Raw genomic sequence first — 52,181 nt, forward strand, 5'->3', positions numbered from 1 at the left:
CGCGTCATCCGATGCTGGCCTCCACTCCAGCCAGCATCTTGAATCACAAAACCGACTGATCCGGAATCCCCTTCGATTCCGTCAAATCAGGAACCGCTCTAGGGTGTTGTTCCGCGCGAAAATTATCCCACCCACGGCCCCGAATAGTCGGCATAGAGCTTTGCCGGATCGGGCCGCGGTCGTTCCGGCGCTCGCCCCTGGTAGGAGCCGATATGGACGAAGCCGACGACCCGCTCATGCGGCGCCAGGCCGAGAATCGCCCTGCCCTCGGGCACGTCGGAATACCAGTTGCTGATCATGTTGGTGCCGTAGCCCAGCGCATTGGCGGCAAGCATCAGGTTCATCGCCGCCATGCCACCGGACAGGAACATCTCCCATTGCGGGATCTTTGGATTTTCCCTGGGGATAGAAATCACGCCGATGACCAGCGGCGCCCGCGAAAAGCGCGCCAATTCCTGGTTGCGCCGGCCTTCCGGCAGCGGCCCTTCGCGCTGTTCGGCAAGTTCTGCCAGCTTCTTGCCGATCTCGATGCGGGCCTCGCCGCGATAAAGGATGAAACGCCAAGGCTCCAGCCGGCCATGGTCCGGCACCCGCGAGGCGGCGGCGATCATCGTCGCGATCTCCGCATCGCCCGGTGCCGGTTCTTTCAAATCCGGGATCGGCGCGGAATTTCGGGTCAGCAGAAGATCGATGATCGGCGACGCCATGGGCGCAAGTCTCCTGGAATTTGAGCTGAAGCGCACCATCGGGACATCGGGCGGCTTGGGCATTGGCGCGGCGCGCCGGACAAAGAGCCCTGTAGCAGAAGCCGACCGGACTCTTAAGCCTTGAAATTGCCACCGCCTTGGGCTTCAACGCAAGGCATGTTTGAGGGGACATTGCGTCTTTTCCTGATATGGCTCGCTGCCGCACTGTTGATGGTGCCGGTTTCGCTTGCCGTCGCCCAGGATGTGGACGGCCTCGGCGAGCTGAAGCTTCCCGGAATTTCGGGCTATGCGCCTCCGAAAAGCGAGACATCGCTGGCATTGGGCAGCAGCGGGGCGATCACGCTGTCGGCGCAATTGACCGACAAGGGCGCCGACATCACGCGCGGCATAGTCTGGCGCGTCTTCAAACCCGAATCGGCCAGCGACGGCAAGCTGACGATGATCGCCTCCTCTCATGGCGGCACCGCCATATTCCAGCTCGAGCCGGGTTCGTATCTGGTCCACGCCTCCTACGGGCGGGCCGGCGCCACCAAGCGCATCACCGTCGGCAAGGAAGCCAAGCGCGAGAGCCTCGTGCTCGATGCCGGTGGCCTCAAGCTCGATGCAGTGCTGTCCGGCGGGGTGCGCATACCGCCGAAGAAGCTGCGCTTCTCGATCTATGAGAGCCACGCCGCGGCCGATGGCGATCGCGCCCTGATCATACCCGATGTCGAGCCGAACAGCGTCGTGCGGCTCAATGCCGGCACCTACCACGTCGTGTCGACCTATGGCGCGGTGAACGCGGTCATCCGCTCCGACATCCGCGTCGAGGCCGGCAAGCTGACCGAAGCGACCGTCGAGCACCGTGCCGCCGAGATGACCATGAAGCTGGTGCGCGAACCAGGCGGCGAGGCGATCGCCGACACCTCCTGGTCCCTGCTCAACGAATCCGGCGATCCGATCAAGGAAACCGTCGGCGCCTTTGCCTCGATGGTGCTGGCCGAGGGCGACTACACCATCATCGCCAAGAACCGCGACCGCATCTACCAGAAGGATTTTACGGTGGTGGCCGGGCACAACCAGGACATCGAGGTTCTGGCCACCGAGGCTTCGGCCATCGATTCCGAGGAGGGCGCCGACTGAGGCGCGCCCCTCTAAGCTGCCTTGCGCATGGGTCGCGCCAGTGCGTCGCCGACGCGCACGTCGATCGATTTGCCAGATAGGCGCGCGGCGTGACAGGCATATAAAATATAAAAAATGGCGGTGGATCGCTCCACCGCCATTCGTTGCTGGTCGACTGGTTCAGGCCGCGCGGCGCTTGCGGTCGGGTGTCACCGCCTCGTCGGCAAGCAGCCTCACGGCGGCTGCGAGGCCAAGTGATTCCTGGTCACGCGACCCGAGACGACGGATATTGACCGTTTCTTCCTCGGCCTCGCGCTTGCCGCAGACGAGGATGACCGGCACCTTGGCCAGCGAATGCTCGCGGACCTTGTAGTTGATCTTCTCGTTGCGCAGATCGGCTTCGGCGATCAGCCCCGCCGCCTTCAGCTGCGCAACAACCTTCTGGGCGTAATCGTCGGCATCGGAAGTGATCGTCGCCACCACCACCTGCAGCGGCGCGAACCAGAGCGGGAAATGGCCGGAATAATTCTCGATCAGGATGCCGAGAAAACGCTCCATCGAGCCGCAGATGGCGCGATGGACCATCACCGGCTGCTTCTTTTCCGAATCCGAGCCGATGTAGAAGGCGCCGAACCGTTCCGGCAGGTTGAAATCAACCTGCGTGGTGCCGCATTGCCAGTCGCGGCCGATGGCGTCCTTCAGCACATATTCGAACTTCGGCCCGTAGAACGTGCCCTCGCCCGGATTGACGCCCGTCTTGATCCGGTTGCCCGACCGCGCCGCGATCTTGTCGAGCACGTCCTGCAGCACGCCCTCGGCATGATCCCACATCGCGTCGGTGCCGACCCGTTTTTCGGGGCGGGTCGCCAGCTTGACGGTAATTTCGTCGAAGCCGAAATCGGCATAGGTCGACAGGATCAGGTCGTTGATCTTGATGCACTCGTCGGCGAGCTGTTCCTCGGTGCAGAAGATGTGCGCATCGTCCTGGGTAAAACCGCGCACGCGCATCAGCCCGTGCAGCGCGCCGGACGGCTCATAGCGATGCACATTGCCGAATTCCGCAAGTTTTACCGGCAGATCGCGGTAGGATTTCAGCCCGTGCTTGAAGATTTGGACGTGACCGGGGCAGTTCATCGGCTTCAGCGCAAACACCCGGTCGTCGTCGGTGTCGTCGCCAGCAACGGTCACCTTGAACATGTTGTCCCGGTACCAGCCCCAGTGGCCTGACGTCTCCCACAGGCTCTTGTCGAGCACCTGCGGCGCGTTGACTTCCTGATAGCCCTGCTCGTCGAGGCGGCGACGCATGTAATTGACCAGGTTCTGGAACATCCTCCAGCCCTTGGCGTGCCAGAAGACGACCCCGGGGCCCTCCTCCTGGAAGTGGAACAGGTCCATCTCACGGCCGAGCTTCCTGTGGTCGCGCTTCTCGGCCTCCTCCAGCATCGTCTGATAGGCTTCGAGCTGCGCCTGATCGGCCCAGGCCGTGCCGTAGATGCGGGTCAGCATCGGATTGTTGCTGTCGCCGCGCCAATAGGCGCCGGCGACCTTCATCAGCTTGAAGGCGCTGCCGATCTGGCCGGTCGCGGCCATATGCGGGCCGCGGCAGAGGTCGAACCAGTCGCCCTGTGCATAGATCTTGAGATCCTGGTCCTCGGCGATGGCGTCGATCAACTCGAGCTTGTAGCGCTCGCCCTTGTCGGCAAAGATCCTTTTCGCCTTTTCGCGCGACCAGACCTCCTTGGTGAACGGCTTGTTGCGTGCAATGATCTCGCGCATCTTCTTCTCGATCACCGGGAAATCGTCGGGCGTGAACGGCTCGTTGCGGGCAAAATCGTAGTAGAACCCGTTTTCGATCACCGGCCCGATGGTCACCTGCGTTCCCGGCCAAAGTTCCTGCACGGCTTCGGCCAGCACATGGGCTGCATCGTGGCGGATGAGCTCCAGCGCACGCGGGTCCTCGCGGGTGATGATCTCGACTTTGCCCGATCTGCCGATCGGGTCGGAAAGATCGCGCAGCGTGCCGTCGATCGAATAGGCAACGGCCTTCTTGGCCAGCGACTTCGAGATCGATTCCGCCAGGCCGGCGCCGGTCATCGCCGCGTCGTAATCGCGAACGGAACCATCGGGAAATGTCAGGGAAACGGAATTCAGCATAAGATTCTCCTATCCAGTCCCGCAAACGAGCGCGGGTGGTAAAATGCATGTCGCCCAAGACTGCTTAGCGGTTTTGGCGCTACGACATGCATCAGTAAGAGCCGGATGCGTCCGGCGGCGAGCGGTCTTTTATGGGCAGTTTTCGGCGCCGTAAAGCCGGATGTAGGTCACCTGAGGAGATTCGGCAGATCTTTCAGGAACATCGCCCGCGTCTTGAGTCCCTTTGGCGTGTCGGAACGTTTCGTATCGACTACCAGGCGGGCAAAGACGATCTTGCGAGCATCGGTCTGCGCCCAGCCGACAAACCAGCCAAGCGAGCGCTTGTCGGCGCTGTCGCCGAGCCTGGTCGTTCCGGTCTTGCCCTGCACCGTCCAGCCGCCTGCCCGGAAGGTCGGGACAATCGCGCTGGTCATCGCATGGGCCTTGTCCGAAACCGGCAGTTTTCGCGCCAGCAGCTTGCGCAGGAAATCGACCTGCTCGACCGGCGATATCTTGAGCGAAGAATTCACCCAGGAATGGGTGAGGCCGTCATTCTTGCCGGCAGTGCCGGAGACTTCGGTGTTGCCATAGTCCAATCTGCACACATAGCCGGCAAACTGTTTGCTGCCGAGCCGGCGCGTAATCTCGCGTGAGAACCAAAGGACCGAATCCCTTTCCCAGATCGTCGGGTCGACGGTCTTGCGGTCCCGTTTCGGGGCATTGAACTCTGCCTTGTACTCCCAGCTTGGCGTATGCTCGTCGCTCAGGATTCCAGCATCATAGCCGATCAGCGCCAGCGGAACCTTGAATGTCGAGGCGGGGCTGAAGCGCTGATCACAGGTCCCTTGGCGATACAGCGTCTCGCCGCTTGCGGCGTCGACGATCAGCGTGCATTCGACGTCCCCGAGCGGCGCCGATTGCGCACGGATCGGAAAACCCATCAGCCACGCCAGGACGTAGAGAACCACGGCGAAAATGAAGGGACGACGATCTATCCGGCGCATTTGGTAATCTCTCCTGAAGGGTGTCAGGAGCGGCTTAGCGAGGTGTCTTGTCTCGATTTTGTCTCAAATGCGCTATGTCAGCGCAAGCTGCGGTTAACCCTACCAGATCGTAAAAAGCGACCCCTCTGTGCACCGCACAGTTGCGGTCAACTGTCCAGGTCGCCACGTTTTTTCCCGATCCGCCAGTACCGCCATGGCGTGAACCAGAGGTAGCGATCAGCCAGTGCCTCAGGCACCCGGTCGATGCCGTGCGTGCCGAACGGTCCGCAGCGCAGCACCCGGAAAAACCCCATCCAGCCGCCGGCCCACAGCCCGTGGCGGGCGATCGCTTCGTACGCGTATTCGGAACAGGTCGGCAGATGCCGGCAGGAATTGCCGACGAAGCCGGACAGCGTCAGCTGGTAAAGTCGGACAAGCGACGTGCCGAAGACGCGGCCCGGCGTCTTGCGCCACGGGCCGGACCAGTTGCGTCCTTGTCGAATCGGCCTGGCGCCGTGCGCATGCCGATGTTGGCCGACCACCGCAGTCTCCACATCGCGTTTCCCTACGCGATAGATGTGCGCATCGGGCCAGGAACGCAATGCCGTTCCGGCAATCCCGTCATGGCCTGGTAGGGCGAACCGGATAGCGGTCGGGCGTCGGCCTTCGGCATACGGCGACGCTGGTCGGCGGCCTCTCCTCGCACCAATCCCTATGCGGTTTCTCGTCGTACCATTGAAACGTCGCGATCCGCATCACATCGCCCAGAATGTTGAGAAACTGGATCATGGCGGCACTCCTTGAGCACCGATTAGAGCGCCGCTGGCCTTGCTCTTCAAACGAGTATAACGTCCACGTCAGATAACTCTGAGTTATGCGAATGAAGCGCGGACACCTCCCCCTGACGGCTCTGAGAAGCTTCGAAGCAGCCGGTCGTCACCTGAGCTTCAGCCGTGCGGCCGAGGAGCTTTATGTTTCGCAGGCGGCGATCAGCCGACAGATCCGCGAGCTCGAAACCTTCCTGCGCCAACCTTTGTTCTTCCGCCATCATCGCCGCGTCGAGTTGACCGACACCGGCCAGCGGCTGCTCGACCAGTTGGTCAGAAGTTTCGAGGGCATCGACAGGCTGCTTTCGGAATTGACGGCGGCCCCGACGCAGTCCGTGGTGCGTGTCAGCGTCGAGCCATCGCTTGCATCCGTATGGCTGGTGCCGCGGCTCAACCGCTTTCGCGAGTTGCGACCCGACATCGACGTTTCCCTTGAGGTCGACCCGAGATTGATAGAGTTTCGCAGCGATCAGCCCGAACTTGCCCTGCGTTTCAGTGCGCACGCCACCTCATGGCCACGCAGCGAAGCCGAACAGCTTGCCGCGGTCGTCGATTCCCCAGTTCTGTCGCCGGCACTTCTTGCATCCGGCCCAGCTCTGGAAAAGCCGATCGACCTTGGTCGCTATACGTTGCTGCACGAAGAAAACCGTCAGGCTTGAGCACGCTGGTTCGAAGCGGCGGGCGTGACGGCTGATGCCGTGCCTGCGCGCGGTCCGATGCTGGCCGATGCTTCGCTTTCGAAGCAGGCAGCCTTGCTTGGACATGGTGTCGCGTTGGGCGATCTTTTGCAGATCGGCGAAGAACTTGCGTCCGGCGCGCTTATCAAGCCTTTCGACATCGACGTCGCGTCGGGCGCCTATTGGCTAGTAGCCAGAAGGCTGAATGACCTTTCCGAACCAGCCAGGGCTTTTGCCGACTGGGTCCGGGCGGAATTCGCCGAAAGCCGGCGTTTTCTCGCCAAGGTTTAAGCCGCCTCTTCCGCCCGCTTCTTCTCGATCTGGCCGATGGCGTCGACCACTGCGTCGAAGGTCAGCATGGTCGAGGCGTGGCGCGCCTTGTAGTCGCGCACCGGTTCCAGGTATTTCAGGTCGGCGAAGCGGCCTTCGGGCGGCGGGCCGTTTTCCTTCAGCATCTTCAGCATCGTCTCGCGCACGCTGCGCAATTCTTCGGCGCTGGCGCCGACGACATGCTGCGCCATGATCGACGACGACGCCTGGCCAAGCGCACAGGCCTTCACGTCATGCGCGAAATCGCTGACGACGCCATCATCCATCTTCAGATCGACGGTCACCGTCGATCCGCACAGCTTGGAATGTGCTCGTGCGGTTGCGTCGGGCCGGTCGAGCCGGCCGATCCGTGCGATGTTTCCGGCAAAACCCAGAATTTTCGCATTGTAGACATCGTCGATCATATTTTTCCAATCCGTCGCCGCCCAGCGAACAGTCATTGCCGCTCTGGCGTCTTCCTTTCGCTCGGCACGAACATATATAATGGCGGTAGTCGGGTATCGACAAGGCGACCACAAACCTCGTCATACCCAATTCTGTTCACGCCACTTACGGGCTGGAAACCGGGCGAGTTTCTGACACCCGAAAGGTCGTGGTCCGTTCAACTCGTTCCTCCTGAGAGAGGAACTACGGGAGACGCCTTTATGGACGCCGTTATCAAGAAACTCATGCCGCGGTCTGCCTATATGGAAAAGCCGGTCACCGACCGGCCGAGCGAGGCCGAAGTCGAAGCCGCTGTGCGCACCTTGTTGCGCTGGACCGGCGACAACCCTGACCGCGAGGGCCTGATCGACACGCCGAAGCGCGTCACCAAGGCGTTCAGCGAAATGTTCAACGGTTATGATATGTGCCCAGCCGAGGAACTTGGCCGCACCTTTGAGGAAGTTGCCGGCTATGACGACCTCGTTCTCGTCAAGGACATATCCTTCCACTCGCATTGCGAGCATCACATGGTGCCGATCATCGGCAAGGCGCATGTCGGCTATCTGCCTGACGGCAAGGTTGTCGGCCTGTCCAAGATAGCCCGTGTCGTCGACATCTTCGCCCATCGCTTGCAGACCCAGGAAGCGATGACCGCGCAGATTGCCGGCGTCATCCAGGACGTGCTCAATCCGCGCGGTGTGGCCGTTATGCTTGAGGCCGAGCATATGTGCATGGCCATGCGCGGCATCCGCAAGCAGGGCTCCACCACGCTGACCTCAACCTTCACCGGCGTCTTCAAGGACACACCCGAAGAGCAGGTCCGCTTCGTCACCATGGTGCGCGGCGGCAGGATCTGATCGGCCTGCCGGCTTCGCTAGATAAGGACCGGCGAATGTCGGCATTGGAATTCCCGAAAGCTCCAACAGACAAGAAGGCACTCGAGGAAGGCGCGGTCCTTTCACCGCGCTTCGATGCTGCCGGCCTCGTCACTGTCGTGGTCACCGATGCCGAAGACGGCGTGCTGCTGATGGTCGCGCATATGAATGCCGAGGCGCTGGCGCTGACGCTCGAGACCGGCATCGCGCACTACTGGTCGCGTTCGCGCAACGCGCTGTGGAAGAAGGGCGAAACCTCGGGCAATGTCCAGCAGGTCGTCGAGATGCTCACGGATTGTGACCAGGACGCGATATGGTTGCGCGTCAAAATGCTGGGTCACCAAGCAACTTGTCACACCGGCCGACGTTCATGCTTTTATCGGACGGTGGGGCTGAGCGATGGCAAAGGGACGCTTGCCAGCGACGGCAGCAACCCGCTGTTCGATGCGGAAAAAACCTATCGAAAGCCCAATACACCATCAATATGAACCATTCGCAGCACTTCAGCCACGTATATTCATGATTTCGATACGGCCCGCCTATAGGATGACCGTGGGACAAGGGAGATTGTGATGCTCGACTGGGCGTCATTGCGCAACAGACCTGACGTTCGGGAGGCCAATGGCCTCTCCTCGGCCGCGGGCGCATCCGAAACCAAATCTCCGGGCAAAACTGGGATTTCGCTGGCATTGGGTGGCGGCTGTGCGCGCGGCTGGGCGCATATCGGCGTGCTGCGCGCGCTTGATGAAGCCGGCATCGAAGTGTCGATGATCGCCGGCACCTCGATCGGCGCGCTGGTCGGCGGCTGCTATGTTGCCGGCAAGCTCGACGAGTTGGAAGAATTCGCGCGCAGCCTGACCAGGCGGCGCATTTTTGGCCTTCTCGACCTCAATCTACGCGGCAGCGGCCTGTTCGGTGGCATGAAGCTCGATGCGCGGCTGCGCGAGCACATAGCCGGCATCCGCTTCGAGGACCTGCCAAAACCATTCGTCTGCGTCGCTTCGGAAATCCGCACCGGTCATGAGATCTGGCTGTCGAGCGGCTCGTTGAGCACCGCAATGCGCGCCTCCTACGCGCTGCCCGGCGTGTTCGAGCCGGTCGCCTGCAATGGGCGTGTGCTGGTTGACGGCGCACTGGTCAATCCGGTGCCGGTCTCGGTCTGCCGTGCCTACGAGCAGCCGCTCGTAGTTGCGGTGAACCTTCACTACGATCTGTTCGGCCGCGCCGCGGTGATCAAGCACAATGCCGGCGAGCTGGTCATCGAGAAAGACGCGCCGAGGGCCGGCCACGCCGATCCCGAACGCCAGTCGCGCGAGACGCGGCTCGGCATTACCGGCGTCATGGTCGAGGCCTTTAACATCATCCAGGACCGCATTTCGCGCGCCAGGCTGGCCGGCGACCCGCCGGACATATCGCTGCAGCCGAAGCTCAGCCATATCGGCCTGACCGAATTCCACCGCGCCGACGAAGCGATCCGTATCGGCTACCAGGCAACGATGGCGCAGATCGGCGACCTGACCCGGCTGCAGACCGTCCTCGCTTAGGCAGGGCGGCAGCGAGCTCTCAGGCAAGCGCCGCGTCGACGATGCGGAACTGCACCGTGCGGTTGCCGTTCCAGTGGTTGCCCGACAGCGAGCCGGCGACATGCACCGGCTTACCCCTGTTCTTGAACAGGAATTCGCCAAGAGCCGTGTCGACCGCGCGAAAGGCGATCGCCTGGATGCGGCCGCCGCTTTCCGACTGCAGGTCGGCGCGGATGTGGTTGCTGCCGACCGCCCGCGCATCGACAAGCCGGTGGCGCGGAAGCGCGAACACCGGCGCAACATGCCCGGCGCCGAACGGCCCTGCCCTCTCAAGCGTATCGAGCAGCGCAAGCGTCGCGCCCTCGGCGGCAAGTGCGCCGTCGATCGCCAGGCTCTCCTCGCCTTGCAGGCGGAACACATCCACCGCCGCGCGCTCTTCGAAGAAAGCCCTGAGTTCGCCGAGCTTCGCCCGCTCGACAGTGATGCCGGCCGCCATTCCGTGGCCGCCGCCCTTGACGATAAGCCCGGCATCGGCAGCCTCGCGCACCAGCCGGCCGAGGTCGAAGCCCGACACCGAACGGCCTGACCCCGTACCGACACCATTGGCGTTGAAGGCGATGGCAAAGGCCGGCCGTCTTGCATGGTCCTTGAGCCGCGAGGCAAGCAGGCCGACAATGCCAGGATGCCAGTTGCTGCTGGCTGTCACCACGATGGCCGGACCATTGCCGCCGGCAAGCTCGGCATCGGCCTCTGAGCGCGCGGCGGCCAGCATCTCCTGCTCCATCGACTGCCGTTCCTGGTTGAGCCGATCCAGCGTCTCGGCGATGGTGCGGGCCTCGACGGGGTCGTCGGTTGCAAGCAGGCGGCTGCCAAGTGCTGCGTCGCCGATGCGCCCGCCGGCGTTGATGCGCGGACCGATCAGAAAGGCCAGATGGAACGTGCTGATCGGCTCGCCTATACGCGAGACCCGCGCCAACGCCGCCAGCCCTTCGTTTCTCTGCTGCCGCGCCACCTGCAGCCCCTTGACCACGAAGGCGCGGTTGACGCCGGTGAGCGGCACCACGTCGCAGACTGTGCCCAGCGCCACCAGGTCGAGCAGGCCAAGCAGGTCCGGCGGTGCGGCATCCGGCAAGCGGCCGCGCAGGATCTTCGCGGTCTGCACCAGGCAAAGGAAGACGACGCCGGCGGCACAAAGATGACCTTGGCCGGAAAGGTCGTCCTCGCGATTTGGGTTGACGACCGCAGCCGCCGCCGGCAGCGGCCCGCCGACCTGATGGTGATCGAGCACCACGACGTCGGCGCCGGCGGCCTTTGCGGCGTCGATGGAAGCAGCACTGTTGGTGCCGCAATCGACGGTGACGATCAGCGTCGCGCCGCGCGAGACGAGTTCGCGCATCGCTTCCGGATTGGGGCCGTAACCCTCGAAGATGCGGTCCGGTATGTAGATCTCCGACGCCACCGAGAAATATGCGAGAAAGCGCTTGAGCAGCGCCGACGAGGCGGCGCCGTCGACATCGTAGTCGCCAAAGATCGCCACTTTTTCCCTGGCCATCACCGCCTGGGCGATGCGAGCGGCGGCCCTGTCCATGTCGGTCAGCGATGCCGGGTCGGGCAGCAGATTGCGGATGGTCGGATCCAGAAACCGCTCGGTCTGCTCGGCGGTGACACCACGCCCGGCCAGCACACGTGCCACGATGTCAGGCACGCCATACCCTTGCGCGATGGCGAGCGCGGCCATGTCCTGACGCTCGGTCAGCCGGTGTTCCCAGGAAACGCCGGTGGCCGACTGCCTGACATCGAGGAAAAAGCGTCTTTCCCCCGTCACGTGACGCGCCGTCTGCAATTTGTCATTGCGCACAATATGCAACGGCTAACTGAGTCGAAATCAAAACTTTTCCAGATCCTGATGCCTGGCTTTGATTTCGCGCACGGTCCGCGATGACGAGCGCAGCACGATCGTGTGCGTGGTGATGAAATTGCGGCCGAACTTGACGCCGGCCAGCATATTGCCGTCGGTGACGCCGGTCGCGGCAAACAGCACGTCGCCGCGTGCCATGTCTTGCGTGTGGTAGATCCGTTTTGGGTCGGAGATCCCCATCTTCGCGGCGCGCGCCAGCTTTTCCGGCGTATCGAAGATCAACCTGCCCTGCATCTGGCCACCGGTGCAGCGCAAGGCGGCAGCTGCGAGCACGCCTTCGGGCGCGCCTCCGGTGCCGAGATAGATGTCGATGCCGGTCTCGTCCGGGTCGGTGGTATGGATGACCCCGGCGACATCACCGTCGCCGATCAGACGGATCGCGGCTCCGGTCGCCCGCACGGCTTCGATCAACGCGCCATGGCGTGGCCGGTCGAGAATACAGGCGGTGATCTCCGCCACCGGCACGCCCTTGGCCCTGGCGAGGCTGGCGATGTTTTCGGCCGGCGAGGCATCGATGTCGATGATGCCGTCGGCATAACCCGGACCGATCGCGATCTTGTCCATATAGACGTCCGGCGCGAACAAAAGGCTGCCTTTTTCGGCAATGGCGATAACGGCCAGTGCGTTGGGCAGGTTCTTGGCGCAGATTGTCGTGCCTTCGAGCGGATCAAGCGCGATGTCGACAGCCGGGCCTTGGCCGGTACCGACCTCCTCGCCGATATAGAGCATCGGCGCCTCGTCGCGCTCGCCCTCGCCGATCACCACCGTGCCGTTGATGGCAAGACGGTTGAGCTCCTGCCGCATGGCATCGACCGCGACCTGGTCGGCGGCTTTCTCGTCGCCGCGTCCGCGCAATCTGGCGGCCGCGACCGCGGCGCGTTCGGTGACGCGCACCAATTCCATGGTCAGTATCCGGTTGAGGCCGGCGACAATGTTCTGGGCCACATTCATCGATGGACAATCCTCGTTGGCACTTTGTTTTTATTATGCATGTCGTTGTCCCAAAACCGCTGCACACTTTTGGGCGACATGCATTAGCCTCCCGCCAGAGACGCGCTTCTTGTGTCAAAGCCCCGTGACAACAGCAAGACCTGCGCTGGACCTTTTTGAAAGCGCAGCAATATCAATCGATTGAAGGTAAAATGTGAGACTGCTATCCGGCCCGCTCGATGCGGATGACTTGCGGCTTGTCGGTCAGAAGGCTGTCCCTGGTGATGCCGTCGACGGCCTTGCGCACCGCCGCCTCGGTCGTCTCGTGGGTCACTAGGATAACCGTCTTCTGTGCCTCGGTTTCCGGCCCGGCGGCATGCTGGACGATCGATTCCAGAGAAATGTCGTTGTCGGCCATGCGCTTGGCTATTGCCGCGAAAACGCCGAGGCGGTCGTGCACGGTCAGCCGGATGAAATAACCGCCGGCATGGCTGCGCATCTGCGCCTTCTTGTAAGGCTTCAATTCCTTCACCGGCCGGCCGAAGACCGGACCATGCTGGAAGCCAGGCCGGCTCTTGGCGATATCGGCAATGTCGCCGATCACCGCCGACGCGGTGGCGTTGCCGCCGGCGCCAGGGCCGGAAAGCAGCAATTCGCCGAGGATGTCGGTTTCTATCGCTACCGCATTGGTGACGCCGTGCACCTGCGCGATGACCGAGGCCGTCGGCACCATGGTCGGGTGCACGCGCTGCTCGATGCCGCTTTCGGTGCGTTGGGCGACGCCAAGCAGCTTGATCCGGTAGCCGAGATCGCCGGCCGCGCGGATGTCGGCCTGGCTGATGTTGGAGATGCCTTCCATGTAGATATCGTTGGCGGCGATCCTCGTGCCAAAGGCAAGGCTGGTCAGGATCGACAGCTTGTGCGCGGTGTCGTGACCCTCGATGTCGAAGGTCGGGTCGGCTTCGGCATAGCCCAGCCGTTGCGCATCCTTCAGGCAGGCATCGAAAGACAGGCCCTCGGCTTCCATGCGCGTCAGAATGTAGTTGCAGGTACCGTTGAGGATGCCGAAAACGCGGGTCACCGAATTGCCGGCCATCGCCTCGCGCATTGTCTTGATAACCGGAATGCCGCCGGCCACCGCCGCCTCGTAATTGAGCAGCACGCCTTTCCTCTCGGCGATCTCGGCCAGCGCCACGCCGTGCTTGGCAAGCAGCGCCTTGTTGGCGGTGACGACATGGCGGCCGCCTTCAAGTGCCGCTTTTACGGACGAGCGCGCCGCCCCGTCGTCGCCGCCGATCAGCTCGACGAACACGTCGATCTCGCCGGTCTGCGCCATCTTGATGGCGTCGTCGAACCACTGTGCTGCGCCAAGATCGACGCCACGGTCGCGCTTTGGGTCTCGGGCCGAAACGGCTGTGACGACGATGTCGCGTCCGCACTGCCGCGTCAGTTCCGCCGCCTTGTCGCGCAGCACGCGCGCCACCGACGCGCCGACGGTGCCGAGACCGGCAATTCCAACACGCAATGCTTCAGCCATGTCCGGCGGCGCCCCTCAACAACTCGGTCGATTTGATATGCAGAAACTCAGCGATGTGCGGCGAGCGGTACGACGTTATTCGGCTGCTTGGCGCTGGATGCGAGGAAGCGCTTGATGTTGCGCGCCGCTTGCCGGATCCGATGCTCGTTTTCGACCAGCGCGATGCGCACGTGATCGTCGCCATGCTCGCCGAAGCCGACGCCCGGCGCCACCGCGACGTCGGCGTGCTCGATCAGGAGCTTGGAGAATTCAAGCGAGCCCAGGTGCTTGAACGGCTCCGGGATCGGCGCCCAGGCGAACATCGATGCCGCCGGTGCGGGAATGGTCCAGCCGGCGCGGCTGAAAGCGTCGACCATGACATCGCGGCGTTTGCGGTAGACGTCGCGCACTTCCGCGATGTCGGCGCCATCGCCGTTGAGTGCATGCGCCGCCGCCACCTGGATCGGCGTGAAGGCGCCGTAGTCGAGATAGGATTTCACTCGCGTCAGCGCCGAGATCAGCCGTTCATTGCCGACCGCAAAACCCATGCGCCAACCCGGCATCGAAAAGGTCTTCGACATCGAGGTGAACTCGACGGCGACGTCTATGGCGCCCGGCACCTGCAGCACCGAAGGCGGCGGATTGCCGTCGAAATAGATCTCCGAATAGGCAAGATCCGACAGGATGATGATGTCGTTCTTCCTCGCGAAGGCCACCACCTCCTTGTAGAAATCGAGCGAAGCGACCAGTGCCGTCGGATTGGACGGATAATTGAGGATCAGTGCCAGCGGCTTCGGGATCGAATGGCGGATGCCGCGCTCCAGGGCCGGGATGAAGCCGTCGTCCGGCTCGACCTGCAGCGAGCGGATGACGCCGCCCGACATGATGAAGCCGAACGCATGGATCGGATAGGTCGGATTAGGGCAAAGGATCACGTCGCCGGGGGCGGTGATCGCCTGCGCCATATTGGCGAAGCCCTCCTTCGAGCCGAGCGTCGCCACCACCTGGCTGTCCGGGTCGAGCTTCACACCGAAGCGGCGGGCATAGTAGTTGGCCTGGGCACGACGCAGGCCCGGAATGCCGCGCGACGACGAATAGCGGTGCGTGCGCGGATCGCGTACCACCTCGCAGAGTTTGTCGACGATGGCCTTGGGCGTCGGCAGGTCCGGATTGCCCATGCCAAGGTCGATGATGTCGGCGCCGCGCGAACGGGCGCTGGCCTTCAGCCGGTTGACCTGTTCGAAGACATAGGGCGGAAGCCGGCGGACCTTGTGAAATTCTTCCATGGCAGTTCCAGACAGTGAGGTTGCGGTCGCGCGTATAAGCTTATTTGCAACTAGGGTCGAGAGCGGGGTCGCATTTGCCTTCGATCTGCTTCAGCGCCTCGGCGCCGTGTTTTTTTGCCAGCTGGTCCAGCGCTGCCTGGTCCGCAACCTTGACGCCCCCGCCCTTGGCGGCCTGGCTCTGTTCCTCGGCCTTCAGTTGGGCGAGCTTGGCGTTCTTTTCCTCGTCGGTGAATTGTTCGGCCGCCACCTGCGGCCGGATGTTCAGGTTCGGATAGGAACCGGTGTCCTTCGCGCCGACAAGGCCGGTGGCGGGCGCCGCACCTTCCATGTTGCTGCTCGTGCAACCGGCCATCGCCAACAGGACGAGCGCCATGCGGCAAAAACGACCAGTGCCGGAAAAAACGTTCTTGCCAATATTAATCGTCATATTGTTTTCCTGGCGGCCGGGTTAGAGCACATTGGACCCTGTTCGATATCCCATGGTAATATGTCAACAAAACGCTTCGGGAGGAACCCCGCGAACCATGGCCAAAACACCCGATTCGGGCAAAGCGGAAGATGACCAACCTTCGACCGTCGAGCAATATCTGGTGAAGGACCCGGAACGCTTCGCGCTGAACATGGCTCGCATGATCGAGCAGGCCGGCAAGGCCGCCTCGGCATGGGCCGAGCCGCGGGAAAAAGGCGAGGTGCGCGATCATGTCGCTGAGCCGGTCGTCGACATGGTGAAGACGTTCTCCAAGCTCACCGAGTACTGGCTCTCCGACCCGCAGCGCGCGCTGGAGGCGCAAACGCGGCTGTTTTCCGGCTACATGACCGTCTGGGCCAACGCCGTCCAGCGCATCGGCGCCGGCGCCGAGGACGCCGAGGACGCGGTCAAGCCCGAGCGCGGTGACAAGCGTTTCCAGGACCCGGAATGGGGCCGCAACGCCTTCTTCGATTTCCTCAAACAGGCGTATCTGGTCACCTCGCGCTGGGCGGCCGAACTGGTCGAGCACGCCGATGGCCTGGACGAGCACACCCGCCACAAGGCCGGCTTTTATGTCAAGCAGGTGTCCAATGCCATCTCGCCGTCGAATTTCATCCTGACCAATCCGGAATTGTTTCGCGAGACTGTCGCCTCCAACGGCGAAAACCTGGTGCGCGGCATGAAGATGCTTGCCGAGGACATCGCCGCGGGCAAGGGTGACCTGAAGCTGCGGCAGGCAGATTATTCGCCCTTCGAGATCGGCAAGAATCTCGCCGCCACCCCGGGTAAGGTGGTCGGCCGCAGCGACGTCGCCGAAATCCTGCAATACGAACCGACTACCGACACCGTGCTCAAGCGGCCGCTGCTGATCTGCCCGCCATGGATCAACAAATACTACATCCTCGACCTCAACCCGCAAAAATCCTTCATTCGCTGGGCAGTCGAGCAAGGCCACACCGTCTTCATCATCTCCTGGATCAACCCGGACGAGCGGCACGGCGCCAAGAGCTGGGAGGCCTATATCAGGGAGGGCCTGCAATACGGCCTCGACACGATCGAGAAGGCCACCGGCGAAAGGCAAGTCAACGCCATCGGCTATTGCGTCGGCGGCACGCTGTTGGCGGCAGCGCTGGCCTTGATGGCGCAGGAAGGCGACCACCGCATCAAATCGGCGACCTTCTTCACCACCCAGGTCGATTTCACCTATGCCGGCGATCTAAAAGTGTTCGTCGACGAGGAGCAGGTCGCGGCCGTCGAAAAGGCGATGAACGAGAAAGGCTATCTCGACGGCACCAAGATGGCGACCGCCTTCAACATGCTGCGCTCGGGCGACCTGATCTGGCCCTATGTCGTCAACAACTACATGCGCGGCAAGGATCCCCTGCCCTTCGACCTGCTCTACTGGAATGCCGATTCGACCCGCATGGGCGCTGCCAACCATTCTTTCTATTTGCGCAATTGCTATCTCGAGAACAGGCTTTCGCAAGGCATGATGGAACTGGCGGGCCGCACGGTTTCGCTGAAGGACGTTACCATGCCGGTCTACAACCTCGCCTCTAAGGAGGACCATATCGCGCCGGCGCTGTCGGTATTCCTCGGCTCGAAATATTTCGGCGGCGAGGTCGATTACGTCATGGCCGGCTCCGGCCACATCGCCGGGGTCGTCAATCCGCCGGCGGCGCAGAAATATCACTACTGGACCGGCGGCAAGCCGGCCGGCGACTTCGACCAGTGGCTCGCCGGGGCCACCGACCATCCCGGTTCCTGGTGGCCGCACTGGCAACGCTGGATCGAAGCCAAGGACAATACCCGCGTACCGGCCCGCAAACCGGGCGAGCATATGCAAGTTCTAGGCGAAGCCCCCGGCACCTATGTCAAGGTGCGCGTGTAACCATCTGTAATGTGTGGTGAGTTGACGCGCCGCCAAAAGCGGGCGAAATGGTGCCGTCAACCCTGAGCAGCCTTGATTCATCCTCTAGCCGCCAAATTACTTTGAGGCTTGCAGATTTGACACAGGTCTCGTTTCCGGTTCGGGGAACAAGGGTCATTTCGACGAGACGTTTCGACGCCGCGCCAATGACGAACCGGTCGGATATCGAGGGGGAATTTTGTTTTGAGATCAGCAGGATCGCGCCTCGCGAAGGGAGAAAGCCGCGCCATTGTGGCGGCGCTTTTCTCGGTGCTCCTGGCGTCCTGCACCTCGGCCGGCGACCCGACCATGTCGGTCGGCATGCCAGGCTATAATACCTCGGCTACCGAAATCAGCACGGCCGCCGGTGCGCCCCAGGCCAGCACGGCTGCATCATCGTCGCAGATGATAACCGCACAAATGACGATGAATGCCGACGGTGACGCCAACCTTCCCGAGCAGGTCGCCTATGTGCCAGTGGCCAAGCCAGGGGCCAAGCCCGATGCCGGCTTCCCGATCGCCGTTCCCACGGCAGCCGAGACGATCGCGGCACACACGACGCAGCCGCTGCAACCAAACGCCCAGACGGCTGAACAGGCCGAGGCACAGAACAGTGCTGATGCATCGAAGCCCGACGCCAAGGCCGCCGCGCCGGCGATGAACAACCCGGTTTATGTGACCGCCGGCGAGATGCCGCAGCCACAGGCCTACGCACCGAAGAAAAATTTCCTGGCCTCGCTGTTCAGCGCCACGCCTGCTTCGGCGGCACCTTCTTCGCCGGCCAACAGCAGATCGGGCGGGCAGCCAACGGTCATGCAGGCCAAGGCGACGCCTGCGGCAAAACCCACCGTCACCCTGGCTTCGGCCGATCCGGCTGAAAAGCCGGTGCAGCTGGTGTCGACGGGCGATACCAGCCACTTCACGGCCGATGCCCTGCCCGGCGTGCGCCAGACGGCGCTGTTCGAGATCAAGCGCAAATCCGGCCTCGACGATGAGAGTGACGTCGATCTCAACGAAGACGAAGGTTCGGGTGGCGCCTACCAGGTCGCCTCCGCCGCCGGCCTCGCCCGGCTGGCGCCCAACGGCCTCCTGAAACAGAACGAAAGCGTCGATGTCGCCTGCTTGAAGCCGTCGCTGGTTCGCGTGCTGAAGACGATCGAAGGCCACTACGGCCGCAAGATGACGGTCACCTCCGGCTATCGCGATCCGGCCCGCAACCGCCGCGCCAACGGCGCCAAGAATTCGCTGCACATGTACTGCGCGGCCGCCGACATCCAGGTCCCCGGCGTCTCGAAGTGGGAACTGGCGAGCTACATCCGCACCATGCCGGGCCGCGGCGGCGTCGGCACCTACTGCCACACCGAATCCGTTCACGTCGATGTCGGACCGGAGCGCGACTGGAACTGGCGCTGCCGCAGGCGCGGCTAGGGCGAGGATCTTCCGTCACCGCGAAGGCCCTTCGGCGGCGTTGCATCATGCCGCAAAAACCAGCTTGGCTGTCGGAAAGACGCGGTTTGGAGCCAAAGGAAAAAAGTTGTCGCAGCCGGCGGCAGACGGGTTGCCGGTTTGTCGCGACGCAACTATAAGCGCTCACATCTGAGCGCGCCCATCGTCTAGCGGTCAGGACACCGCCCTTTCACGGCGGTAACAGGGGTTCGATTCCCCTTGGGCGTACCAGCATTTCAACTTGGCATATGTCTATCGCCAGCGTGATGCTGCGCCAGCTCTGCTGGACCCGCCACTCTGATAGGGGTGTCGGCAAGAAGAGGCGAAGACGACTGAGGACTTCGTCGAAGGCTGTCTAAGCCCGCAGTCCCCTCGCCTCGCCGCCGCGCTTGCGCGGAACCATCATGTCCCTGGCAAGCAGGCCGCTCACCCGGCAAAAGGCCATGAAGGCCCGCCATGCGTCTTCGGTCTCGACGATGTCCACCGTGGCGCCAAAACAGGCATTGAACGCGGCCTGGTAGGTTGGTCCCTTCCGGCGAACCGGCCATGTTTGCAGGAAATCGAGCGCCTGCTCGACACTGTAGATTTCCTCGACCGGCTGGCCGGGCACAGGCGCGATCCGCACCGGCACCTCGAATTGCAGTCTGTCCATTCGATCTCTCCCGAACTGACACCCCCGCAGCAACGCCGTTCGTCGCAAAAAATTGCCGTGGCGGCTTAATGCTTGGGCCGCTTCTCGCCTAGAAATGTGTCGTCACTACGGTGGTCAATGAACCCAGCGAAGTATGGGCCGCTAGAGGCAAGGAGAATGCCCCCAGGCGTGAATATCGCCGGTCTTCGGCCCGTCGCCGGCAGTTCGTCCTTGAACCTTGCGCTTTCCAGTGCCAAATCTGGGAAGGTTTCTCTCGCCGAGGCTCATCCAGCCCCGCATCCCTGCAAGACGGATAAAATGGTCACCTATCTCGACGCCGCCACGGCACCGCTCAGAAACACCGGCCAGATCCGTCTTTACGACGAGGAAGGTTTTGTCGGCATGCGCAAGGCTTGCGATCTCACCGCGCGCTGCCTCGACGAACTGGTACCGATTGTGGCGCCCGGCGTCACCACCGAAGCGATTGATCGCTTCGTCTTCGAGTTCGGGATGGACCATGGCGCGCTTCCGGCGACGCTCAACTACCGTGGCTATACGAAATCATCCTGCACCTCGATCAACCACGTCGTCTGTCACGGCATACCCGACAACAAGCCGTTGAAGGATGGCGACATCGTCAATATCGACGTCACCTATATCCTCGACGGCTGGCATGGCGACTCCTCGCGCATGTATCCGGTGGGCACGATCAAGCGTGCCGCGGAGCGGCTGCTCGAAGTCACGTATGAGTGCCTGATGCGCGGCATCGCGGCAATCAAGCCGGGCGCCCGAACCGGCGCCATCGGCGCCGCCATCCAGACCTATGCCGAAGCCGAGCGTTGCTCGGTGGTGCGCGATTTCTGCGGCCACGGGGTTGGCCGGCTGTTTCATGACGCGCCGAATATCCTGCATTACGGCAGCGCCAGCGAAGGCGTCGAGATGCGGCCGGGCATGATCTTCACCGTCGAGCCGATGATCAATCTCGGCCGGCCGCATGTGAAAGTGCTGTCGGACGGCTGGACCGCGGTGACGCGCGACCGTTCGCTGTCGGCGCAGTACGAGCACACGATCGGCGTCACCGAGACCGGCTGCGAGATCTTCACGCTGTCGCCAAAAAACCTCGACCGCCCCGGCCTGCGGGCCTAGTGTCTGGCAGATCGGGCGTTACCTTGCCCGGCAAATGCTGGGTGGGGCAGCCATGAACGGTGACAACGACGAGCGGGCCTTCTTTCCCGAAAGGCCAGTGCGATCGCCCGCGAAGGCGGTGGCCGCCGACAAGCCGCATTATCTCGGCCATCGCGACCGCCTGCGCGAGCGCTTCGCCGCCGGTGCCAACACCCTCCCCGACTACGAGCTGCTCGAGCTTTTATTGTTTCGGCTGATCCCGCGCGCCGACACCAAGCCGGTCGCCAAGGCATTGCTGGCACGCTTCGGAACATTGGCCGAGGTCCTCGGTGCGCCCGTCGAGCGCCTGCAGGAGGTGAAGGGCATCGGCCCGGCGGTTGCGCTCGACCTCAAGGTGGTTGCGGCAACGGCGCAGCGCATGGCGCGCGGCGAGATCGCCGGCCGCGAGCTGTTGTCGACCTGGACGCAGGTTCTCGAATACTGCCGGTCGGTGATGGCCTTCGAGGAGCGCGAGCAGTTCCGCATCCTGTTCCTCGACAAGAAAAACGCGCTGATCGCCGACGAAGTCCAGCAGGTCGGCACCGTCGACCACACACCGGTCTATCCGCGCGAGGTGGTCAGGCGCGCCTTGGAGCTCTCCGCCACGGCGATCATTCTGGCGCATAACCATCCGTCGGGAGACCCGACGCCGTCGCGCGCCGACATCGAGATGACCAAGCTGATCATCGAGACGGCCAAACCGCTTGGTATTGCCGTTCACGACCACATCATCATCGGCAGGAAAGGCCACTCCAGCATGAAGGGCCTGCTGCTGATCTGAGGTTTGGCGTTGTCTTCAGCTTTGTCCGCTGTGCGCCTATGTACCGCAACGTGAAGGCGGTCGGCTCGATAAATTCTGGCGCCGAGGCTCAGCTGGCCGTGCGCAGGCGTCGCGATCGGACAAAGGTCTTAAGTCCCTCGGAATCGAACGCGTGGCCGAAGGCATAACCCTGCAATATGTCGCAGCCCAGGCCCTTGAGTAGCCGCGCATGCTGCATCGTCTCGACGCCTTCCGCCACGACCTCGATACCCAGCGACTTGCCGATTTCAATGATCGACGAGACAACCTGCCTTCTCTGCGGCGATTTGACGATTGGGGTGACCAGCTGCCGATCTATCTTCAGCCGGCGCGGCTGCAACTTCAGCAAACTGACCATCGAAGCGTAACCGGTACCAAAATCGTCTATTTCGATGTCAATCCCCAGTTCTTTTATCTGCTCGATGTTCCACGTGACAAGGTCGTCGTTCTCGTCCAGGAAAATCGACTCGACAAGCTCAAACGAAACTGTTCCCTTCTTGATATTTTGTTCTCGCAGGCTCTTGATGAGCTCCTCATCCTGAAGGCGCCTGGCCGAGACATTGACCGACACCCGCGGAATGTGAAGTTTTGCAGCGGACCACGCTTCGAAATCCGAAAGCGATTGCTTCAATATGGCTTGGTCGATGATCGAGACAACGTTCAGTTCTTCTGCAATTCTCAGGAAGACGTCGGGCGCCAAAATACCCTTTATTGGATGTTTCCACCTCGCCAGCGCCTCAACCCCAACGATTTCGAGCGTCTTTGCGTCAAATTGGGGCTGGTAGAACGGGATGAACTCGTTGCGCTCGAGGCCGCCGAGAATTTCGTCGGCAATCCGCTTGGTATCGACGATTTCGCTTTGCATCGCGTCGGTGAAGAATTCGTATCGATTGCGCCCCCGCCCCTTTGCTCGGTAAAGCGCGATATCGGCGTTCACCAGCAGGTGTTTGGCTTCGACATCTTTTCCGTTGTCGACAGCGATTCCCACGCTGACACCAAAACGGCATCGATGACCCTGATAGTAGACCGGTTCGCGCATCTGGCTGATGACGCGGTCGGCGAGCAGCGCCAGCTGCTTGGTATCGTCGCGCACCACGCACAGAACGATGAATTCGTCTCCCCCGATACGGGCGACGAATCCCTCGTCGCCGACCTTCGACCTGAGCACGGTTGACGCGTGAACCAACATCGCGTCACCGGCGGCGTGGCCCAGCGTATCGTTGATGTGCTTGAACCGATCCAGATCTATGTGAAGCAGTGCCGCGTGCCCGCCTGAGCGCCTGGCGTTTGCCGCGTAATGTTCCAGTACCTGGTCGAGGTAACGCCGGTTGGGCAAGCCGGTCAGCGAATCATGAAGCGCGATGTGCTCTATGCGCGCTTTGGCTGACTCGAGTTCTGCATTTTTCGACTCGGACAGCTGTTTTGCACGAACCAGATCCTTGTTCAGCAGGACGTCGGAAGTCACGTCCCATTCCGCGCCGATCATTTTTGGGGTGTCGTTTGCGACCCGGTAAACGATCGCCTTGGACCGGACATGACGGATCTCGCCATCCTGACGCACAATCCGGTACTCCGACAAATATGGTCGTCCGCTGGCCACCGCCCTGTCGAAGTCCGCGTTGGCGCCAGCCAAATCATCTGGGTGGATTGCTCCCGCCCAGTCTGGATAGCCCCGGTGCTCGCCGGTTGGTTTGCCATATATTTCGTTGACGCGATCATCCCACGTAAGCTCGTTGGTCGCGAGATCGTGTTCCCAAACCCCAATAGCCGAAGCTTCCAGGGCGAGTTCCAAGCGTCGTGACAATCGACGCAATTCCGCATAATTGCGCTGTCTTTCGCCAATCAGGCGGCCTGTGACCAGGAAAGGGAACACAACCAAGGCTCCGGCCGTCGCCATGATAGCGCGCAACAACCATGCGTTGCTTGGCGTCGAAGGCCAGCCATTTTTGGGAATGGCCGCGATTTGCCACGAACCGGACGGGAGCACAACGTCGGCTGTCACCGGATCGCTTTTGCTGATCCGCTCACTACCGTAGAATTGGTCTCCATTTTGGCCGAGAGCGTCCCTGCCGATCAGCGCTATGTCAATCCCGAGATCGTCGTCAAGCAGCCCGCTCGCCCGATAAAGACGCTGCACGTCGACAACGGCGGAAATGATGCCCCAGAACCTTTCCGTATTGCCCGCGCTCCGCACGAAAACCGGAAAGCGGCCGATGAAGCCTTGTCCTCCCTGCTTCAGCTCGACGGGGCCAGCAAGCACCAGCTTGCGTTCGTCTCGCGCCCTTAGCGCAGCCGCACGCTGTCGTTCGTTCTTGCGGTAGTCCAGGCCCATCGCCTGCTCGTTACCCTCCATCGGGTACATCAGGGAAACGACCAGATCGGGCGCGCCGGCAATATTGTTCAATTGCGAGTCGGCGCCAAACAGATTGCTCGCGAGTGAGGCGAAGCGTTGCTGTCCCATATAGGGCTCGGTCACGACCGCGGAGACCAATCCACGCACGAGTTGAAGGTTTCCGTTGATATTGCCTTCGAGCTTGGCGCGGATGAGGTTGACCTTGGTCAGCACGTCCGAACGGACGGCCTGGTCCGAGACGACTTTGTTCTGGTGCTCCGCGAACGCAGCGCTGATAAGTATGACGACAAGCGCGATCGCCGCCGGAATATTTGCCGACGAAAAGACGACCTCCTTGATGCCGCCGAACCTAGCGCGGAAAAAAGCCAATAGGCGATTCCTCAAGTGCCATTTCAGGTTTTCGGGTCGACCCGATGAGGAACATTAGCTTTCAATGTTTAATTTGACCTTCACGCTCCTTAGAGCTTTTGCACTTCCGACCGTTGCTGATGTTGCAGGCCCGAGCGGTTGGAGCCAGCTGCCGACTTCCACTGCCATGGTCCCACTGATTGAGATGCGCTGGCGCCGGCGATCCAGCGTCTGTCGACCATTCGCGAGGAGATCTGCTCATCTCAAGGCGCTCGTCTGTGGAAGCGGACCGAGAGAGAGGCCGGCTAGACCTGGCTTGCTCGGAAGATCGAGGAGCGCGAGCGCGATTGCACAAGTCGACGCTCCGACCCGGGTACTCTGGAGCGTTGACCTGGACTAGTGCCCCTCAATCGCCTTGGGAGACACAAGGTATGGTATCTTGCCGACGCTGCGCTTCGTCGCGCCAATGGAATAAGCCATCGGTATCTTGGGAGAGTTCTCCGGCAAGCCGTACATATCCTTGCCGGCCCGCACGGCAAATGAAAAGTGCTGCCACGAAACCGTGTCATGCTCATTGAGAAAATCGAGCGTCAGACCAGCTGAAATCAGCGCATTCACCACGTCACTGATCGGGTGGATCCATTCATAATAGCGAGGATGCTTCAAGATGCGATCATCGCCGGTGTAGGTCAGTTCCTCGTTCCAGGCGAGCGGCCGAGCTATCGGCGTTCGCCAGTCGTGCTTCAATTCCAGGGCCGCGGCCTTTCGATCGCACTGAAACAGCAATGGATGGCCCTCGGCCATGTAGAGGCGGCCGCCGGGTCGCAGAAGATCGGCAACCACCCGCGCCCAACGGAACACGTCGTCCAGCCAGTTTACCGAACCCCAGGTAACGTAAGCGATATCAAAGGTCCGGCCGAGCGCTTCCACCGCCTCGAACAGTGGCGCTTCCACGAAGCGCACGTCGGTGCCTGCCTTCGCAGCAAAATCCCGCGCCGCCACGATCGCCGTCGGTGAAAAGTCGAGCCCGGTCACGCTGCCTGCGCCGAGATTCTTCAAGCTGATCGTGTCAAGACCGATGTGACACTGCAGGTGGACGATATCCTTGCCGGCGATATCGCCGAGCTCGCGCGTTTCCAGCTCATAGAGATTGGATCCGCCGGCCAGCACATTCTCGATGTGGTAGCTGCCCGTTGTGTCGGTCGAGTGCAGTTCGGCCCGATCATCCCAATTAAGGCGGTTCGCGCCCAGAAACCGTTCCAAATTCCCCCACCCCTGACCGACGCATGGTAAACAAGTCGTTAAAGCACCTTTGCAGCGAAAGTAGCGCGCGTCAATCCGGACCGGGCGGCAGTACGACGCCGCTCGCGAAAGCATTAGTCCCGGGAAGGCTTGCTGCTGATCAAAGGCTTCTGGCGCGATCGCCGCGCCCGGCGACAAGACCCCGCAGGCGCTCCCGGACTCCGCCGTCGTGGTCTGTATGTGGATCAGTCGGTTCCTCAGCCCGGCACAGCCACCATCGCGATATTTCTGGAGAGCTCGTTTGTGGGGGCAACTGCGTCTGCCGTGCCGCTCGTGAGTGCTCGGTAGAGTGCCAGATAATCGCTGCACATGCGCTCGACCGTGAACCGCTTCTCGAACGTCTGCCGCACTCGTGCGCGATCGAGGCTGTCTATGCGCCGGAGCGCGCCCACGGCTTCCTCCACCGTATCCACGATCCATCCGGACACACCGTCATCGATGATCTCCGGGACGGCGCCACGCCGGAACGCAACCACCGGCGTACCGCAGGCCATTGCTTCGATCGTTACGAGACCGAAGGGTTCCGGCCAGTCGATCGGAAACAAAAGCGCTTTCGCATTGCCCAGAAAATCCGCCTTTTGCCGCTCATCGATCTCGCCAATGAACTCCACGTTCGAATGCCGCAGCACTTGCGGCTCGACCCTTTCCTTCCAGAACGACTGGTCCACCTTGTCGATTTTGGCGGCGATCTTCAGGGGAAACCCGGCCCGCGCCGCTATTTGTATGGCCGCTTCCGGCCCCTTTTCCGGCGAGATGCGACCGAGAAACGCAAGATAGCCGGAGGTGTTCGGGTGGAACGGCAGAAGATCGCGGGGTAGGCCATGATGCACGGTTCCAACCCAATTGACGGGCGGCATGGGCCGGCGCTGGTCGAAGGAAATCGAGACCAGGGGAACGTCGTCAAACATCGCATAAAGCTGCGCCAGATCGGGCAGGTCGAGCCTGCCGTGAAGCGTGGTAACCGTTCGTCTGGCAAAATCCCGAATTATGGGGAAGTGCAGAACATCGACGTGGAAATGCAAAACGTCGAATTCACCGGCTCGCCGGCGCACCCGTTCAAGCATCATAACATGGTGCGGACCACCGTCCTGGACCCTGGGGTTCAGGCGCAGCGCGACGTCGCAACACGGCACCAGCTCGGCTGAGGTACGAGAATCGGCGCTGGCGAACAGCGTCACCTCGTGGCCCTGTCGGGCAAGTTCTTCGGTCAGATACGAAACAATTCGCTCGGTTCCACCGTAGGTTCGGGGCGGCACGGATTCGGTTAGCGGTGCGATCTGGGCTATTTTCATTTAGAAAATCTTTTCGGCGGCGATCGCCGTCTTTCAAACAAGCTTCGGCGGCAACCAAGACAAGCGAGAGCTTCCCGTTGCGAAGTATTCTATGCAGAGCGTATTTATAGTTGTGCCGTCCGTGCTCCTCCCGTGCAATCAGGTTTCCCTTATTCAACTCCTCTGCATCCAAGAACTGCGATCCATGAGAAATGTTTCACCGGCTCGATAAAAAGACAGAATGAGCTACGCGCCGCCGCCCCGCCGCCCCCTGACAGGCAGCTTTGGATCGCTCGATCACCACCAAGTGATCCAGGCGTGCCGGTGCCGAATGGAACATAAAGCCCGGAATTCAGTTAGATAGCCGGATTTGGCTGGAGTACCGCCAGATGCGGAATTCCAGCCGGGCAGGGCACTACCGTGACACGGAGTGAGCGGCTTCGGGCGCATCTCGCCGAACTCAGGCACCACCTTGCCGAACTCGGGAGCCATAAACGCTCCCTATGGAGGATGCCATGAACCAGTGGACAAACGCCAGGCTCTGTGACGTAGCCAACCTGATCCTTGGGGCAATTCTGTTCTTCTCCCCCTGGATCTTCACCTTTGCGGCAGGCCCGCAGACGCAGAACGCCCTCGGCAGCGGAATCTTGATTGTCGTGCTTTCGGTTGCCGCCCTCGCAGCATTTGCCGTGTGGGAAGAGTGGGTGAACCTGGTCGTCGGACTGTGGGTTCTCGCATCGCCCTGGGTGCTTGGATTCCAGGCGACCACGGCGATGACCGTGCATGTCGTGATCGGCATTCTGGTCGCCGTGCTGGCGGCGATCGAGCTCTGGATGATGTATCAGAACCCGCCGACCCAGTCCGCCGCCTAACAGGCGCAGCCAGCCAGCGCCCTTTTTTGGGCCTGACGGATCTATCGGTCGTCTGCCGGTCTCTCGGCAACAGCCGCCGGAGGCCGGGTAGGCGGCGTTTGTTTGGACGAGAATAGGAAGGATGGCGCATTATGGTCGGTGACAATCCGCGTTCGACGGCCAGGATTGCGGGACATCCTATTCATCCGATGCTCGTGCCATTTCCGATCGCCTGCTTCGTCGGCACCCTGCTGACGGATCTAGCCTATTGGCGAACAGCGGAGATGATGTGGGCTGACTTCTCCGCTTGGCTGGTTACCGTCGGCGTGATCATGGGCTGCCTAGCAGCGATCGCGGGGCTGATCGATTTCCTGGCCAATCCGCTGATAAGGGCACAGCCCCCCGCCTGGCCGCACGTGCTCGGCAATCTTCTGGCGCTGGCGTTATCCATCATCAACATGCTCGTGCACACCCGCGATGCATGGACCTCCATCGTTCCTACAGGCTTGATCCTCTCGGCGGTTGTCGTGCTCGTCCTCATCTTCACTGGTTGGCTGGGCTGGTCCATGGTGTACCGGCATCACGTCGGAGTGGCGGATTGATGCGCATAGCAAGCTCCATCGGTCAGACCAGGCGCATCGCGGTGTCCGTCCTCGTTTGCACTGCGGCGATCACTCTTGCAGCGTGCAGCGGCAACGACCCGGACCCCAGCAGTCAGATAGGGCCGAATCCAAAACTGCCGGACCCGATCCAATATTTCTTCCCGCCCATGCATCTCGCTTCCGTGGTCGGATGGAATAGCGACGAGAAGCCGACAGTCGCGCAGGGGCTGCAGATCCAGGCTTTTGCCCACGGCTTGCAGCATCCGCGGTCGCTTTATGTGCTGCCCAATGGCGACGTGCTGGTGGTCGAGTCCAAGGCGCCGGGTGGCGAACCGATCAAACGGCCCAAGGATTTGGTGATGGGCTGGATCGAATCCTGGGTCACCTCGGGCGGCGACAGCGGCCCAAGCAACCGCATTACGCTGCTGCGCGACGCCGATGGCGATGGCAAGCCGGAGCTGACCAGCGTATTCCTCGACCACCTGAACTCCCCCTTTGGCGTGGCGCTGGTGGGAAGCGATCTCTACGTCGCCAATACCGACTCCATCGTCCGCTATCCCTACAACACCGGTGACACAAAGATCACCGCGCCCGGGACGCCGCTAACCGCCCTGCCCGGCGGCCCGATCGACCACCATTGGACGAAGAGCCTGGTGGCAAGCCCCGACGGCTCGCTGCTCTATGTCGGCATCGGCTCGAACAGCAACGTCGCCGAAAACGGCATCGAGGCGGAGAAGAACCGCGCCGCCATCTGGCAGGTAGACAGGGCCACCGGCCGGTCGCGCATTTTCGCCAGCGGTTTGCGCAATCCAAACGGCCTGAGCTGGGAGCCGCAGACCGGGGCGCTCTGGGCAGTGATCAATGAACGCGACGAGCTCGGCCCCAATCTCGTGCCGGATTATCTGACCTCGGTAAAGGATGGCGGCTTCTACGGATGGCCATACAGCTATTACGGCCAGCATCTCGATCCCCGCGTCATGCCCCAACGTCCGGACCTGGTCGCAAAAGCGATCGTTCCGGATTATGCACTGAGTTCCCACGTCGCCCCTCTGGGGCTGGCCTTCTATGCGGCAACCAGCCTTCCCGAGGCATATCGCGGCGGCGCCTTCGTTGGCGAGCATGGCAGCTGGAACCGCACGCGCTTCAATGGCTACAAGGTAGTTTTCGTACCATTCAGCGGCGGCCGTCCGAGCGGCGTCGCTACCGACGTGGTGACTGACTTCCTGGACAAGGACAACAAGGCGCGCGGCCGGCCTGTCGGCCTGGCTGTCGACAAAACCGGGGCCCTGCTCATCGCCGACGACGTCGGCAACACAGTTTGGCGGGTGACATCTGCCGGCCAATAAAGTGGCTCCACTCCCTTCCTCGAGCTGTCGGTCGAGCAGGTGGAGGGATCCCCGACGATCGCCGTTCCGGTGGTTCTGCTAGGCGCATTCGGCGTGCCCGCCATTGCCGGCTACTCCACGCTGACGATGTTTGCCGCGTGGCCGCATCGGGCGGGTGAGCTGGAAATAGATGAGGGCCTGCCGCTGATCACCGCCGAACCGAAGGACCGCCAGCGCCGCGAAATGGTATTTTTGCCCTTCCCACAGCCGGCTCTAGAATTTTCATCGCAAATCAAGTTATGATGCACTTGGTATTTCCCGGGACGGCTTGCGCCGCTTGGAATACCGGGAGGAACCGGGACATGGCCGTTGCGCTTGTACTCGTTCTGATAGTCGTGGGCTCGGTGTTGTTCCACTTCCTGAGCCCATGGTGGTGGACGCCGATTGCCTCGAACTGGGACTATATCGACAACACCATCATCATAACTTTCTGGATCACCGGTGTCGTCTTCGCCGCCGTGGTTCTTTTCATGGCCTATTGCGTCTTCCGCTTCCGTCATCGGGAAGGCAATCAGGCGGCATACGAACCTGAGAACAGGCGGCTCGAATCCTGGCTGACGGTCGTCACCGCGGTTGGTGTCACCGCTTTGCTCGTTCCAGGCCTGTTCGTCTGGAGCCGGTTCGTTACCGTTCCAAGCGACGCAACCGAGGTCGAAGTCGTCGGCCAGCAGTGGCAATGGAGTTTCCGCCTCCCCGGCAAGGACGGCAAGCTCGGCACATCCGACACTCGCGACGTCAACGCTGAAAATCCACTCGGCGTCATCGCCACCGATGCCAACGGTCAGGACGATGTCGTAGTGGAAGCGGCCGACCTGCACCTCCCGGTAGGCAAACCGGTCAAGATGCTGCTCCGCTCGATCGATGTGCTGCACGATTTCTACGTGCCGGAATTCCGCGCCAAGATGGACATGATCCCGGGCTCGGTCACCTATTTCTGGTTCACTCCGACCAAGACCGGAACCTTCCAGGTCCTGTGTGCCGAACTCTGCGGCCAGGGACATCCGATGATGCATGGCGTGGTCATGGTCGATACTCAGGAAGACTATCTGGCGTGGCTTGGCCAGCAGCAGACTTTTGCGCAGCTGTCCGCGCCCCAGCAGATGGGCTCGGCAGAGTAGGAAACCGGAACGACGGCGCGCCGTCGGGATTGAAGTTAATGCGGCAAGTCCGAACTGTCGGGCTGGCCGAGAAGGGCACGGAGGTGTTCCTATGGTCGATATCACACCTGCAGATGCGGTACCGCCGGCCGAAGTCGCGGAAATGGAACTCTACCATCCGCACAGCTGGTGGACGAAATACGTTTTCTCGCAGGACGCCAAGGTCATCGCCATCCAGTATTCGGCGACGGCGACAGCGATCGGCATGGTCGCGCTGGTGCTATCCTGGCTGATGCGGCTGCAACTCGGCTTCCCCGGCACATTCGACTTCATCACCCCGGAAGCCTACTACCAGTTCATCACCATGCACGGCATGATCATGGTGATCTACCTGCTCACGGCACTCTTCCTGGGCGGCTTCGGCAACTATCTGATCCCGTTGATGGTTGGTGCTCGCGACATGGTCTTTCCCTATGTCAACATGCTGAGCTACTGGATCTATCTGCTCGCCGTGCTGGTCCTGGTGTCGAGCTTCTTTGCGCCCGGCGGACCGACGGGTGCCGGCTGGACGCTCTATCCGCCGCAGGCGATCATGACCGGTACGCCAGGCGGCCAGGACTGGGGCATCATCCTGATGCTTGTCTCGCTGATCCTGTTCATCGTCGGCTTTACCATGGGCGGCTTGAACTATGTCGTGACGGTGCTGCAGGGGCGCACGCGCGGCATGACGCTGATGCGCCTTCCGCTTACTGTCTGGGGTATTTTCACCGCCACCGTCATGGCACTGCTCGCCTTCCCGGCGCTGTTCGTCGCCTGCGTGATGATGCTGCTCGACCGGGCGCTCGGCACCAGCTTCTTCATGCCGGCGATCGTCGAGATGGGCGAACAGTTGCAGCACGGCGGCGGCAGCCCGATCCTGTTCCAGCATCTGTTCTGGTTCTTCGGCCATCCGGAGGTCTACATCGTGGCGCTTCCGGCCTTCGGCATCGTATCCGACCTGATCAGCACCCATGCGCGCAAGAACATCTTCGGCTACCGCATGATGGTCTGGGCCATCGTCGGCATCGGCGCGCTGAGCTTCGTGGTCTGGGCGCACCACATGTATGTCAGTGGCATGCATCCCTATTTCGGCTTTTTCTTCGCCACAACGACATTGATCATCGCCGTCCCAACAGCCATCAAGGTCTACAATTGGGTGCTGACGCTGTGGCGCGGCGACATCCACCTCACCATACCGATGCTTTTTGCCTTGGCCTTCATCGTCACCTTCGTCAATGGCGGGTTGACTGGGCTATTTCTTGGCAATGTCGTCGTCGACGTTCCGCTTTCGGACACGATGTTCGTCGTCGCCCATTTCCATATGGTCATGGGGGTTGCCCCGATCATCGTAATCTTCGGCGCGATCTATCACTGGTATCCGAAGGTCACCGGCCGGATGCTGAACGAGACACTGGGCCGGTTCCATTTCTGGGTCACCTTCCTCGGCGCCTATCTGATCTTCTTTCCCATGCACTATCTCGGCTTGATGGGCGTGCCGCGGCGGTACAACGAATTGACCGACATGACGATCATGACGGAATCGGCCCACCACCTGAACTCGTTTATCAGCATCATGGCTTTTATAGTCGGTTTTGCTCAGATTGTGTTTCTGTTTAATCTCATCTGGAGCATCCGCCATGGCCGTGAGGCTGGCGGCAATCCGTGGCGGGCAACGACGCTCGAGTGGCAGACGCCCGAAACACCGCCCGCCCACGGCAATTTCGGCAAGGATCTGCCGATCGTCTATCGCTGGGCCTATGACTACAGCGTACCGGGAGCCAAGGAGGACTTCATACCGCAAAACGTTCCGGGCTCCTTCGCGCCCTCCAGGGAGCCGGCATGAGCGTAATCCTGGTCTTCCTGCTCGTGATCGCCGGTATTGCCGGGTGGTGGCTTTCCCATCAGCGGCTAATGACGAAGCCGTGGCTCGAGCAAGGTATGATCGGGGATTTTGTCGCTCTGGACCGATCGGCGCTGCCGACCGCAAAGATCGGTCTCGGCGTCTTCCTTGCCGTCGTCGGCTGCCTGTTCGCGCTGTTCACCAGTGCTTACTTCATGCGCATGGCGCTGTCGGATTGGCGGCCGCTGCCCATCCCGCCCCTGCTCTGGCTTAACACCGGCGTACTGGTCTTGAGCAGCATCGCGATACAGTGCGCTTCGCTCGCGGTGCGCAAGGGTCAAGTGGATATGGTCAGGCTCGGCCTCGCCACCGCTGGACTCACGGCGCTCGTCTTCCTGATTGGACAGCTTGTGGCATGGCGGGAACTGAGTGCGGATGGCTATTTTCTGGCATCCAATCCGGCCAACAGCTTCTTCTACCTGCTAACGGGAATGCATGGCCTGCATATACTGGGAGGACTGGTCGGGCTGGGCAGAACGAGCGTCGGCGCCTGGAACGGAGCGCAGCCGCAGCGGCTTCGCCTCAGTGTCGAGCTGTGCGCCATGTACTGGCATTTCCTGCTTTTCGTCTGGCTCGCCATCTTTGCGCTTCTGGCCGGCTGGGCTTCGACTTTAATCGACATTTGCCGAGGGTTGCTGACCTAGGAGGAACGGGCGGATGGCAGAGACGACACTGGCCCACATCGGCCGAACAGAGCCGCGGCCCGCAGGCTGGCAAGGCATCGCCGCCGACTGGTCCTCGGATCAGCGGGCGTTCAAAAACGTGTCCTGGGGCAAGGCCATGATGTGGATCTTCCTGCTCAGCGACACGTTCATCTTCGGCTGCTTCCTGCTCTCCTACATGACCGCGCGTATCTCAACACGTGTGCCGTGGCCCAATCCGAGCGAGGTCTTCGCCCTGCGCATCGGTGGCTCCGACATTCCACTGATCCTTATCGCCATCATGACCTTCGTGCTGATCTCGAGCAGCGGAACGATGGCCATGGCGGTCAATTTCGGCTACCGCCGCGACCGCCGCAAGACGGCAGTGCTGATGCTCTTGACCGCAGCACTCGGCGCGACCTTCGTCGGCATGCAGGCCTTCGAATGGACCAAGCTGATCACCGAGGGCGTGCGGCCTTGGGGCAATCCCTGGGGCGCTGCCCAGTTCGGCGCATCCTTTTTCATGATCACCGGCTTCCACGGCACGCACGTGACGATCGGGGTGATCTTCCTGATCATCGTGGCGCGAAAGGTCTGGCGCGGGGATTACGATGTCGGACGGCCCGGCTTCTTCACCAGCCGAAGGGGCCGCTACGAGAACGTCGAAATCATGGGGCTTTACTGGCATTTCGTCGACCTGGTCTGGGTGTTCATTTTCGCATTTTTCTATCTTTGGTGAGAGGCAGGACATGGCTGAAGCAACCGCAAACGGCCTGGGACAACACGCACTGGACAGCGCCCGTACCCATGATGCGACGACGACCGGCGTTACCCCGGCGGAGGTTCATCAGGAGCACCCGATCAAGCTCTATCTGGTGGTCTGGGCGTGGTTGTTCATCCTCAGCACCTGCTCCTATCTGGTCGACTATTTCGGTCTCCACGGCTATCTCAGATGGTCGCTGATCCTGATCTTCATGATCCTCAAGGCAGGACTGATCGTCGCCATCTTCATGCACATGGCCTGGGAACGGCTGGCACTGGCATATGCAATTATCCTGCCGCCGGTGCTGGTTCTGGTGTTCGTGACGATGATGGTCTTCGAAGCGGACTACACGCTTCTCACCCGAATGGCGTTTTTCGGAGCCGGGCCCTGACATACAATCCGGATCCGGGCCGTCCGGTCCTGGAGCCTTCGCCTTGAAACAATCCACGACTGGTCCATTTCTGTTGGTATCGGAAACGACAGGCGATGCCGGCGTTTCCACATGCGTCGCGAACACCAGCAAGGGGCGCCCAAGATGACCATCGCAACCAGACTGAAGGACTTCATCGATAGGAAAGGAATTTCCTACGACACCGTCGAGCATCACCGCACGGCGACAAGCAGACAATCCGCCATTGCGGCACATGTGCCTGGCAGCATAATGGCCAAATCGGTGGTCGTTCACCACGACCGTGGCTACGCGCTCGCCGTGGTTCCAAGCACGCACAGGATAGAACTCGCGACATTGCAGGATGTCATGGAGAAGCCTCTTGGACTTGCCTCCGAAGACGAGGTGGTCTCGTTGTTCGGCGATTGCGATGTCGGCGCTGTGCCACCGATCGGCGCTGCCTATGATGTGCCAGTGGTCCTCGATGAAAGCCTCGGCGACGCTCCCGAAATCTATTTCGAGGGCGGTGATCATAGGACGCTGGTGCATGTGAGCGGCAGGGATTTTCGCGACCTGACAAAGGACGCGCGCCAGGCCCGTTTCAGCCACCCGGCCTATTGAAAGCTCTGCCCCACCTGCCCGCACCGGCACTTTCACCGGTGCGCGCAGGGCTGGTTTTTTTCAGCTCACGGTCTGGTGGCCGGCGGCGATTCCACAACTTTCCGATAGACATGCCAGGTCGCATGACCAAGGATCGGCAGCACGACTGCCAACCCGGCGAACACTGGCAGCGAGCCGACGATCAGGGCGACGGCGACGATAAGGCCCCACACGGCCATCACGATCGGGTTGGCCAGGACAACGCGCACCGAGGTGTGGATGGCTTCGTAGGCGCCGACATCGCGGTCGAGCAACAACGGGAATGCGACGACCGTGGTGCACAACACAACCGCGGCGAACACGAAGCCGATGGCGTGACCCAGGATGATGAGCGTCCAGCCGCGTCCCGTGGCAAATATTTCACTGATGAAACTGGACAGCGATTGCGGCGGCGCCGGGCCGAACAGGGTCTGGTAGAATATCTGGGCCGTCAAAAGCCAGGCGATGAAGATCGCAAGCAGCATGACGCCGACCGCTGCAATAGCCGGCAGTGCTGGAGAACTCCTGACCTCAAAGGCGTGCCTCCACGAGGCGTCGAGCCCGGCTTCCCGTCGCCGGCTGATCTCATAGAGGCCGATCGCCGCGAACGGACCAATCAGTGCAAAGCCGGACACAAGCGGAAACAGCAATGGCAGCGTGTTGTTACCTGATGTCCAGACAGCAAGCACGACACCCGCAATCGGATAGATCAGGCAGAGAAAAACGATGTGCGACGGCTTGACCATGAAATCATCGACGCCACGCCTGAGCGCATCAAAAAGATCGGAGACACCGATTTTTCGAATTCTGGTGTGTTCCAGCGTCTCGCTGGCGCCTGCTATTACGTGAAAGCTTGCCATGACCATTCCTCCAGACCAGGTCCGGTAAGGTCGCGTTTTACGGTGCTGCCGTTCCGCATGATTGGCCCACGCAAACCGCGACCTGCACCATGATCAATATACTCTCATGCGGGGGACTTGTCGCGCTTTGTAGGAAGGCCCGGGAGTAAGAGGTCCCGGGTAGCCTGACTAGCTACGGACGCCGTTCTCCGATATGCTCTTCTAGTCGAAGGTGAAGGTCATGGACGGAAGGACAGTTCTCATACTCGGCCTTGGCGTCGTTATTCTGCTGTTGCTGGGATTTTGTGCTCTGCCAATGTGATGTTTTGAGCCGGGGTCAATAGTCGGCTGAAGCGATCACTCGCATTACAATGGTGTCGGCAAGCAACGCTGCAAATATTGCGAAAAGATAGACAATCGAATACGCAAACAGCGCCTTTGCCGGCTTCATCTCCTTGTCGGCGACGAGAACCTTCCAGGCCTGCCAAATGAAACCTGCACCCAACGCGGCTGAAGCAGTGCCGTAATATCCGCTCGCGAAGCCGAAACCCCAAGGGAGCACGCCGATTGGCGCCAAGAGCAGTGAATAGGCGAAGATTTGTTTTCTGGTCGAGTGCTGGCCGGCCACATTCGGCATCATCGGGACCCCAGCCGCGGCATAGTCACCGACCTTGAAAAGGGCCAGCGCCCAGAAATGAGGCGGCGTCCAGAGGAAAATGATCAGAAACAGGATGAGACTTTCAATGCCGATTGCGCCGGTTGCAGCAACCCACCCGATCACCGGAGGAAGGGCGCCTGCCGCGCCGCCTATGACGATATTCTGTGGCGTCGAGCGCTTCAGCCACATCGTGTAGATAACGACATAGAAAAAGATGGTGAACGCCAACAACGATGCGGCGAGCCACCCCACCAGCACGCCGAGCGTCATGACCGACAGTGCGGAAAGCACCAGACCGAAGCTGAGAGCTTCGCCAGGCGTGACGCGACCGGACGGAATCGGTCGCTTGGACGTGCGAGACATCAAGGCGTCTATGTCTGCGTCGTACCACATATTGAGCGCGCCGGCGGCTCCCGCTCCAACCGCGATTGCGCCGATGGCAATTAAGGCGATAACTGGATTCATCACGCCGGGCGCCATCATCAGGCCGACGAAGGCCGTAAACACGGCAAGTGCCATGACGCGTGGTTTCAAAAGCGCAAAGAAATCACCCGCCGTCGCCTCCGAGAGGCGGATGCCGGTATCCTTGAGACGGCTTTCTTCAGTCGACATTCAGACGACCACCGATGGGAATGGCAGCCTAGCCGGCCAATGTCTTTTTTGCAACGAGTCGCCCTCCCCACCGACACTGCCGGCAGATTGCGGCCGAGGCTATGCCTCGACCTGTTTGCTATACCAAGATCCGGCGGAAGAGCCGGGCTATTTGGAGAATTGCTTCAGATAAGCAATGACATTGGCGACGTCCTCGTCCTTCTTGAGGCCGGGGAATGCCATCTTGGTTCCTTTGACCATCGCCTTGGGATCGTGAAGGTAGGTCGTCAGCGTGGCCTCATCCCATTTGACGCCGGACTTGCCGGCCTCGGTCATGGCCTTGGAATAGCTGAACCCTGGATGCGTGCCGGCCGTTCGGCCGATGACGCCGTTCAAGGACGGGCCGACCTTGTTCTGATCCTTGTCCGCGATATGGCAGACCTTGCATTTGGCGAAGACCTTCTCACCCGCCGCGGCATCCTGTGCCCGCGAGGGGCCGGCAATGACGGTGGCGACGGACATGATGACAAAAAACACAAAGGCACGCATGGCATTTCCTCCCTGATCGCCAATTTGCCCTGGCTGACCTGCACAGGCCGACATTTAGTCCGCTGGCATGCGCTCTTGAATGGCAGAACGGATATCCACTGCCTGGGGTTGCGGCACCTACATACCACGGAACCCGGCCGGCAGATAGAGTTCGGCCGTGCCAAGGTTTAATGCGGACAATCTGCTCAAGGCAATTTGGTGTTGCAGCTGGCGGCGATCCGGCCGATCGCCTCTTCAACTCCGGTGAGGTCAAACTCGGCTTTGCCGCGCCCCGACAGCAGCCCGAACCGCCAGGACAGCAGCAGCCGGTCCGCGGCAATCAGTCGCCTGATGCCGTCGGCACCGTCGCGGACCAGCATCCTGCTGCGCGGGCCGACCGACCAGCTTTCGTTGAGCTTGCCGGATTGGCCGACAGTCACCGACATGGCGATGGTTCGGCTGGCGGAAACGGTGTCGCTCAGCTGCAGCCATTCGCTCCAACGCGGTTCGCCGGCGGTCCGGCACGCGATCGTCAAAACCGGGCTGTAGCTCAATGCGCCGCCGCCGGTGATGAGCTTGTTGGTCGCATAAAGCGAGGCGGTGACAAGGCCATCGCTGCTCTTGTCGAACCGCCAGTTGTCGAGAACCGTATCAGCCTGGGCAATGCCACAGACCGACGCAAGCAGGAACGCCGCCGCCACGCTTCCGATACCGAAGAACTGTCTCAACGATGCCTCCAACAACCGCTGCGGTCAGCAACCCAGCGCAGATAATCATCAAAGCTTCATATCGCTACCTCGAGCGCCAGATGCGTGAAATCCGTTGCGTCTGTGCCACAACGAAAAAGGCCGCCTCGAGAAGGCGGCCTTTCGGAATTCAGCAGGGACGTTATTCAGCGTCCTTGGCGGCCTTCTTCTTCGGCGCGGCCTTTTTCTTCGGCTCTTCAGCGTCGTCGTCGGCCTTCTTGGTGTCCGCTTTTTTCGCAGCCGCCTTCTTCGCCGGCTTGGCCTTGGTTGTATCCGTATCCTCCTCGTCGGCCAGCAGCTCTTCCTTGCTGACCTTGACGTCGGTGACCGAAATCTGGCCGAGCAGATGGTCGACCACCTTCTCTTCGAACATCGGCGCGCGCAACGTGTTCAGCGCTTCGGGATTGTTGCGATAGAATTCGAAGGCTTCCTGCTGCTGGTTGGCCGGATAGCGACGCACCTGCTCGAACAGGCCGCGCTGCAATTCCTCGTCCGTCACCGTGACGCCGGCCTTCTCGCCGATTTCGGCGAGAACCAGACCGAGACGCACACGGCGCTCGGCAAGCCGCATATATTCTGCACGCGCTTCTTCTTCAGTCGTCTCTTCGTCGGCAAAGGTGCGCCCGGCAGCTTCGAGATCGCGATTGACCTGGTTCCAGATGTTGTTGAACTCGGCCTCGACTAGCTTGGACGGCGCCTCGAACGAGTAGGCAGCGTCGAGCTGGTCGAGCAACTGCCGCTTGACTTTCTGGCGCGTTATCGAGCCGAACTGGTTCTCGATCTGACCGCGCACCACCTCGCGCAGGCGCTCCAGCGATTCAAGGCCGAGATTTTTGGCCATCTCGTCGTTGATCTCAAGCGCGCCGGGCTTCGACACTTCCTTGACCGTCACGTCAAAAGTGGCTTCCTTGCCGGCCAGATGCGCCCCCTGGTAGTTTTCCGGGAAGGTAACCGTGACCTGCTTCTCGTCGCCGGCCTTGCTGCCGACCAGCTGGTCCTCGAAGCCGGGGATGAATTCCTTCGAGCCGAGCACCAGCGGCTGATCCGTGCCTGCGCCGCCGCCGAAGGCTTCGCCGTCGATCTTGCCGACATAATCGATGGTCACGCGATCGCCTTCGGCGGCCTTGCCGGTCTTCGGCTCGTAAGTGCGGGCGGATTCAGCGACACGCTTGACCTGCTCGTCGATCTCTTCATCCGGCACGTCGAACACCTGGCGCGTCACCTTGATGTCGGAGAAATCCTTGATCTCGATCGGCGGAATGACCTCATAGTTCAGACGGAACTCGAAATCGGCACCGCCTGCCAGGATCTTCTCGGCTTCCTTCTCGTCCTCGGTCATGATCACTTCGGGCTGCATGGCGGCCTTTTCGCCGCGCCCGGTGATGATCGAACGGGTCGAATCATTGAGGATCTCGTTGACCACTTCGGCCATGAACGACTTGCCGTAGACTTTGCGCAGATGCTGCACCGGCACCTTGCCGGGGCGGAAGCCGTTGATGCGGACCTTGTTCCTGGCATCGGAGAGCCGCGCCATCAGCTTGGCTTCCATGTCACCGGCCGGCACGGTGATCTTGATCTCGCGCTTGAGACCGGAGTTGAGCGTTTCGGTGACCTGCATCATAAAACCTTTGTTTCCACCAATGAGGCCGTCAAACGGCCCCTGCCGTTTACAGCCTGCCGGTATGATCTTGCCGGGAATGGCTTTTGGTGCGGGACTTGGCGATCTGTCCGCTCAACGCGGCACAAATCCTCCAGAAATACGCTCCAAAATGTGAATAAGTCTTTGTTTTTCCTACTTCTTATCACATTCTGCAGAAGCGGATCGTCGCGTCCCGTCACATTCGACACGCCTTTTGTCACAGGCGACGCTGATTTTCAACCATCTTTGCATTCCGGCCAATGATGCCGATGTGGGCTCTGACATTGACAGAATGATGGCTACATGGGATTGGCCGGGCAATGCGGATGTGGCGGAATTGGTAGACGCCCTGGATTTAGGTTCCAGTGCCGAAAGGCGTGGGGGTTCGAGTCCCTTCATCCGCACCACCCTTCGCTCTTCGAGCTTGGGGTGGCAGGCCACTCGAAGCTCCTCCGAAGCCTTGGCGAAGGAGGATCATTGCCAAGGCCGTAGCGCGATCTAGTAAAGCGGCTCCTCGAATAGTGTCTTGTCGCCATCCATCAGCGCTTTGATCTGCGCCGTGCCGTTGGCCGCAATCGCCACGCGGATGCCGAACGGCCGCACACGCATGTCGTTCTGGATCGCCATCCCCTCGCCTTCCGGCAGATAGAAGCGCTCGATGCCGTACTCCGGCGCGATCGTCGTTGCTCCCTGGCTGATATTCCAGCCCTCGGAGACGTGTCCGACGATATCGGCTTCATCGGATGCTGCCGGCGCCGGCGCTTGCCCGAACCAGGCCGCGGTCGGCCCCCAATAGCCATCGGCGCCCTGCTTCAGCCTGACCACGATCGACGTTTCCTCGCTGGAAAGCTTGCCGGCCGGAATGTTGCCGATCAGTTTCACCGGTATGCGTGAAATGTCGTAGCCGAGCAGAATGTAGTCACCGCGCAAGAGATCGCGCGGATCGATCGGCTCGACCTTGAGCAGGACCTGCTTGCCATCGCGCAGGATCGCCGCGCGTCCGGCGATGATCCAGCTCAGAAAGCCGATCTGGACGAGCGCCAGGACCAGCGCCGAGATGATCAGTCTTTTGCCGGTCATCATGCCGCCGCTCCTGTCATGTTCGAGGCGTTCATGCGCCTTTCTATGCGGATGATAATGAAAGCAAGAACAGCGAGCAGCACCGCCGCCGCAAGGAAGAAGCCTGCCGTGTCGAGCATTGATTGCAGCATCACCACATAGATGATGGCGAGTTCGAAGGCGAAGCCCGCATAGGCAACCCAGCGCAGTCCCCGGCTCTCGCGGCCGCCCAGCACGATCGCCGCGATGATGCCGGCCAGCGCAACAGCCGAGGCAATGGCGAAGCCGCTATTGTAGCTGCTTTCATCCGCCAGTTCGAATTGGATCATCGCCAGTCCGGTGAGAAAGCCGATCAGCGCGTGCAAGGTCAACCTGCCGCCGAGTTGCAAAACCCTCTCGACCGGCCCGGCAGCAAAGATCGCAGCGGTAAAAAGCAGCACCGACGCGGCAACGAGCGGGATGGCGACTTGCAGCGTGTCGTATTCCATGGCCAACAGCACGAGGTAGAAAAGGACCGACAGGATGATCAGGTGGCGCGCCGCCTGGCTGCGCGTCCAGAACGAAACGGCGAACAGTATTAGCGCCATGACCACGAAGAGATGCGGAAATTCCGTGCGCCGGAAGTAGTCGAACCCTCTCAGGAACAGCCAGGCATCGGCGATGCCGACGGCAGCGACGGTCAGTGGGTTTGAGCGCAGCGCCACCGCCGCCAGCGCCGTGCCGGCCCCCCAGGTGATCAAGGCCGAGGCCTCGTCGCCCGACAAATGATACATCTGGCCGATCAGCGCGATCGAACCGCCGAATGCCGCCGCCGCGACGATCCACAGTGCTTCGCCGATCGCCGCATGGTCGCGCATCTTCAGCACCGCGCCGCCGACATAGCCGGCAAGGATAACGGCAAAAAGTGCCGCGACCCGCACCAGCCGCGGGATGACTTCCCAGTTGGCGGCGATAAAGATCAGGATAGCCGCGCCGAACAGCAGCGCCGCCATCATCGCCAGGATCGAGCCGAAACTCAGCGATTTGCGTTCGTTTGCCTCGACGTCGCGCGTTAGAGCCTCGGCTGTCGGCGCGTCGATCAGGCCGGCCTGCTGCCATCGCGCGATATCCGACCTGACCCGCGACGAATAGCTCGCCATGCCCCTCCCCCTTTCCTTGGTTCTTTTAGCTCGTCCGGCCAAGCGTTTGACCTAACGGCATTTTCCGATCTGGGCGGAAAACTGGACGCGCGTTAATGCTGCATTGCACAATTTGCATTGCTGCCATGCACCAATAGCGCTTTTAAATCGATATGACCCCACCTATTTTCACGGTGCACACAAAGACGGAATGATCCGAAAGAAAGACGAAACGAGACTACCATGAACCTGATCCGCAACTATCGCAACTGGCGCCGCTATAGGGACACCGTGTCCGAGCTGAGCCGCCTGAGCACCCGTGAACTGACCGATCTCGGCATCAGCCGCAGCGACATTCACTACGTCGCCCGCAAGGCGGTCTAATCCTTCGGGCCGCAAATGGCCCGAACCAGTTTTGAAAAGAGAACGACAATGAACCTGATTCGCAACTATCGTAACTGGCGCGTGTACCGCGAGACGGTTACCGAGCTGGGTCGCCTGTCGAACCGCCAGCTCAACGATCTCGGCATCGTCCGCGACGAGATCAAGATGGTCGCTCGCAGGGCGATCTAACAACAAGAATTTCGCCAGGGTCGACCTCCTCCCCGACTCTGACGGATACGGTCAGCCTTCACCTCCTCCCGAGGGTTGACCACAAAAACGGCGCCCGCCGGACCTCCTCCCCCGGCGGGCGCTGTTTCAAAAAAGGGTTTCGCGCCCTTTCAAATGGCGAAAGGAATTTCGTCAAAGCCGACCTCCTCCCCGGCGATGACGAATACGGTCGATCTTCACCTCCTCCCGAGGATCGACCAACAAAACGACACCCGCCGGACCTCCTCCCCGGCGGGTGTTGTTGTTTTGGGGCGGCTTCCCCCGTCAGCCATTCTCCCGAGTGGCAATTGCAATCCCCGCGCCAAGCGACTATTTCGGCGCTCATGGACAAGAACCCCATTCACGTTATCGGCGGCGGTCTCGCCGGCTCCGAAGCCACCTGGCAGGCGGCCGAAGCCGGCGTTCCAGTTGTCCTGCATGAAATGCGGCCCGTCCGCGGTACCGACGCGCACAAGACCGACGGGCTGGCCGAGCTCGTCTGTTCCAACTCCTTCCGCTCCGACGATGCGCAAACCAATGCCGTCGGCCTGCTGCACGCCGAAATGCGGCTGGCTGGTTCACTGATCATGAGCGCCGGCGACGCCCATCAGGTGCCGGCCGGCGGTGCGCTGGCCGTCGACCGCGACGGATTTTCCGAAGCGGTCACCAGAAAGCTCGAAGCGCACCCGCTCATCACCATTCGTCGCGAGGAAGTGCCCGGCCTGCCGTCGGCGGAGTGGGACCAGGCGATCGTTGCCACCGGCCCGCTGACGGCGCCTTCGCTCGCCCAATCGATTGCGGAAGCAACCGGCGCCGACGCGCTCGCCTTTTTCGATGCCATCGCGCCGATCGTCCATTTCGACACGATCGACATGGATATCTGCTGGTTCCAGTCGCGCTACGACAAGGTCGGTCCCGGCGGCACCGGCAAGGATTACATCAACTGCCCGATGGACAAGGAGCAGTACCTTGCCTTCGTGCAGGCGCTGGTCGACGGCCAGAAGACCGAATTCAAGCAATGGGAAGGCACGCCCTATTTCGACGGCTGCCTGCCGATCGAGGTGATGGCCGAGCGCGGCGTCGAGACATTGCGCTACGGGCCGATGAAGCCGATGGGGCTGACCAATGCGCATAATCCGTCTGTAAAGGCGTATGCCGTCGTCCAGCTCCGGCAGGACAACGCGCTGGGTACGCTCTACAATATGGTCGGCTTCCAGACCAAGCTGAAGCACGCCGAGCAGGTGCGCATATTCCGCACCATCCCCGGGCTGGAACACGCCGAATTTGCCCGCCTAGGCGGCCTGCACCGCAACACCTACATCAATTCGCCGACGCTGCTCGACGCGTCGCTGCAGTTGAAGTCGCGGCCCGGCCTGCGCTTTGCCGGCCAGATCACCGGCTGCGAGGGCTACGTCGAGAGCGCCGCCATCGGCTTGCTCGCCGGGCGCTTTGCCGCCGCCGAAAGGCTTGGCCATGCGCCGTCGCTGCCGCCCTTGACCACCGCCTTCGGCGCCTTGCTCAACCACATCACCGGCGGCCATATTGTCTCCGACGATGAGCCGGGAAAGCGCTCCTTCCAGCCGATGAACGTCAATTTCGGCCTGTTCCCGCCGGTGGACGCGCCGAAGATCGAAGGCAAGCGTCTGCGCGGCAAGGACAAGACGGTCGCCAAGCGGCACGCGGTGACATCGCGCGCGCTCGCCGACTGCCGCGAATGGCTGGGGCTGCCTTTTCGGGCGGAAGCGGCGGAATAACGGTCGGGTTGGCTACGCGGCAGCCTCTATGCGACCGGCCAGCCCCGCGTCGCGCGCCGGAACAAGAGCCAATGCCGGCGCAAGACAGAGAGCCGCGCCACCTCCTTGACAGGCGAGCGGCGGGCGCGCTCCATTTTGTCGAGATAGGCGCCCGAAAGAGCCAGCGGCAGAAACGCCGGGCGCAGCGAAACCGGTAGAGCGGACGCCCCCTGCTCGAAGGCGGAAAGATGTTCCCGTGCCAGCGCGATTATCGCGGCAGCGGCGCGTTCCGCGCCCGGCCCGCCGTCACCTGTAACGAATTCTTCCGGCGAGGATCCCGCCGCCGCCAAAATATCGGCCGGCACAAAGCACTGTCCCCGCTCGCGATGTAGCGGCAGCAGAAGCAGCAGACCGGTCATCGCCTGCGCACAACCTGCCCTGCCGGCAAGCTCGGCAAAGCGCGGTGCTTCGACCGGATCGAGCACCATCGCCGCAAGCTGGATAAGTGCTGCGGCAGTCTCGCCGCAATAGCCTTCGAGGTCGGTGCGCGACGGCATCGGGTCGTCATAGAGATCGAAGATGCGCGCTTCGAGCATGTTTTCGAAAGCGGCCTTGGGCAGATGGTGGGCGGAAATAGTCGCCTTCAGCGCGTCCGCCACGGGATGGCCGACCTCAGCCCCATCCTCTTCGACTGCGATGACGTCGCGCCACCATTGCAGCCGCACCTCGCCCGGCAGCGCCTCGTGGATGCGGTCGCGTATGCCGGCAATTTCGGCGTTGAAGGCATAGAGCGAAAACAGCGCGTCCCGCTTGTCTTCGGGCGCGTAGAGCGCGGTCAGGTAGCGGTCATGATCAGCGGCGCGCACCGTCTCCATGACGAGTTTGGTGTTTTCGGCCACGTCAGTCGACGGCGATGAGTGCTGCGGCCACCGCGCGGTCTTCAGCCAGCAGCACATTGTAGGTCCGCACAGCCGCCCCGGTCGACATCGGATCGGCGGAAATGCCGGCATCCTTCAGCGCGGCACGCAGCGCGGCCGGCAACGGCCTCAGATCCTTGCCGCTGCCGACCAGCAGGATCTCGACCTTGTCTGCCTCGTTAAACAGCTTGGCGAAATCCGCTGCCGTCAGCGCCAGCGGATCGGCCGGCTCCCAGCCATAGATGCCCGAAGGCAGGCACAGCAGCGAGCCGCGATGCGACATGTCGGCAAAACGGAAGCCGCCGTTGCCGTAAGCCTCGATCGGTGCGCGGCCGGGGAAATGCGCCTCGCGGATGACGATGCCCTTGGCCACTTTTGAGGCAAGCCGTCAGGTGGCTATGGCTTTGCCGCCGCCCACCGGCTTTTCCTCGTCCGACGCTGTGGCCTGCGGTCGCAGCTTGAACAGGATAAGCAGCGGCGCGGCGATAAAGATCGACGAATAGGTGCCGAACACGACGCCGAACAGCATGGCCATGGTGAACGAGCGGATCACCTCGCCGCCGAACAGCACCAGCGCCAGCAGCGCCAGGATCGTCGTCACCGAGGTCAGCGTCGTCCTCGACAGCGTCTCGTTGATGGCGTTGTTCAGCAATTGCGGCAGCGGCATTCGCTTGTATTTTCGCAGATCCTCGCGAACGCGATCATAGACGACAATCGTATCGTTGAGCGAATAACCGATGATGGTGAGGATCGCCGCCAGCGACGATTGGTTGAATTCGAGGCCGGTGAGGACGAAGAAGCCGATCGTCATGACCACGTCGTGAACGGTCGCAACGATGGCGCCGACCGCGAACTGCCATTCGAAGCGGAACCAGACATAGATCAGGATGCCGAGCAGCGCGACCAGCATGGCAATGGTGCCTTGCTTGGCAAGCTCGCCCGAGACCGTCGGCCCGACCACTTCGACGCGGCGGAAATCATACTGGTCCTGCAGCTCGCCGCGCACCTTGTCGATGACGGTCTGCTCGGCATTCTCGCCGCCCTCCTGGGTACCGACGCGGATCAGAACGTCGTTTGGCTCGCCGAATTGCTGAACCTGCACCTCGCCGATATTGAGTTCCGTCAGCCTGCCGCGGATGTCGGCCAGATCGGCATTGCCGGCCTTGGACTGCACCTCGATCAGTGAGCCGCCCTTGAAATCGATGCCGTAATTGATGTCGATGGTCATGAAGCCGATGACCGACAGCACCGAAAGCACGCTCGACAGTGTGAACGTCCAGCGGCGGATGCCCATGAACGGAATTTTCGTTCCCGGGGGAATGAAGGTCACCGGCGCCCGTGGCAACTCCTTCGGCCGGGCCCGGCGAAGCCAGATCGACACCAGCAGGCGGGTGAAGGTGAAGGCGGTGAAGACCGTGGTCAGGATGCCGATGGCATAGGTGACGGCAAAACCCTTCACCGGCCCGGTGCCGAGGTAGAACAGCACCACGGTGGCAATCAGCGAAGTGACGTTGGAATCGACGATGGTCGCCAGCGCCTTGCTGAACCCGGTATCGATCGCCTGGATCACCGAGCGGCCGGCACGTCGCTCCTCGCGAATACGCTCATAGATCAGCACGTTCGAATCGACCGCCATGCCGATGGTCAGCACGATACCGGCGATACCCGGCAAGGTCAGCGTCGCGCCAAGCAGCGACAGCAGCCCGACGATCATCGCGACATGCACCGCCAGCGCGATGTTGGCGAGGAAGCCGAGGAAACCGTAGGCGACGAACATGAACGCCACCACCAGGATCGAGCCGATGATGCCGGCGACCTTGCCGGCATGGATGGAGTCCTGGCCGAGGCCAGGGCCAACCGTGCGCTCCTCGATCACGGTGAGGGTCGCCGGCAAGGCGCCGGCGCGCAGCAGCACGGCGAGATCGTTGGCGCTCTCGGCAGTGAAATTCCCCGATATCTGGCCGGAACCGCCAGGGATCGGTTCGTTGATCCGCGGCGCCGAAATCACCTGATTGTCGAGGATGATGGCAAACAGCTTGCCGACATTCTGCGCTGTCGCCTGGCCGAACCGCTGCGCCCCCTTGGAATCGAAGCGGAACGAAACCACCGGCTCATTGGTCTGCGAGTTGAACGTCGCCTGGGCATCGACGAGGTTTTCACCCGAAACGATGACGCGGTTCTCGATCAGATACGGAACCGGCGGATCGTCCTGCGAATACAGCACCGAGGACCCCGGCGGCGGACGGCCGTTCAGCGCATCCTGCACCGGCATCGATTGGTCGACCATCTGGAAGGTCAGCTTGGCGGTCTGGCCGAGAATTTCCTTCAGCCGTTGCGGGTCCTGCAAACCAGGCACCTGCACAAGGATGCGGTCGTCGCCTTGCCGCTGCACGATCGGCTCGGTCGTTCCCAGTTCGTTGACACGACGGCTGACAACCTCGATCGACTGGGTCAGCGCCGTCGACGTACGGTATTTGATGCCGGCATCGGTGACGGTGAATTTAAGCTGACCGGCCTCGGAATCATCCAGGGTCATCTCCTGGATGGAGCCGCCGCTGAACAGGCCGGCCGCCACCGGATTGGTCAACGGCTTCAATGCGTTCTTGGCGGCGTCGATCTGTGCGGGATCGGTGATGCGGACCTGCACCGTGCGCCCCGACCCGGCAAGGCCGGTATAGCCGATCTTGGCATCGCGCAGCAGCGTCCTGATCTCGTCGCGCGTCGTCTCCAGCCGATCCTTGATCAGATCGTTCGGATCCATCCTGAGCAGGATGTGCGAGCCGCCCTGCAGGTCGAGGCCGAGCGTCATCTGCCGCTTCGGCACCCAACTGGGCAGTTGGGCCAAGGTGCTTGCCGAGAAAAGATTGGGCGCAGCGAGGACCACCGTGGCGGCTACGGCCAGCCAGATCAGGATCATCTTGAAGCGCGAAAAATAAAGCATCAGTTCTTATCCGTTCAGGCGTACAAGCGGCAGCGTTCCGCCTTCAATTCGGTTATTTCTTGGCGTTCTGATTTGCCACCGGCTCGCCCTTGACGCGCACGTCGGCGATCGTCGAGCGCAGCGCCGTCACCTTGGTGCCGCCGCCAAGGTCGATCTCCAGCTCGTTATCGTCGATCACCTTGGTCACCTTGCCGACCAAGCCGCCGCCGGTGACAACGGTATCGCCGCGACGAACCGCCGCCAGCATCTCGCCGCGCTTCTTCAGCTGCGTGCGCTGCGGCCGGATGATCAGAAAATACATGATCACGAAAATCAGAGCAAACGGCACGATCTGGATAAACATTGCGGACGAGTCCCCGCCGATGCCTTGGGCGTATGCCGGTGTCACGAACATCGAGGTACTCCTGAATTTTAAAAACAGCCGCCTTAACCGTTCTGAGAATTTGACGGCCCCGCCAAATTTGGCCGGAATATAGTCGGTAACGTTGCCAATGCAACTGCGCCGCCGGGCAAATCGGCTGCTTTTCCAGCCTGGTGAGCCGTGTTAGAGGGTGATCCCCAAAAGCGACGCTCGGTTTCCGCAAAAGATCATGCCCGAACAAATGCTTGGGACGAGTTTCGAAACCGCTGAAATCAGGTAGGTTGGCCTGCCGCACCATCCTGAACGCGAGACAAAAAAGACAAGAGATGACCGACAGCACCATCGATACCCTGAGCCAGAAGCTCGACCGCCTGATCGAGGCGGTCGCCCGCCTCGCCCCGCCGCCGGTGCCGCAAACCGACCTGGGCGAGGCCGATTGCTTCGTCTGGCAGGCCGATCCCGGCTATCTGGAGCCGGTGCTCAAGGTCAACCGCGTCGACATCGGCCTGATCCGCGGGGTCGACCGCGTCCGCGACATATTGGTCGACAACACCGAGCGCTTCGCGTCAGGCTATGCCGCCAACAACGTGCTGTTGTGGGGCGCGCGCGGCATGGGCAAATCGTCGCTGGTCAAGGCGGTGCACGCCGCGGTCAACGCTTCGGCCAAGCTCGATCTGCCGCTCAAGCTTATCGAGATCCATCGCGAAGACATCGACACGCTGCCGAAGCTGATGGGCCTGCTGAAGGCAGCACCCTTCCGCTTCATCCTGTTCTGCGACGACCTGTCATTCGACCATGACGACACGTCCTATAAATCGCTGAAGGCAGCGCTTGAGGGCGGCGTCGAGGGCCGCCCGGCCAACGTCATCTTCTACGCCACCTCGAACCGGCGGCATCTGTTGCCGCGCGACATGATCGACAATGAGCGCTCGACGGCGATCAATCCGTCCGAAGCGGTCGAGGAAAAGGTTTCGCTGTCGGACCGTTTCGGCCTGTGGCTTGGCTTCCACAAATGTTCGCAGGACGAATATCTCGATATGATCGACGGCTATGTCCGCCATCACGATCTCGCCATCGATCCCGAGACGCTGCGCGCCGAGGCGCTGGAATGGGCGACGACGCGCGGCAGCCGTTCGGGCCGCGTCGCCTGGCAGTTCACCCAGGATCTGGCAGGCCGGCTCGGCAAGCCGCTCAAGGATTAGCCGCTCAACGACTAACAACAGAAGAAGCCCGCACCTTGCGGAGCGGACTTCCTCGCCGGGCTGAAGGTCAGGTGGCCCGCAAATCGCTTTCGTCGTCTATTCGAGATAGGTCGAAGGATCGACCGGCGCCGAGTTCTTGCGCACTTCGAAATGCAGTTTCGGCGAGTCGGTGGTGCCGCTCATGCCGGACAGGGCGATTTCCTGGCCGCGCTTGACCTTCTGGCCGCGCTGCACCTCGATCGAGCTGGTGTGGCCGTAGACGGTGACCAGACCGTTTTCGTGCCGTACCAGCACCGTGTTGCCGAATTCCTTGAGGCCGTCACCGGCATAGATGACGACGCCGTTTTCAGCTGCCTTGACCGGCGTCCCCTCGGGCACGGCAATGTCGACGCCGTCCTTGCCGCCGCCGAAGCTTGAGATCACGCGGCCGCGCACCGGCCAGCGCATCTTGCCGATGCCCGTTGCGTCCGGCGCCACCGCATCGTCGTCCTCGGCCTGCTGGATGACTTTCGCGTCCTTCTTTGGCGGCGTGTAGGAGGCGAGCGTCTGCGTCGGCGTGGCCTTGGCAGGCGGCTGGGTGGTGGCCGTCGTCACCGGATCGACCTTTGCCGGCTTCGCACCGGCGACAACAGCGGTTCCGCCTGCCGGCACTTTCAGGGTCTGGCCGATCTTGAGCAGTCCATCCTGCATGCCGTTCGCCTGCTTCAACGCGACGACGCCGACGCCGGTCTTTCTGGCGATGGCCGACAGCGTATCGCCTTGCTGAACCGTGTAGGTGCCGCCGGCACCGGCTGGCTTGGCCGTCGCCGAAGCCACTTTGGGCGCGGCCTTTCCATCCTTCGGCTGGCTCGCGGCAGCCGAGGCGTCCACCTGCGCGGCAGACTTGCCTTCCCTGAGCTTCGGTTGCTGCGGCAGCACGGCCACCTTCTCCGGCGCGTCGGCCGGCTGGTCGTGCCTGGTGCCGTTCGCGGGCTTGGCGTCGGCGACTTTCGGCGTGGCGCCGTTGCTCGAATACGCATAGGCCGGGATGACGAGCTTCTGGCCGGTCTTCAGCCCCTTGGTCGCGCTCAGCCCGTTGACTTTCATGATGGCATCGGCCGGCACGCCGTAGCGCCGCGACAGGCCGGAAATGGTCTCGCCGTCCTTGACGACGATCTCGGTTGCATGCGGTGCGCCGGCGGCCGTCGCCATGCGCGGCGCGTCGGGCTCGGCGTTCTTGAACGGCCTTGCCGCCGGAGCGACGGTGCCGGTTGCCGTCCTGTCGACACGAGGAGCGGCAGGCGCCATCGCCGGCGCGGCAGCGGTACGCACCGGGCGGGCGGCGGGTGCCAGGGCGGGAGCCGGCGGTGGCAACTGCTGCGCCGTAACCGGTTCGAGGCTTGAGCGGCTGACCGACTGGGTGTGGCTGCCGTCGATCGGCGCGGCCGCAACATCGCCCGGATAGGGCTGGGCAGCATCCTGCTTGTCGATGATGGCGCGCTGGTTGTTGGTCGAGGCGGTGAACACGTCATCGACGCTGTTGAACCGCGCCACCTGGGAACTACACCCCGTCGCAGCGCCTGCGATCATGAGGACGGCGCAGCCACGCGCCAGATTGCGTCCGTTTGCCTTCAAAACACTGAATTGCATCGCACTAACCCGCACAGACCCGGTACAACTGAGTGTGATTAAAGCGCGTTAATGTTACCGGTCGGTTAAACCTGTAGAATCAGACGCAAATTTTCTTAAAATATTCGAGGAAGGCTCTCAACTTCGTCGTCCTAGGGCGGAGCAGGAGCGAAGCTCCGTCGCGGAGACCCTGGGACCCATTCCGTGACCTTGGCCGAATAATGCGGCGGAGCAGCATTCTGCACCCTTGCAACGCCTCAAGGGCGCGGCATGATGGGGTGGACGGCGCCCGACGGCATCGGATGTGCCAGAATGAGTTCGTTGAGATCTCAAACAAGGGAGCCGTCCGTGGAACACCTTATCCGTATTGGCATGGATACGTCCAAGAGTGTTTTTCAGCTGCATGGTGTCGACGCTGCGGAGC

General features: G+C 61.7%; 49 protein-coding genes, 2 tRNA genes and 1 pseudogene. 25 read left to right on the top strand and 27 right to left on the bottom strand.

Features of this window, described 5'->3' with window-relative positions; genetic code table 11:
* Positions 1–122 precede the first annotated feature (122 nt).
* On the bottom strand, positions 123–707 hold the full coding sequence (locus NKH28_RS29485; protein WP_352981027.1) for a nitroreductase family protein: 585 nt from the start codon (positions 705–707) through the stop codon (positions 123–125).
* Between the two features lie 156 nt (positions 708–863).
* Here NKH28_RS29485 and NKH28_RS29490 point away from each other — a divergent pair, with 156 nt between their 5' ends.
* Positions 864–1,829: an RgsD C-terminal domain-containing protein gene (locus NKH28_RS29490; RefSeq protein WP_352473906.1), complete on the top strand. Its 966-nt coding sequence runs from the start codon at positions 864–866 to the stop codon at positions 1,827–1,829.
* A gap of 159 nt (positions 1,830–1,988) precedes the next feature.
* Here NKH28_RS29490 and thrS read toward each other — a convergent pair whose 3' ends face one another.
* From thrS to NKH28_RS29510, 4 genes are all read right to left on the bottom strand, one after another.
* Positions 1,989–3,962 (bottom strand): threonine--tRNA ligase, encoded by a 1,974-nt coding sequence (gene thrS / locus NKH28_RS29495; protein WP_352473907.1) that lies wholly within the window; start codon positions 3,960–3,962, stop codon positions 1,989–1,991.
* 167 nt (positions 3,963–4,129) lie between these two features.
* Complete coding sequence (gene blaOXA / locus NKH28_RS29500; protein WP_352819168.1) at positions 4,130–4,945, bottom strand: class D beta-lactamase; 816 nt, start codon at positions 4,943–4,945, stop codon at positions 4,130–4,132.
* 146 nt (positions 4,946–5,091) lie between these two features.
* Positions 5,092–5,466 carry a membrane protein insertion efficiency factor YidD gene (yidD, locus tag NKH28_RS29505; protein WP_352451412.1) on the bottom strand — a complete coding sequence of 125 codons (375 nt, stop codon included), beginning with the start codon at positions 5,464–5,466 and terminating at the stop codon, positions 5,092–5,094.
* A 79-nt stretch (positions 5,467–5,545) separates the two neighbouring features.
* The gene (locus NKH28_RS29510) at positions 5,546–5,713 is read right to left on the bottom strand and encodes a hypothetical protein (protein WP_352473909.1); all 168 of its coding nucleotides are present in this window, start codon (positions 5,711–5,713) and stop codon (positions 5,546–5,548) included.
* A 91-nt stretch (positions 5,714–5,804) separates the two neighbouring features.
* Between NKH28_RS29510 and NKH28_RS29515 the strand changes: the two are divergent.
* Positions 5,805–6,719 (top strand): annotated as a pseudogene (locus NKH28_RS29515) (LysR substrate-binding domain-containing protein).
* On the opposite strand, the gene NKH28_RS29520 reads toward NKH28_RS29515, so the two are convergent.
* Positions 6,716–7,162, bottom strand: a complete 447-nt coding sequence (locus NKH28_RS29520; RefSeq protein ID WP_023678879.1) for an iron-sulfur cluster assembly scaffold protein — start codon at positions 7,160–7,162, stop codon at positions 6,716–6,718. The pseudogene NKH28_RS29515 and the gene NKH28_RS29520 sit on opposite strands and share 4 nt — an antisense overlap.
* Positions 7,163–7,402: 240 nt before the next feature.
* Here NKH28_RS29520 and folE point away from each other — a divergent pair, with 240 nt between their 5' ends.
* The 3 genes from folE (at position 7,403) to NKH28_RS29535 (ending at position 9,600) form a co-directional block, all read left to right on the top strand.
* Positions 7,403–8,038: a GTP cyclohydrolase I FolE gene (gene folE, locus NKH28_RS29525; RefSeq protein WP_352466975.1), complete on the top strand. Its 636-nt coding sequence runs from the start codon at positions 7,403–7,405 to the stop codon at positions 8,036–8,038.
* 35 nt (positions 8,039–8,073) lie between these two features.
* Positions 8,074–8,544 (top strand): phosphoribosyl-AMP cyclohydrolase, encoded by a 471-nt coding sequence (gene hisI / locus NKH28_RS29530; RefSeq protein ID WP_352500848.1) that lies wholly within the window; start codon positions 8,074–8,076, stop codon positions 8,542–8,544.
* 84 nt (positions 8,545–8,628) lie between these two features.
* Positions 8,629–9,600: a patatin family protein gene (locus tag NKH28_RS29535; RefSeq protein WP_023678882.1), complete on the top strand. Its 972-nt coding sequence runs from the start codon at positions 8,629–8,631 to the stop codon at positions 9,598–9,600.
* Positions 9,601–9,619: 19 nt separating this feature from the next.
* On the opposite strand, the gene recJ is transcribed toward NKH28_RS29535, so the two are convergent.
* The 5 genes from recJ to NKH28_RS29560 form a co-directional block, all read right to left on the bottom strand.
* Positions 9,620–11,404: a single-stranded-DNA-specific exonuclease RecJ gene (recJ, locus tag NKH28_RS29540; protein WP_352981028.1), complete on the bottom strand. Its 1,785-nt coding sequence runs from the start codon at positions 11,402–11,404 to the stop codon at positions 9,620–9,622.
* A gap of 60 nt (positions 11,405–11,464) precedes the next feature.
* The gene (gene glpX, locus NKH28_RS29545; protein ID WP_352819164.1) at positions 11,465–12,448 is read right to left on the bottom strand and encodes a class II fructose-bisphosphatase; all 984 of its coding nucleotides are present in this window, start codon (positions 12,446–12,448) and stop codon (positions 11,465–11,467) included.
* Positions 12,449–12,650: 202 nt separating this feature from the next.
* Positions 12,651–13,964 carry a homoserine dehydrogenase gene (locus NKH28_RS29550; protein ID WP_352819162.1) on the bottom strand — a complete coding sequence of 438 codons (1,314 nt, stop codon included), beginning with the start codon at positions 13,962–13,964 and terminating at the stop codon, positions 12,651–12,653.
* A gap of 47 nt (positions 13,965–14,011) precedes the next feature.
* Positions 14,012–15,229: an LL-diaminopimelate aminotransferase gene (locus NKH28_RS29555; RefSeq protein WP_023678886.1), complete on the bottom strand. Its 1,218-nt coding sequence runs from the start codon at positions 15,227–15,229 to the stop codon at positions 14,012–14,014.
* A 40-nt stretch (positions 15,230–15,269) separates the two neighbouring features.
* The gene (locus NKH28_RS29560) at positions 15,270–15,602 is read right to left on the bottom strand and encodes a hypothetical protein (protein WP_352647805.1); all 333 of its coding nucleotides are present in this window, start codon (positions 15,600–15,602) and stop codon (positions 15,270–15,272) included.
* Positions 15,603–15,753: 151 nt separating this feature from the next.
* Here NKH28_RS29560 and phaC point away from each other — a divergent pair, with 151 nt between their 5' ends.
* The 3 genes from phaC to NKH28_RS29575 all read left to right on the top strand — a co-directional run bounded on the left by phaC (position 15,754) and on the right by NKH28_RS29575 (position 19,284).
* The gene (phaC, locus tag NKH28_RS29565; RefSeq protein WP_352540668.1) at positions 15,754–17,589 is read left to right on the top strand and encodes a class I poly(R)-hydroxyalkanoic acid synthase; all 1,836 of its coding nucleotides are present in this window, start codon (positions 15,754–15,756) and stop codon (positions 17,587–17,589) included.
* A 327-nt stretch (positions 17,590–17,916) separates the two neighbouring features.
* Positions 17,917–19,035 (top strand): YcbK family protein, encoded by a 1,119-nt coding sequence (locus NKH28_RS29570; protein WP_352685557.1) that lies wholly within the window; start codon positions 17,917–17,919, stop codon positions 19,033–19,035.
* 174 nt (positions 19,036–19,209) lie between these two features.
* A tRNA-Glu gene (locus NKH28_RS29575) sits at positions 19,210–19,284 on the top strand.
* A 124-nt stretch (positions 19,285–19,408) separates the two neighbouring features.
* On the opposite strand, the gene NKH28_RS29580 is transcribed toward NKH28_RS29575, so the two are convergent.
* Positions 19,409–19,705: a DUF982 domain-containing protein gene (locus NKH28_RS29580; protein ID WP_023678889.1), complete on the bottom strand. Its 297-nt coding sequence runs from the start codon at positions 19,703–19,705 to the stop codon at positions 19,409–19,411.
* A 297-nt stretch (positions 19,706–20,002) separates the two neighbouring features.
* Between NKH28_RS29580 and map the strand changes: the two genes are divergently transcribed.
* Together map and radC are read left to right on the top strand one after the other, a co-directional pair.
* The gene (map, locus tag NKH28_RS29585; RefSeq protein ID WP_352451363.1) at positions 20,003–20,830 is read left to right on the top strand and encodes a type I methionyl aminopeptidase; all 828 of its coding nucleotides are present in this window, start codon (positions 20,003–20,005) and stop codon (positions 20,828–20,830) included.
* 52 nt (positions 20,831–20,882) lie between these two features.
* Positions 20,883–21,629, top strand: coding sequence for a RadC family protein (radC, locus tag NKH28_RS29590; protein ID WP_352473920.1), 747 nt, complete (start codon positions 20,883–20,885; stop codon positions 21,627–21,629).
* A gap of 88 nt (positions 21,630–21,717) precedes the next feature.
* On the opposite strand, the gene NKH28_RS29595 is transcribed toward radC, so the two are convergent.
* From NKH28_RS29595 to NKH28_RS29605, 3 genes are all read right to left on the bottom strand, one after another.
* Positions 21,718–24,297 carry a bifunctional diguanylate cyclase/phosphodiesterase gene (locus NKH28_RS29595; RefSeq protein WP_352819184.1) on the bottom strand — a complete coding sequence of 860 codons (2,580 nt, stop codon included), beginning with the start codon at positions 24,295–24,297 and terminating at the stop codon, positions 21,718–21,720.
* A 447-nt stretch (positions 24,298–24,744) separates the two neighbouring features.
* Entirely contained in the window at positions 24,745–25,788 is a 1,044-nt protein-coding gene (locus tag NKH28_RS29600; RefSeq protein ID WP_352685540.1) for a class I SAM-dependent methyltransferase, read from the bottom strand.
* 59 nt (positions 25,789–25,847) lie between these two features.
* Entirely contained in the window at positions 25,848–26,942 is a 1,095-nt protein-coding gene (locus NKH28_RS29605) for a glycosyltransferase family 4 protein (protein WP_352766772.1), read from the bottom strand.
* Between the two features lie 494 nt (positions 26,943–27,436).
* Between NKH28_RS29605 and NKH28_RS29610 the strand changes: the two genes are divergently transcribed.
* The 10 genes from NKH28_RS29610 (at position 27,437) to NKH28_RS29655 (ending at position 35,208) form a co-directional block, all read left to right on the top strand.
* Positions 27,437–27,793 carry an SPW repeat protein gene (locus tag NKH28_RS29610; RefSeq protein ID WP_352451366.1) on the top strand — a complete coding sequence of 119 codons (357 nt, stop codon included), beginning with the start codon at positions 27,437–27,439 and terminating at the stop codon, positions 27,791–27,793.
* 131 nt (positions 27,794–27,924) lie between these two features.
* Positions 27,925–28,374 carry a DUF2231 domain-containing protein gene (locus NKH28_RS29615; protein WP_352470450.1) on the top strand — a complete coding sequence of 150 codons (450 nt, stop codon included), beginning with the start codon at positions 27,925–27,927 and terminating at the stop codon, positions 28,372–28,374.
* The gene (locus NKH28_RS29620; RefSeq protein WP_352500855.1) at positions 28,374–29,720 is read left to right on the top strand and encodes a PQQ-dependent sugar dehydrogenase; all 1,347 of its coding nucleotides are present in this window, start codon (positions 28,374–28,376) and stop codon (positions 29,718–29,720) included. Before NKH28_RS29615 ends, NKH28_RS29620 begins: the two co-directional genes overlap by 1 nt.
* A 93-nt stretch (positions 29,721–29,813) precedes the next feature.
* Positions 29,814–30,002: a hypothetical protein gene (locus NKH28_RS29625; RefSeq protein ID WP_352567649.1), complete on the top strand. Its 189-nt coding sequence runs from the start codon at positions 29,814–29,816 to the stop codon at positions 30,000–30,002.
* A 59-nt stretch (positions 30,003–30,061) separates the two neighbouring features.
* A complete protein-coding gene (coxB, locus tag NKH28_RS29630) occupies positions 30,062–30,877 on the top strand; it encodes a cytochrome c oxidase subunit II (RefSeq protein ID WP_352500857.1) in 816 nt (271 codons plus the stop codon).
* A gap of 91 nt (positions 30,878–30,968) precedes the next feature.
* The gene (gene ctaD, locus NKH28_RS29635; protein WP_352470447.1) at positions 30,969–32,738 is read left to right on the top strand and encodes a cytochrome c oxidase subunit I; all 1,770 of its coding nucleotides are present in this window, start codon (positions 30,969–30,971) and stop codon (positions 32,736–32,738) included.
* Positions 32,735–33,439: a cytochrome c oxidase subunit 3 gene (locus NKH28_RS29640; protein WP_352470446.1), complete on the top strand. Its 705-nt coding sequence runs from the start codon at positions 32,735–32,737 to the stop codon at positions 33,437–33,439. The genes ctaD and NKH28_RS29640 overlap by 4 nt, the downstream gene beginning before the upstream one ends.
* A 13-nt stretch (positions 33,440–33,452) precedes the next feature.
* Complete coding sequence (locus NKH28_RS29645) at positions 33,453–34,175, top strand: heme-copper oxidase subunit III family protein (protein ID WP_023678903.1); 723 nt, start codon at positions 33,453–33,455, stop codon at positions 34,173–34,175.
* A gap of 10 nt (positions 34,176–34,185) precedes the next feature.
* Positions 34,186–34,590, top strand: coding sequence for a cytochrome C oxidase subunit IV family protein (locus NKH28_RS29650; protein WP_352470444.1), 405 nt, complete (start codon positions 34,186–34,188; stop codon positions 34,588–34,590).
* A gap of 144 nt (positions 34,591–34,734) precedes the next feature.
* A complete protein-coding gene (locus NKH28_RS29655) occupies positions 34,735–35,208 on the top strand; it encodes an aminoacyl-tRNA deacylase (RefSeq protein WP_352470443.1) in 474 nt (157 codons plus the stop codon).
* A gap of 65 nt (positions 35,209–35,273) precedes the next feature.
* Here the strand turns inward: NKH28_RS29655 and NKH28_RS29660 are convergent, their stop codons facing one another.
* The 5 genes from NKH28_RS29660 to tig all read right to left on the bottom strand — a co-directional run bounded on the left by NKH28_RS29660 (position 35,274) and on the right by tig (position 40,206).
* Positions 35,274–36,086: a DUF2189 domain-containing protein gene (locus NKH28_RS29660; protein WP_023678906.1), complete on the bottom strand. Its 813-nt coding sequence runs from the start codon at positions 36,084–36,086 to the stop codon at positions 35,274–35,276.
* A gap of 316 nt (positions 36,087–36,402) precedes the next feature.
* Entirely contained in the window at positions 36,403–37,335 is a 933-nt protein-coding gene (locus NKH28_RS29665) for a heme o synthase (protein WP_352470441.1), read from the bottom strand.
* Positions 37,336–37,482: 147 nt separating this feature from the next.
* Complete coding sequence (locus NKH28_RS29670; RefSeq protein WP_502893720.1) at positions 37,483–37,836, bottom strand: c-type cytochrome; 354 nt, start codon at positions 37,834–37,836, stop codon at positions 37,483–37,485.
* Between the two features lie 212 nt (positions 37,837–38,048).
* Positions 38,049–38,570: a hypothetical protein gene (locus NKH28_RS29675; RefSeq protein WP_352470439.1), complete on the bottom strand. Its 522-nt coding sequence runs from the start codon at positions 38,568–38,570 to the stop codon at positions 38,049–38,051.
* A 160-nt stretch (positions 38,571–38,730) separates the two neighbouring features.
* A complete protein-coding gene (gene tig, locus NKH28_RS29680; protein WP_352819182.1) occupies positions 38,731–40,206 on the bottom strand; it encodes a trigger factor in 1,476 nt (491 codons plus the stop codon).
* A 343-nt stretch (positions 40,207–40,549) separates the two neighbouring features.
* Between tig and NKH28_RS29685 the strand changes: the two genes are divergently transcribed.
* A tRNA-Leu gene (locus NKH28_RS29685) sits at positions 40,550–40,634 on the top strand.
* 91 nt (positions 40,635–40,725) lie between these two features.
* Here NKH28_RS29685 and NKH28_RS29690 read toward each other — a convergent pair.
* Both NKH28_RS29690 and NKH28_RS29695 read right to left on the bottom strand, forming a co-directional pair.
* Complete coding sequence (locus NKH28_RS29690) at positions 40,726–41,310, bottom strand: GDYXXLXY domain-containing protein (protein ID WP_352500860.1); 585 nt, start codon at positions 41,308–41,310, stop codon at positions 40,726–40,728.
* Positions 41,307–42,425, bottom strand: a complete 1,119-nt coding sequence (locus NKH28_RS29695) for a DUF2157 domain-containing protein (RefSeq protein ID WP_352819156.1) — start codon at positions 42,423–42,425, stop codon at positions 41,307–41,309. The genes NKH28_RS29690 and NKH28_RS29695 overlap by 4 nt, the downstream gene beginning before the upstream one ends.
* 222 nt (positions 42,426–42,647) lie before the next feature.
* Here NKH28_RS29695 and NKH28_RS29700 point away from each other — a divergent pair, with 222 nt between their 5' ends.
* From NKH28_RS29700 to trmFO, 3 genes are all read left to right on the top strand, one after another.
* Positions 42,648–42,788, top strand: a complete 141-nt coding sequence (locus NKH28_RS29700; RefSeq protein ID WP_091596947.1) for a DUF1127 domain-containing protein — start codon at positions 42,648–42,650, stop codon at positions 42,786–42,788.
* Between the two features lie 48 nt (positions 42,789–42,836).
* On the top strand, positions 42,837–42,977 hold the full coding sequence (locus NKH28_RS29705) for a DUF1127 domain-containing protein (protein WP_023678914.1): 141 nt from the start codon (positions 42,837–42,839) through the stop codon (positions 42,975–42,977).
* Between the two features lie 362 nt (positions 42,978–43,339).
* On the top strand, positions 43,340–44,749 hold the full coding sequence (gene trmFO / locus NKH28_RS29710) for a methylenetetrahydrofolate--tRNA-(uracil(54)-C(5))-methyltransferase (FADH(2)-oxidizing) TrmFO (RefSeq protein WP_352981029.1): 1,410 nt from the start codon (positions 43,340–43,342) through the stop codon (positions 44,747–44,749).
* Positions 44,750–44,775: 26 nt separating this feature from the next.
* Here trmFO and NKH28_RS29715 read toward each other — a convergent pair whose 3' ends face one another.
* Genes NKH28_RS29715 through yajC form a run of 4 tightly spaced genes read right to left on the bottom strand, consistent with a single transcriptional unit; the run spans position 44,776 to position 48,980 of the window.
* Positions 44,776–45,603 carry a phytoene/squalene synthase family protein gene (locus tag NKH28_RS29715; RefSeq protein WP_502896454.1) on the bottom strand — a complete coding sequence of 276 codons (828 nt, stop codon included), beginning with the start codon at positions 45,601–45,603 and terminating at the stop codon, positions 44,776–44,778.
* 25 nt (positions 45,604–45,628) lie between these two features.
* A complete protein-coding gene (locus NKH28_RS29720; RefSeq protein WP_352500864.1) occupies positions 45,629–46,018 on the bottom strand; it encodes an Mth938-like domain-containing protein in 390 nt (129 codons plus the stop codon).
* Between the two features lie 15 nt (positions 46,019–46,033).
* Positions 46,034–48,586 carry a protein translocase subunit SecDF gene (secDF, locus tag NKH28_RS29725; protein WP_352819150.1) on the bottom strand — a complete coding sequence of 851 codons (2,553 nt, stop codon included), beginning with the start codon at positions 48,584–48,586 and terminating at the stop codon, positions 46,034–46,036.
* A gap of 52 nt (positions 48,587–48,638) precedes the next feature.
* Entirely contained in the window at positions 48,639–48,980 is a 342-nt protein-coding gene (gene yajC, locus NKH28_RS29730; protein ID WP_352451381.1) for a preprotein translocase subunit YajC, read from the bottom strand.
* A 293-nt stretch (positions 48,981–49,273) separates the two neighbouring features.
* Here yajC and NKH28_RS29735 point away from each other — a divergent pair, with 293 nt between their 5' ends.
* Entirely contained in the window at positions 49,274–50,149 is an 876-nt protein-coding gene (locus tag NKH28_RS29735) for an ATP-binding protein (protein ID WP_352614034.1), read from the top strand.
* Positions 50,150–50,245: 96 nt separating this feature from the next.
* On the opposite strand, the gene NKH28_RS29740 is transcribed toward NKH28_RS29735, so the two are convergent.
* A complete protein-coding gene (locus NKH28_RS29740) occupies positions 50,246–51,778 on the bottom strand; it encodes a peptidoglycan DD-metalloendopeptidase family protein (RefSeq protein ID WP_352819148.1) in 1,533 nt (510 codons plus the stop codon).
* Positions 51,779–52,181 lie beyond the last annotated feature (403 nt).

Origin of the sequence: Mesorhizobium sp. M1227 (assembly GCF_040318315.1) — a bacterium.
GTDB lineage: Bacteria > Pseudomonadota > Alphaproteobacteria > Rhizobiales > Rhizobiaceae > Mesorhizobium.

What these genes read in the sequence shown, in the direction of transcription:
- NKH28_RS29485 (WP_352981027.1), bottom strand. Translation starts at nt 707, where the DNA reads ATGGCGTCGCCGATCATCGATCTTCTGCTGACCCGAAATTCCGCGCCG.
- NKH28_RS29490 (WP_352473906.1), top strand. Translation starts at nt 864, where the DNA reads ATGTTTGAGGGGACATTGCGTCTTTTCCTGATATGGCTCGCTGCCGCA.
- thrS (WP_352473907.1), bottom strand. Translation starts at nt 3,962, where the DNA reads ATGCTGAATTCCGTTTCCCTGACATTTCCCGATGGTTCCGTTCGCGAT.
- blaOXA (WP_352819168.1), bottom strand. Translation starts at nt 4,945, where the DNA reads ATGCGCCGGATAGATCGTCGTCCCTTCATTTTCGCCGTGGTTCTCTAC.
- NKH28_RS29510 (WP_352473909.1), bottom strand. Translation starts at nt 5,713, where the DNA reads ATGATCCAGTTTCTCAACATTCTGGGCGATGTGATGCGGATCGCGACG.
- NKH28_RS29520 (WP_023678879.1), bottom strand. Translation starts at nt 7,162, where the DNA reads ATGATCGACGATGTCTACAATGCGAAAATTCTGGGTTTTGCCGGAAAC.
- folE (WP_352466975.1), top strand. Translation starts at nt 7,403, where the DNA reads ATGGACGCCGTTATCAAGAAACTCATGCCGCGGTCTGCCTATATGGAA.
- hisI (WP_352500848.1), top strand. Translation starts at nt 8,074, where the DNA reads ATGTCGGCATTGGAATTCCCGAAAGCTCCAACAGACAAGAAGGCACTC.
- NKH28_RS29535 (WP_023678882.1), top strand. Translation starts at nt 8,629, where the DNA reads ATGCTCGACTGGGCGTCATTGCGCAACAGACCTGACGTTCGGGAGGCC.
- glpX (WP_352819164.1), bottom strand. Translation starts at nt 12,448, where the DNA reads ATGAATGTGGCCCAGAACATTGTCGCCGGCCTCAACCGGATACTGACC.
- NKH28_RS29550 (WP_352819162.1), bottom strand. Translation starts at nt 13,964, where the DNA reads ATGGCTGAAGCATTGCGTGTTGGAATTGCCGGTCTCGGCACCGTCGGC.
- NKH28_RS29555 (WP_023678886.1), bottom strand. Translation starts at nt 15,229, where the DNA reads ATGGAAGAATTTCACAAGGTCCGCCGGCTTCCGCCCTATGTCTTCGAA.
- NKH28_RS29560 (WP_352647805.1), bottom strand. Translation starts at nt 15,602, where the DNA reads ATGGCGCTCGTCCTGTTGGCGATGGCCGGTTGCACGAGCAGCAACATG.
- phaC (WP_352540668.1), top strand. Translation starts at nt 15,754, where the DNA reads ATGGCCAAAACACCCGATTCGGGCAAAGCGGAAGATGACCAACCTTCG.
- NKH28_RS29570 (WP_352685557.1), top strand. Translation starts at nt 17,917, where the DNA reads ATGTCGGTCGGCATGCCAGGCTATAATACCTCGGCTACCGAAATCAGC.
- NKH28_RS29580 (WP_023678889.1), bottom strand. Translation starts at nt 19,705, where the DNA reads ATGGACAGACTGCAATTCGAGGTGCCGGTGCGGATCGCGCCTGTGCCC.
- map (WP_352451363.1), top strand. Translation starts at nt 20,003, where the DNA reads ATGGTCACCTATCTCGACGCCGCCACGGCACCGCTCAGAAACACCGGC.
- radC (WP_352473920.1), top strand. Translation starts at nt 20,883, where the DNA reads ATGAACGGTGACAACGACGAGCGGGCCTTCTTTCCCGAAAGGCCAGTG.
- NKH28_RS29605 (WP_352766772.1), bottom strand. Translation starts at nt 26,942, where the DNA reads ATGAAAATAGCCCAGATCGCACCGCTAACCGAATCCGTGCCGCCCCGA.
- NKH28_RS29610 (WP_352451366.1), top strand. Translation starts at nt 27,437, where the DNA reads ATGAACCAGTGGACAAACGCCAGGCTCTGTGACGTAGCCAACCTGATC.
- NKH28_RS29615 (WP_352470450.1), top strand. Translation starts at nt 27,925, where the DNA reads ATGGTCGGTGACAATCCGCGTTCGACGGCCAGGATTGCGGGACATCCT.
- NKH28_RS29620 (WP_352500855.1), top strand. Translation starts at nt 28,374, where the DNA reads ATGCGCATAGCAAGCTCCATCGGTCAGACCAGGCGCATCGCGGTGTCC.
- coxB (WP_352500857.1), top strand. Translation starts at nt 30,062, where the DNA reads ATGGCCGTTGCGCTTGTACTCGTTCTGATAGTCGTGGGCTCGGTGTTG.
- ctaD (WP_352470447.1), top strand. Translation starts at nt 30,969, where the DNA reads ATGGTCGATATCACACCTGCAGATGCGGTACCGCCGGCCGAAGTCGCG.
- NKH28_RS29640 (WP_352470446.1), top strand. Translation starts at nt 32,735, where the DNA reads ATGAGCGTAATCCTGGTCTTCCTGCTCGTGATCGCCGGTATTGCCGGG.
- NKH28_RS29645 (WP_023678903.1), top strand. Translation starts at nt 33,453, where the DNA reads ATGGCAGAGACGACACTGGCCCACATCGGCCGAACAGAGCCGCGGCCC.
- NKH28_RS29650 (WP_352470444.1), top strand. Translation starts at nt 34,186, where the DNA reads ATGGCTGAAGCAACCGCAAACGGCCTGGGACAACACGCACTGGACAGC.
- NKH28_RS29655 (WP_352470443.1), top strand. Translation starts at nt 34,735, where the DNA reads ATGACCATCGCAACCAGACTGAAGGACTTCATCGATAGGAAAGGAATT.
- NKH28_RS29660 (WP_023678906.1), bottom strand. Translation starts at nt 36,086, where the DNA reads ATGGCAAGCTTTCACGTAATAGCAGGCGCCAGCGAGACGCTGGAACAC.
- NKH28_RS29665 (WP_352470441.1), bottom strand. Translation starts at nt 37,335, where the DNA reads ATGTCGACTGAAGAAAGCCGTCTCAAGGATACCGGCATCCGCCTCTCG.
- NKH28_RS29670 (WP_502893720.1), bottom strand. Translation starts at nt 37,836, where the DNA reads ATGTCCGTCGCCACCGTCATTGCCGGCCCCTCGCGGGCACAGGATGCC.
- tig (WP_352819182.1), bottom strand. Translation starts at nt 40,206, where the DNA reads ATGCAGGTCACCGAAACGCTCAACTCCGGTCTCAAGCGCGAGATCAAG.
- NKH28_RS29690 (WP_352500860.1), bottom strand. Translation starts at nt 41,310, where the DNA reads ATGATGACCGGCAAAAGACTGATCATCTCGGCGCTGGTCCTGGCGCTC.
- NKH28_RS29695 (WP_352819156.1), bottom strand. Translation starts at nt 42,425, where the DNA reads ATGGCGAGCTATTCGTCGCGGGTCAGGTCGGATATCGCGCGATGGCAG.
- NKH28_RS29700 (WP_091596947.1), top strand. Translation starts at nt 42,648, where the DNA reads ATGAACCTGATCCGCAACTATCGCAACTGGCGCCGCTATAGGGACACC.
- NKH28_RS29705 (WP_023678914.1), top strand. Translation starts at nt 42,837, where the DNA reads ATGAACCTGATTCGCAACTATCGTAACTGGCGCGTGTACCGCGAGACG.
- trmFO (WP_352981029.1), top strand. Translation starts at nt 43,340, where the DNA reads ATGGACAAGAACCCCATTCACGTTATCGGCGGCGGTCTCGCCGGCTCC.
- NKH28_RS29715 (WP_502896454.1), bottom strand. Translation starts at nt 45,603, where the DNA reads ATGGAGACGGTGCGCGCCGCTGATCATGACCGCTACCTGACCGCGCTC.
- secDF (WP_352819150.1), bottom strand. Translation starts at nt 48,586, where the DNA reads ATGCTTTATTTTTCGCGCTTCAAGATGATCCTGATCTGGCTGGCCGTA.
- yajC (WP_352451381.1), bottom strand. Translation starts at nt 48,980, where the DNA reads ATGTTCGTGACACCGGCATACGCCCAAGGCATCGGCGGGGACTCGTCC.
- NKH28_RS29735 (WP_352614034.1), top strand. Translation starts at nt 49,274, where the DNA reads ATGACCGACAGCACCATCGATACCCTGAGCCAGAAGCTCGACCGCCTG.
- NKH28_RS29740 (WP_352819148.1), bottom strand. Translation starts at nt 51,778, where the DNA reads ATGCAATTCAGTGTTTTGAAGGCAAACGGACGCAATCTGGCGCGTGGC.